Origin of the sequence: Herbaspirillum rhizosphaerae (assembly GCF_001189965.1) — a bacterium.
Classification (GTDB): Bacteria; Pseudomonadota; Gammaproteobacteria; order Burkholderiales; family Burkholderiaceae_D; genus Herbaspirillum; species Herbaspirillum rhizosphaerae.
Genome location: NZ_LFLU01000011.1, coordinates 115,344 through 171,371 on the forward strand (window position 1 = coordinate 115,344; position 56,028 = coordinate 171,371).

46 protein-coding genes (1 of these 46 cut by a window edge) are annotated in these 56,028 nt (G+C 60.6%); 38 read left to right on the forward strand and 8 right to left on the reverse strand.

Annotation, left to right across the window (positions count from 1 at the left end):
- The 4 genes from AKL25_RS15815 to AKL25_RS15830 all read left to right on the forward strand — a co-directional run.
- Positions 1-47, forward strand: partial view of an ABC transporter substrate-binding protein gene (locus tag AKL25_RS15815; protein WP_050478658.1) — the end only. It extends 1,291 nt beyond the left edge of the window; only the last 47 of its 1,338 coding nucleotides appear in the window; its start codon lies off the left edge, out of view; its stop codon occupies positions 45-47.
- A 130-nt stretch (positions 48-177) separates the two neighbouring features.
- The gene (locus AKL25_RS15820; protein WP_050478703.1) at positions 178-1,077 is read left to right on the forward strand and encodes a carbohydrate ABC transporter permease; all 900 of its coding nucleotides are present in this window, start codon (positions 178-180) and stop codon (positions 1,075-1,077) included.
- The gene (locus AKL25_RS15825) at positions 1,074-1,958 is read left to right on the forward strand and encodes a carbohydrate ABC transporter permease (RefSeq protein WP_050478659.1); all 885 of its coding nucleotides are present in this window, start codon (positions 1,074-1,076) and stop codon (positions 1,956-1,958) included. Before AKL25_RS15820 ends, AKL25_RS15825 begins: the two co-directional genes overlap by 4 nt.
- A 395-nt stretch (positions 1,959-2,353) precedes the next feature.
- A complete protein-coding gene (locus tag AKL25_RS15830) occupies positions 2,354-3,256 on the forward strand; it encodes a class I SAM-dependent methyltransferase (protein WP_050478660.1) in 903 nt (300 codons plus the stop codon).
- A gap of 216 nt (positions 3,257-3,472) precedes the next feature.
- On the opposite strand, the gene AKL25_RS15835 is transcribed toward AKL25_RS15830, so the two are convergent.
- The gene (locus tag AKL25_RS15835) at positions 3,473-4,243 is read right to left on the reverse strand and encodes a dienelactone hydrolase family protein (RefSeq protein WP_050478661.1); all 771 of its coding nucleotides are present in this window, start codon (positions 4,241-4,243) and stop codon (positions 3,473-3,475) included.
- Positions 4,244-4,467: 224 nt separating this feature from the next.
- Between AKL25_RS15835 and AKL25_RS15840 the strand changes: the two genes are divergently transcribed.
- The 3 genes from AKL25_RS15840 (at position 4,468) to AKL25_RS15850 (ending at position 7,237) form a co-directional block, all read left to right on the forward strand.
- Positions 4,468-4,971, forward strand: coding sequence for a MerR family transcriptional regulator (locus AKL25_RS15840; RefSeq protein ID WP_050478662.1), 504 nt, complete (start codon positions 4,468-4,470; stop codon positions 4,969-4,971).
- Positions 4,889-5,935, forward strand: a complete 1,047-nt coding sequence (locus AKL25_RS15845; RefSeq protein WP_157050666.1) for an aldo/keto reductase — start codon at positions 4,889-4,891, stop codon at positions 5,933-5,935. The genes AKL25_RS15840 and AKL25_RS15845 overlap by 83 nt, the downstream gene beginning before the upstream one ends.
- Before the next feature lie 186 nt (positions 5,936-6,121).
- Complete coding sequence (locus tag AKL25_RS15850; RefSeq protein ID WP_083444736.1) at positions 6,122-7,237, forward strand: LD-carboxypeptidase; 1,116 nt, start codon at positions 6,122-6,124, stop codon at positions 7,235-7,237.
- An 82-nt stretch (positions 7,238-7,319) separates the two neighbouring features.
- Here AKL25_RS15850 and lpdA read toward each other — a convergent pair whose 3' ends face one another.
- The 3 genes from lpdA to aceE all read right to left on the reverse strand — a co-directional run bounded on the left by lpdA (position 7,320) and on the right by aceE (position 13,756).
- The gene (gene lpdA, locus AKL25_RS15855; protein ID WP_050478664.1) at positions 7,320-9,101 is read right to left on the reverse strand and encodes a dihydrolipoyl dehydrogenase; all 1,782 of its coding nucleotides are present in this window, start codon (positions 9,099-9,101) and stop codon (positions 7,320-7,322) included.
- A 153-nt stretch (positions 9,102-9,254) separates the two neighbouring features.
- Complete coding sequence (gene aceF, locus AKL25_RS15860; protein ID WP_050478665.1) at positions 9,255-10,913, reverse strand: dihydrolipoyllysine-residue acetyltransferase; 1,659 nt, start codon at positions 10,911-10,913, stop codon at positions 9,255-9,257.
- Positions 10,914-11,059: 146 nt separating this feature from the next.
- Complete coding sequence (aceE, locus tag AKL25_RS15865; RefSeq protein ID WP_050478666.1) at positions 11,060-13,756, reverse strand: pyruvate dehydrogenase (acetyl-transferring), homodimeric type; 2,697 nt, start codon at positions 13,754-13,756, stop codon at positions 11,060-11,062.
- 586 nt (positions 13,757-14,342) lie between these two features.
- On the opposite strand from aceE, the gene AKL25_RS15870 reads away from it, so the two are divergent.
- From AKL25_RS15870 to AKL25_RS15925, 12 genes are all read left to right on the forward strand, one after another.
- Positions 14,343-15,413, forward strand: a complete 1,071-nt coding sequence (locus AKL25_RS15870) for a DUF1338 domain-containing protein (RefSeq protein WP_050478667.1) — start codon at positions 14,343-14,345, stop codon at positions 15,411-15,413.
- Entirely contained in the window at positions 15,403-16,809 is a 1,407-nt protein-coding gene (locus AKL25_RS15875; RefSeq protein ID WP_050478668.1) for an FAD-binding oxidoreductase, read from the forward strand. The genes AKL25_RS15870 and AKL25_RS15875 overlap by 11 nt, the downstream gene beginning before the upstream one ends.
- A gap of 187 nt (positions 16,810-16,996) precedes the next feature.
- On the forward strand, positions 16,997-17,881 hold the full coding sequence (gcvA, locus tag AKL25_RS15880) for a transcriptional regulator GcvA (protein ID WP_050478669.1): 885 nt from the start codon (positions 16,997-16,999) through the stop codon (positions 17,879-17,881).
- Between the two features lie 349 nt (positions 17,882-18,230).
- Positions 18,231-19,742, forward strand: a complete 1,512-nt coding sequence (gene amaB / locus AKL25_RS15885) for an L-piperidine-6-carboxylate dehydrogenase (protein WP_050478670.1) — start codon at positions 18,231-18,233, stop codon at positions 19,740-19,742.
- 158 nt (positions 19,743-19,900) lie between these two features.
- Positions 19,901-20,983: an ABC transporter ATP-binding protein gene (locus tag AKL25_RS15890; RefSeq protein ID WP_050478705.1), complete on the forward strand. Its 1,083-nt coding sequence runs from the start codon at positions 19,901-19,903 to the stop codon at positions 20,981-20,983.
- A complete protein-coding gene (locus AKL25_RS15895; RefSeq protein WP_050478671.1) occupies positions 20,976-21,851 on the forward strand; it encodes an ABC transporter permease in 876 nt (291 codons plus the stop codon). The genes AKL25_RS15890 and AKL25_RS15895 overlap by 8 nt, the downstream gene beginning before the upstream one ends.
- Before the next feature lie 15 nt (positions 21,852-21,866).
- Positions 21,867-22,673: an ABC transporter permease gene (locus tag AKL25_RS15900; RefSeq protein ID WP_050478672.1), complete on the forward strand. Its 807-nt coding sequence runs from the start codon at positions 21,867-21,869 to the stop codon at positions 22,671-22,673.
- Positions 22,670-22,972: a (2Fe-2S)-binding protein gene (locus AKL25_RS15905; RefSeq protein ID WP_050478673.1), complete on the forward strand. Its 303-nt coding sequence runs from the start codon at positions 22,670-22,672 to the stop codon at positions 22,970-22,972. The genes AKL25_RS15900 and AKL25_RS15905 overlap by 4 nt, the downstream gene beginning before the upstream one ends.
- Positions 22,969-24,378, forward strand: a complete 1,410-nt coding sequence (locus tag AKL25_RS15910; RefSeq protein WP_050478674.1) for an FAD/NAD(P)-dependent oxidoreductase — start codon at positions 22,969-22,971, stop codon at positions 24,376-24,378. The genes AKL25_RS15905 and AKL25_RS15910 overlap by 4 nt, the downstream gene beginning before the upstream one ends.
- A complete protein-coding gene (locus tag AKL25_RS15915) occupies positions 24,375-25,529 on the forward strand; it encodes an NAD(P)/FAD-dependent oxidoreductase (RefSeq protein ID WP_050478675.1) in 1,155 nt (384 codons plus the stop codon). Before AKL25_RS15910 ends, AKL25_RS15915 begins: the two co-directional genes overlap by 4 nt.
- 110 nt (positions 25,530-25,639) lie before the next feature.
- Positions 25,640-26,689 (forward strand): ABC transporter substrate-binding protein, encoded by a 1,050-nt coding sequence (locus tag AKL25_RS15920; RefSeq protein WP_157050667.1) that lies wholly within the window; start codon positions 25,640-25,642, stop codon positions 26,687-26,689.
- A 140-nt stretch (positions 26,690-26,829) separates the two neighbouring features.
- Positions 26,830-28,050 (forward strand): aminotransferase-like domain-containing protein, encoded by a 1,221-nt coding sequence (locus AKL25_RS15925; RefSeq protein WP_050478676.1) that lies wholly within the window; start codon positions 26,830-26,832, stop codon positions 28,048-28,050.
- A gap of 164 nt (positions 28,051-28,214) precedes the next feature.
- Here AKL25_RS15925 and gshA read toward each other — a convergent pair whose 3' ends face one another.
- Positions 28,215-29,819 (reverse strand): glutamate--cysteine ligase, encoded by a 1,605-nt coding sequence (gene gshA / locus AKL25_RS15930; protein ID WP_050478677.1) that lies wholly within the window; start codon positions 29,817-29,819, stop codon positions 28,215-28,217.
- A 185-nt stretch (positions 29,820-30,004) separates the two neighbouring features.
- On the opposite strand from gshA, the gene folD reads away from it, so the two are divergent.
- The 8 genes from folD (at position 30,005) to AKL25_RS15970 (ending at position 39,713) form a co-directional block, all read left to right on the forward strand.
- Positions 30,005-30,850, forward strand: a complete 846-nt coding sequence (folD, locus tag AKL25_RS15935) for a bifunctional methylenetetrahydrofolate dehydrogenase/methenyltetrahydrofolate cyclohydrolase FolD (protein ID WP_050478678.1) — start codon at positions 30,005-30,007, stop codon at positions 30,848-30,850.
- 6 nt (positions 30,851-30,856) lie between these two features.
- Entirely contained in the window at positions 30,857-32,947 is a 2,091-nt protein-coding gene (locus AKL25_RS15940) for a M3 family metallopeptidase (protein WP_050478679.1), read from the forward strand.
- Between the two features lie 194 nt (positions 32,948-33,141).
- A complete protein-coding gene (locus tag AKL25_RS15945) occupies positions 33,142-33,561 on the forward strand; it encodes a DNA polymerase III subunit chi (RefSeq protein WP_050478680.1) in 420 nt (139 codons plus the stop codon).
- A gap of 13 nt (positions 33,562-33,574) precedes the next feature.
- Positions 33,575-34,132, forward strand: coding sequence for a hypothetical protein (locus AKL25_RS15950; RefSeq protein WP_050478681.1), 558 nt, complete (start codon positions 33,575-33,577; stop codon positions 34,130-34,132).
- A gap of 138 nt (positions 34,133-34,270) precedes the next feature.
- Positions 34,271-35,578: a D-amino acid dehydrogenase gene (locus AKL25_RS15955; RefSeq protein ID WP_050478682.1), complete on the forward strand. Its 1,308-nt coding sequence runs from the start codon at positions 34,271-34,273 to the stop codon at positions 35,576-35,578.
- Positions 35,579-35,840: 262 nt separating this feature from the next.
- Positions 35,841-36,743, forward strand: coding sequence for a lipid A hydroxylase LpxO (gene lpxO, locus AKL25_RS15960; protein ID WP_050478683.1), 903 nt, complete (start codon positions 35,841-35,843; stop codon positions 36,741-36,743).
- A 615-nt stretch (positions 36,744-37,358) separates the two neighbouring features.
- Positions 37,359-38,399 (forward strand): GGDEF domain-containing protein, encoded by a 1,041-nt coding sequence (locus tag AKL25_RS15965; RefSeq protein ID WP_050478684.1) that lies wholly within the window; start codon positions 37,359-37,361, stop codon positions 38,397-38,399.
- 243 nt (positions 38,400-38,642) lie between these two features.
- Complete coding sequence (locus tag AKL25_RS15970; RefSeq protein WP_050478685.1) at positions 38,643-39,713, forward strand: asparaginase; 1,071 nt, start codon at positions 38,643-38,645, stop codon at positions 39,711-39,713.
- Positions 39,714-39,853: 140 nt separating this feature from the next.
- On the opposite strand, the gene AKL25_RS15975 is transcribed toward AKL25_RS15970, so the two are convergent.
- Positions 39,854-40,495, reverse strand: a complete 642-nt coding sequence (locus tag AKL25_RS15975; RefSeq protein WP_050478707.1) for a DedA family protein — start codon at positions 40,493-40,495, stop codon at positions 39,854-39,856.
- A 113-nt stretch (positions 40,496-40,608) separates the two neighbouring features.
- Entirely contained in the window at positions 40,609-41,817 is a 1,209-nt protein-coding gene (locus AKL25_RS15980; protein ID WP_050478686.1) for a serine hydrolase domain-containing protein, read from the reverse strand.
- Between the two features lie 300 nt (positions 41,818-42,117).
- On the opposite strand from AKL25_RS15980, the gene AKL25_RS15985 reads away from it, so the two are divergent.
- Positions 42,118-42,384: a hypothetical protein gene (locus AKL25_RS15985; protein ID WP_050478687.1), complete on the forward strand. Its 267-nt coding sequence runs from the start codon at positions 42,118-42,120 to the stop codon at positions 42,382-42,384.
- On the opposite strand, the gene AKL25_RS15990 is transcribed toward AKL25_RS15985, so the two are convergent.
- On the reverse strand, positions 42,335-43,042 hold the full coding sequence (locus AKL25_RS15990; RefSeq protein WP_050478688.1) for a GntR family transcriptional regulator: 708 nt from the start codon (positions 43,040-43,042) through the stop codon (positions 42,335-42,337). The genes AKL25_RS15985 and AKL25_RS15990 overlap by 50 nt on opposite strands.
- Before the next feature lie 488 nt (positions 43,043-43,530).
- On the opposite strand from AKL25_RS15990, the gene AKL25_RS15995 reads away from it, so the two are divergent.
- From AKL25_RS15995 to AKL25_RS16035, 10 genes are all read left to right on the forward strand, one after another.
- Positions 43,531-44,793 (forward strand): ABC transporter substrate-binding protein, encoded by a 1,263-nt coding sequence (locus tag AKL25_RS15995; RefSeq protein WP_050478689.1) that lies wholly within the window; start codon positions 43,531-43,533, stop codon positions 44,791-44,793.
- 161 nt (positions 44,794-44,954) lie between these two features.
- The gene (locus AKL25_RS16000) at positions 44,955-45,830 is read left to right on the forward strand and encodes a branched-chain amino acid ABC transporter permease (RefSeq protein WP_050478690.1); all 876 of its coding nucleotides are present in this window, start codon (positions 44,955-44,957) and stop codon (positions 45,828-45,830) included.
- An 8-nt stretch (positions 45,831-45,838) separates the two neighbouring features.
- Positions 45,839-48,376 (forward strand): branched-chain amino acid ABC transporter ATP-binding protein/permease, encoded by a 2,538-nt coding sequence (locus AKL25_RS16005; RefSeq protein ID WP_050478691.1) that lies wholly within the window; start codon positions 45,839-45,841, stop codon positions 48,374-48,376.
- A gap of 31 nt (positions 48,377-48,407) precedes the next feature.
- A complete protein-coding gene (locus AKL25_RS16010; RefSeq protein ID WP_050478692.1) occupies positions 48,408-49,190 on the forward strand; it encodes an SDR family oxidoreductase in 783 nt (260 codons plus the stop codon).
- Between the two features lie 21 nt (positions 49,191-49,211).
- Entirely contained in the window at positions 49,212-50,144 is a 933-nt protein-coding gene (locus tag AKL25_RS16015; RefSeq protein WP_050478693.1) for a 3-hydroxyacyl-CoA dehydrogenase, read from the forward strand.
- 72 nt (positions 50,145-50,216) lie between these two features.
- On the forward strand, positions 50,217-50,603 hold the full coding sequence (locus tag AKL25_RS24280) for a hypothetical protein (RefSeq protein ID WP_157050668.1): 387 nt from the start codon (positions 50,217-50,219) through the stop codon (positions 50,601-50,603).
- A gap of 55 nt (positions 50,604-50,658) precedes the next feature.
- Positions 50,659-51,591: a 3,5-dioxohexanoate:acetyl-CoA acetone transferase gene (kce, locus tag AKL25_RS16020; RefSeq protein WP_050478694.1), complete on the forward strand. Its 933-nt coding sequence runs from the start codon at positions 50,659-50,661 to the stop codon at positions 51,589-51,591.
- Between the two features lie 439 nt (positions 51,592-52,030).
- Complete coding sequence (locus AKL25_RS16025) at positions 52,031-52,789, forward strand: gluconate 2-dehydrogenase subunit 3 family protein (RefSeq protein WP_050478695.1); 759 nt, start codon at positions 52,031-52,033, stop codon at positions 52,787-52,789.
- Positions 52,790-52,841: 52 nt separating this feature from the next.
- Complete coding sequence (locus AKL25_RS16030; protein ID WP_050478696.1) at positions 52,842-54,620, forward strand: GMC family oxidoreductase; 1,779 nt, start codon at positions 52,842-52,844, stop codon at positions 54,618-54,620.
- A complete protein-coding gene (locus AKL25_RS16035) occupies positions 54,617-55,939 on the forward strand; it encodes a cytochrome c (RefSeq protein ID WP_083444737.1) in 1,323 nt (440 codons plus the stop codon). Before AKL25_RS16030 ends, AKL25_RS16035 begins: the two co-directional genes overlap by 4 nt.
- The last annotated feature ends 89 nt before the right edge of the window (positions 55,940-56,028 follow it).

The following is a 56,028-nucleotide window of genomic DNA, read 5'->3' on the forward strand; positions in this document are numbered from 1 at the left end:
CCATCGACCGTGCAGCAGAACGCGCCAAGCGTTTCTACAAGGCATAACAACCTGCTTTCGTTTGTATCGGCTTCTTGCAATTTCTGAAGCTGATGCAAGCGATGCATGGAGCAAAACATGCGTTCGCACCGGCTGTCGCCGTGCGAACGCAGTCATCACGCTTACCGAGGTCTGCTTATGTTATCCCGCTTGCTGAACAACCGTAATGTGCTGGGCATGCTGTTCATGGCGCCCGCCGTATTACTGCTTGTCGTGTTTCTTACCTATCCGCTCGGACTGGGAGTCTGGCTTGGCTTTACCGATACCAAGATCGGTGGCGAAGGCAGCTTCATCGGACTGGACAATTATTCCTTCCTGCTCGGCGATTCGCTGGCGCAGCTGTCGCTGTTCAACACGCTGTTCTACACCATCAGCGCCAGCATCCTGAAGTTCGTGCTCGGTCTGTGGCTGGCGATCCTGCTCAACAAGAATCTGCCGCTCAAATCCTTCTTCCGCGCCATCGTACTGCTGCCGTGGATCGTACCTACCGCCCTGTCGGCGCTGGCGTTCTGGTGGATGTACGATACGCAGTTTTCGGTGATCAGCTGGTCGCTGATGAAGATGGGCCTGATCGATCATTACATCGACTTCCTCGGCGAGCCATGGCTGGCGCGGATTTCCACCGTGGTCGCCAACGTCTGGCGCGGCATCCCCTTCGTCGCCATCTCGCTGCTGGCCGGCCTGCAAACCATCTCGCCTTCGCTGTATGAAGCGGCGGCCATCGACGGCGCCAAGCCGTGGCAGCAGTTCCGCTACGTCACGCTGCCCTTGCTGACCCCGATCATCGCGGTGGTGATGACATTTTCGGTACTGTTCACCTTCACCGACTTCCAGCTGATCTATGTGCTTACACGCGGCGGTCCGCTGAATGCCACGCACCTGATGGCAACGCTGTCGTTCCAACGCGCAATCCCAGGCGGCTCCCTCGGCGAAGGCGCAGCACTGGCAACCTACATGATTCCTTTCCTGCTCGCAGCCATCATGTTTTCGTACTTCGGCCTGCAACGTCGCGGCTGGCAACAAGGAGGTGACAAATGAGCAAGAAGTCAAAAGACCTGCAGCAGGAAACGCAAGGCATGGATTTCCTGCAATCGGTGCCGCGCCGCTGGATCACGACATATATTCCTTTGGGCATCTTCGTGTTCGTGCTGCTGTTCCCTTTCTACTGGATGGTGATCACGGCGTTCAAGCCGGACAACGAATTGCTGCGCCAGACCGGCAATCCGTTCTGGGTGGTGGCGCCGACGCTGGCCCACTTCAAGAAGCTGCTGTTTGAAACCCAGTATCCGGCGTGGCTGCTCAACACGGTGATCGTGTCGGTGGTGTCGACGTTTGCCTCGCTGGCGGCCAGCGTGTTCGCGGCTTACGCCATCGAACGCCTGCGCTTCCAGGGTTCCAAGCAAGTCGGCCTGGGCATCTTCCTGGCGTACCTGATCCCGCCGTCGATCCTGTTCATTCCGCTGGCGGCGATCGTGTTCAAGCTGGGCTTGTTCGATACGCGCTGGGCGCTGATCCTGACGTATCCGACCTTCCTGATTCCATTCTGCACCTGGCTGCTGATGGGCTACTTCCGCTCGATTCCGTATGAGCTGGAAGAATGTGCGCTGATCGACGGCGCCACACGTTGGGAAATCCTGGTCAAGATCATCCTGCCGCTGGCAGTACCTGGCCTGATTTCGGCAGGCATCTTCGCCTTCACGCTGTCGTGGAACGAGTTCATCTACGCGCTGACTTTCATCTCATCTTCGGAAGTGAAGACGGTGCCGGTGGGCATCGTCACCGAACTGGTCGACGGCGACGTCTACCACTGGGGCGCGCTGATGGCCGGCGCGCTGTTGGGCTCGCTGCCGGTGGCGGTGGTGTATTCCTTCTTCGTGGAATACTACGTGTCGGGCATGACCGGGGCGGTGAAAGAATAATCAGCAGCTCTTTGCACAAGAAACTTACCGGCGTCGAAAGGCGCCGGTTTTTTTTCGGACTCAGAAAAATCCTCGTCGCACCCCATGCACGCCAATTTTTCTCCGAACGAGATACGCTTTAGGCATGCAGAGGCTATCGAATTATTGCTATTTGACTGTATCCGCCAAGAAGATGTTATAAAATCAATAACTTAGGTGATTTTCTACGCCGCAAGAAGGATTTACGGGCGGTCGCAAAGTCTATTACATGCGACTCAATTGCGAATTGCGAAGCGAAAGTGCCAGTTCTCAATGCGAACACAGGGCTATTCCTGATAAAGTTGCGTGCAAACGAAACGCCGATGTCCGCTATCGATCCGTACATAGTAAAAAACCATAGCATCTCAGGAGCCCGCATGTTTATCAAACGTCTTTTCGAACACTTCCGCCGCCTCAATGCATTTGCAATGCCTGACGGCGGCGGGATTTCGATGCTGTTTCCGATAGGGCACTACTATTCGCCGATCGCCAACACGCCTGACATCCGGGCGCGTCAAGACAAGATTTGGGTAGAGACGGATTCGATGCTTGGCATCGATCTGCAAGTAGAAGCACAAGTTGCCCTTGCAAGAGAACTTGCTCCCTATACAACAAACATCGACTGGCCAGTAGCGCAACCAAATGACCCTGCTCGCTATTTTTACAATAACGACCAGTTTCCCTTACCAGATGCTGAGTTCTTATACGCAGCGTTGCAACACTTTCGCCCGAAAAAGCTTATCGAAGTCGGCAGCGGCTTCTCATCACTAGTTACGGCCGAGGTCAATCGCACTCATTTCAACAACGCGATTGAGTTCAGTTGCATTGAGCCGTATCCACGACAGTTTCTCATTGATGGTGTCGATGGTATCTCTCAGTTGGTGCGCCAAAGGGTCGAAGAAGTCGAGACAGGCTTTTTTGATCGTTTGGACGCAGGTGACATCCTATTCATTGATTCTTCGCATGTGTCAAAGGTCGGTAGCGACGTCAATTATCTGTTTTTTGAGATATTGCCACGACTCCGCCCAGGAGTGATTGTGCATATCCACGATATTTTTCTGCCAGATGAATATCCAAAAAACTGGATGATTGATCAAGGCCGCAATTGGAATGAACAGTACCTCGTGCGCGCTTTTCTTCAATTCAATGACCACTGGAAAGTGGTATGGTCAAGTCACTTTATGGGCACTCGCGAGCCAGCCGTCATGGCTTCGATCTTTCCCCGTATGCCGGAGCGAATCCATCATGGTAGCAGCCTTTGGTTCCGCCGCGTTAGTTGAGCACATTCGGATTTCTTGCATATCCTTTCGCCAGAAATAGTGAGCGCGAGTGAAAAACAAAATTCCTTGTTAAGGCAGTAGCTTAGCCCAGAAAAAAATCCCAACGATGGATACCGTTGGGATTTTTCTCTTACGACTCCACTATGAAACGATTAGATATAAAAAAGCTTGCCCCCGAGGCTGCAAGCTTTTTTTGCTGGGACTGAGCTACATCAATCAGGCAAGTTTTTCCGCAAAGAAATTCTTCAACGCCACTGACGCACGTTCAGCCGTTTGCTTGTGATAGAAGAAGCCGGGGTTGCTGGCGTCCGGATCGGTGAACGAGTGGCCGGCCTGGCCGTAGTTGACCAGTTGCCAGTCCAGCTTGGCGGCGCTGACTTCGTCGATGAAGGCGTTGACCATGTCGCGCGGCACCGATGGATCCTGCACGCCGTGCAACACCAGGATCGCGCCCTTGACGTTTTCCGCATCCTTGGGATTGGGCGTATCCAGTGCGCCATGCAGCGATACAAAGGCATTCACGGCGGCGCCGGAACGCGCCAGTTCCAGGGCTGCAGTACCGCCGAAGCAGAAGCCGCAAACGCCGAGCTTGCCGCTCAGCTTGACCTTGTCCTGGCCCTTGAGCGCTTCCAGCACGGCGCTCATGCGCTTGCGCAATTCGGCGCGGTCTTTCTTCAACGGGATGATGGCGGCCATGGCTTCATCGCCATTGCCCGGACGCACGGTCTTGCCGTAGACGTCGCCGACCAGAATCGCCTGGTTCAGTCCGACGGTGGTGGCGGCGACTTCCAATGCCTTCTGGCTGACGCCGAAGAAATTGGGAATCGACAGCACGCCGGCGACCGGCACCGTGCTCTTCTTGTTGAACAGCAGGACGCTTTCGTATTCGATGCCGTCCAGCGTGTGGCTGATCAGTTCGATGCCGAGGTCGGCGGCGGGAATGCCGAATTTTGCGGCGATGGGGGCGGGATCAAATTGGTGACTCATTCACTCTTCTCCTGAGCATTGCAAACTGAAAAAACCGCATGCGCGACCGGTCGGTGACCGCACGGCTGCGTAGAGGCCTTCTCGCGAAAACCGCTATCTTTGCATAGCTGCCGAAAGTTTGCTGGCGCGCTCCCGATTAGCGACCGGCATCCTGACAAGCCGTCAGAAAAAAGCGCATAATCCCCCTTGACTTAGAGCGCACTCCAACTTCTAGACTGCCCTGCATGACCACTTCCCTGACCATACAACAAGCTGCTGCAAAGACCGGATTGTCGGTGCATACCCTGCGCTACTACGAAAAGATCGGCCTGCTCGATCCCATCGCGCGCCAGGACAATACGCACCGCCTGTTCCGTGAAGAAGATCTGCTCTGGATCGGATTCTTGCTGAAGCTGCGTTCGACCGGTCTGCCGATCCGCGACATGCTGCGCTATGCAGAACTGCGCCGCGCCGGCAATACGGCGGAAAGTGTGTCTGCACGGAAGGCCTTGCTGCAACAGCATGCCCGCACCGTGGAAGAGACGATCGCCGAACTGCAAAGCAATCTTGCCGTGCTTCATATGAAAGTGAACATGTATGAAGACCTGGAAAAAGGATTGCCGGCTGTCGTCGTCACTCACCAGCAATCTATCGAGGACGCTTCCAATGACAGCAACGAACGCAACACACGCAACAAACCTGCACGCAAAACCGGCAACACAAGTCGGCACCCGCAAGCTCGGCGCTGACGGCCCGATCGTCTCGTCCATCGGCCTCGGCTGCATGGGCATGAGCGATTTCTATTCGAACCGCGACGACACCGAATCCATCGCCACCATCCATCGCGCGCTGGAACTGGGCATCTGCTTTCTCGATACGGCCGACATGTACGGTCCGCACATCAATGAAGAGCTGATCGCCAAGGCCATCAAGGGCAAGCGCGATCAGGTTTTCATCGCGACCAAGTTCGGCATCGTGCGCGATCCGGCCAATCCGGCGGCACGCGGCGTCAATGGCAAACCCGACTACATCCGCAGCTCGGTGGAAGGCAGCCTGAAACGCCTGGGCGTCGAAACCATCGATCTGTATTACCAGCATCGCATCGATCAGAGCACGCCGATTGAAGAGACCGTGGGCGCGCTGGCTGATCTGGTCAAGGCCGGCAAGATCCGTCATATCGGCCTGTCGGAAGCATCGTCGCAAACGCTGGAGCGGGCCAGCAAGATCCACAAGATCACCGCGCTGCAAAGCGAGTACTCGCTGTGGACGCGCGATCCCGAGCAGGACGTGCTGGCGACGTGCAACAAGCTGGGCATCGGTTTCGTGCCGTACAGCCCGCTGGGACGTGGCTTCCTGACCGGCGCCATTACCCGCCCGGATCAGTTCGATGCCGATGACTATCGCCGCCACAATCCACGCTTCCAGGGCGAGAACTTTGCAAAGAACTTGCTGCTGGTGGAGAAGGTGAAAGAGCTGGCCACGCGCTATGAATGCTCGCCGTCGCAACTGGCGCTGGCATGGGTGCTGGCGCAAGGCGAGCATATCGTGCCGATTCCCGGCACCAAGCGCCGCACCTATCTGGAAGAAAACAGCGGCGCGCTGGCGGTCACACTGACGGCGTCGCATCTGGATGAACTGAACCGGCTCTTCCCTGCTGATGCGGCTGCCGGCATGCGTTATACCGAAGAAGGCATGCGTATTCTGAACGGTTAAGCCTTGCGGCTTGCACCGTATTGAAAGCAGTATCGCGGCAATGAAAACGGCTGGCGTCTTGCGACGTCAGCCGTTTTTTATTGCCGCTTCGATGACATAATGCGAATTCCTCAATTATTGTCTATTCACACACTCGCCTTCGCCCCCTAACATCGTTCCGGTCAATCTATCAGCGAGGGACTGAATATGCCATCTGCTTCACCATGTTTTTCCGATCAACGCCAGGCGCTTTCTCAGCGCCGACATTTCCTGCAACGTTGCGGCGCCCTCGGTTCCGCGGCGCTGCTCGGGACGCTCACTGCCTGTGCCAGCAACGGCAACAACGCGACCGGATCTTTATCGGCCGATGCGCTCCGGCCTCTGCCTGCGTTACGGCCGGGCGACACCATTGGCGTCATCGCTCCTGCCTCGGCAGCCAATGGAAAAGCGCAAGACGTCGCTTCGTGGATCGCCTCGCGCGGCTACGTTCCGCACATTTACAGCAGCGCGTCGTCTTCCAGCGACGACTATCTGTCGAGCAGCGATAGCCAACGTTTGCACGATTTGCACGCGGCCTTTGCAAACCCGGATGTGAAAGCGATCTTTTGCCTGCGCGGCGGCGATGGCAGCGGCCGTTTGCTCGACAGCATCGACTACGATTTGCTGAAGACGAATGCCAAGATTTTCGTCGGCTATAGCGACATCACCGCGTTGCACATCGCCATCGCTCGCCGCGCCGGATTCGTCACCTTCCACGGGCCCATGCTGACCTCGGATTTCCTGAGAAATAAACAGGCCCCCACTGAGTCGTCTTTGTTCGACCTGTTGCGGGGAGACATTCCACGTTTCACCTGGCTGTCTCATCCTGACCAATTCCCATTGCAAACAATCCGCACCGGCATCGCGCAAGGCAGGCTGGCCGGCGGCAACCTCGCAATAATAGGCTCCACGCTGGGCACCCCCTACGAAATCGATTTGCACGATGCGATCTTGTTTATCGAAGACACGGGCGAACCACCCCGGAAGATTGACCGGCTTCTGACCCAACTGCGCCTCGCCGGTAAATTCACCGGCCTTCAGGGTGTACTCATCGGTGATTTTTCGGATATCAATGAGCCGGATGATATTGAAGACAAAACACTGCTCAATCGGCAACGCATCGACACGCTGTGGCGGCAAATGCTGGCGCCACTGAACGTGCCGGTGCTGGCGGGTTGGCAAAGCGGGCACAGCGATCCGAACCTGACCTTGCCCTTGGGCGCGCAAGTCACGCTGGATGCCGACAACAAACGCCTGCGCCTGGATCAACAAGTCGTATTGTGAGCGACAAAAAAAAACGGCTGGCATCTTGCGATGTCAGCCGTTTTTTCTTTTCAGCGGAATGATTCTGCGCTGATGACTTCTCTTACTTCTTGCGCATCGGCGGCAAGTCGGTGCAGACGCCCTTGTAGACTTCCGCTGCCATGCCGATCGATTCACCCAGCGTCGGGTGAGGATGGATGGTCTTGCCGATGTCGACGGCGTCCGCGCCCATTTCAATGGCCAGTGCGATTTCACCGATCATGTCGCCGGCGTGCGTGCCGACGATGCCGCCGCCGACGATGCGATGCGTCTCAGCATCGAACAGCAGCTTGGTGAACCCTTCCGAGCGGCCATTGGCGACGGCGCGGCCGGATGCGGCCCACGGGAAGTGGCCCTTCTCCAGCTTGATGCCCTTGGCCTTGGCTTCGTCTTCGGTGATGCCGACCCACGCCACTTCCGGATCGGTGTACGCCACCGAAGGAATGACGCTGGCGTCGAAGTGGCTCTTCTCGCCGGCTGCGGCTTCCGCGGCAACGTGCGCTTCGTGCACGGCCTTGTGCGCCAGCATCGGCTGGCCGACCAGATCACCGATGGCGAAGATGTGCGGCACGTTGGTGCGCATCTGGCTGTCGACCGGAATGAAGCCGCGATCGGTCACGGTCACGCCGGCCTTGTCGGCGGCGATCTTCTTGCCGTTCGGGCTGCGACCGACCGCCACCAGCACCAGATCGTAGAGTTGCGGCTCAGGCGCCTTGGCGCCGGCTTCGGCGGCTTCAAAGGTGACCTTGATGCCTTCCTTCAATGCTTCGACCGCGACCGTCTTGGTCTTCAACATGACGTTGTCGAAACGCTTTTCGTTGAACTTTTGCCAGACCTTGACCATGTCGCGATCCGCGCCTTGCATCAGGCCGTCCATCATTTCGACGACGTCGATGCGTGCGCCCAGCGTGGAGTACACCGTCGCCATTTCCAGACCGATGATACCGCCGCCGATGACCAGCATGCGCTTCGGCACCTGGCGTAGTTCCAGCGCACCGGTCGAATCGACGATGCGCGGATCTTGCGGCACGAAAGGCAGATTCACCACCGACGAACCGGCGGCGATGATGGCTTGCTTGAACTTGACGGTCTTCTTGCTGCCGTCGGCTGCGGTCACTTCGATGTGATTGGCGCCGACGAACTGGCCCACGCCCTGCACCACGTTGACCTTGCGCGCCTTGGCCATGCCGGCCAGACCACCGGTCATGGTGCCGATGACTTTTTCCTTGTAAGCGCGCAGCTTGTCGATGTCGATTTCAGGCTTGGCGAATGTCACGCCGTGCGACGCCATCGCGGCAGTTTCATCGATGACGGCGGCAACGTGCAGCAGCGCCTTCGATGGAATACAACCGACGTTCAGACAGACGCCGCCGAGGGTCGAATAACGCTCGACCAGCACGGTGTTCATGCCCAGGTCGGCGGCGCGGAACGCAGCGGAATAACCGCCGGGACCGGCGCCGAGGACCATCATGTCGCATTCGATGTCGGCCGAACCGCCGAAGCTGGCGGCGACCGGCGCCGGCGCTGCTGCAGGAGCAGCGGCCGGTGCAGGGGCTGCCGCAGCAGGTGCGGGTGCAGCAGCAGGCGCCGGCGCAGCGGCTGCGTCGCCGCTGGCTTCCACCAGCAACAGGACAGAACCTTCGGCAACCTTGTCGCCTACCTTGACTTTCAATTCTTTCACCACGCCAGCCGTGCTGGACGGGATTTCCATGCTGGCCTTGTCGGATTCGACGGTGATCAGCGATTGTTCGACCTTGATGGTGTCGCCAACCTTGACCAGCAATTCGATCACTTCCACTTCTTTGAAATCGCCGATATCGGGGACTTTGACTTCGCTCAGACTCATGTCTTTACTCCGTTATGTTCTGTTATTCGTTCAACGCCATCAGACTGTCGTCCCAGCGAACGCTGGGACCCAGTGACGTTGCGTTGTCAGGCGAGACGCACTGCCACTCGTCGCGCCGCAGGGCTCCGGCTTACGCCGGAGCGACGAAATGACTTACAACAGCGACTTGCGCAGATCGCCCAGCACTTCGGCCAGATACGCCGAGAAGCGCGCGCCCATCGCGCCGTCGACCACGCGGTGGTCGTAGGACAGCGAGGTCGGCAGCATCAGGCGCGGCACGAATTGCTTGCCGTCCCAGACCGGTTTGGTGATCGACTTGGACAAGCCCAGGATCGCCACTTCAGGTGCATTGATGATAGGCGTGAAGGCCGTGCCGCCAATGCCGCCCAGCGACGAAATGGTGAAGGTCGCGCCTTGCATGTCGGCAGGCTTGAGCTTGCCGTCGCGCGCTTGCGCCGACAGGTCGCCCATTTCGGTGGCAATCTGGCCGATGGTCTTCTGATCGGCGTTCTTGATCACAGGCACCACCAGGCCGTTCGGCGTGTCGGCTGCAAAACCGATGTTGTAGTACTGCTTCAGGATCAGGTTTTCGCCGTTGGCGTCGAGCGAAGAATTGAAGGCCGGGAATTTCTTCAGCGCCGCAACGCTGGCCTTGATCACGAACGCCAGCATGGTCAGCTTGACCGGCGACTTGGCCTTGGCGTAAGCAGCGTTGGAGCTGACGCGGAATTCTTCCAGCTCGGTGACGTCGGCTTCGTCGAATTGCGTGACGTGCGGGATCATGACCCAGTTGCGATGCAGGTTGGGGCCGCTGATCTTCTTGATGCGCGACAACGGCAGCAATTCGGTAGCACCGAACTTGCTGAAATCCAGCGACGGCCATGGCAACAGATCCAGACCTGCGCCGCTGCCGTTCTTGGTAGGTGCAGCAGCTGCCGTGCCTGCGCCGCCGGCCAGTGCCGCCTTGACGAACTTCTGGATGTCTTCTTGCAGGATGCGGTTCTTCGGGCCGGTGCCGACCACGCGGGTCAGATCGACGCCCAGTTCACGGGCAAACTTGCGCACCGATGGCGAAGCGTGGGACTTGTTCACCGAACCGGGCGTGACGGCAGCGACTGCCATTGCAGGCGCAGCGGCGGCGGCAGCAGGAGCCGGTGCAGGCGCTGCGGCAACGGTAGAAGCAGCGGCCGGAGCAGCAGCAGGTGCGGGAGCTGCACCGCCGCTGGCTTCCACCACGGCAACCAGCGAACCCTTGGCAACCTTGTCGCCGATCTTGACTTTCAGTTCCTTGATCACGCCGGCATGGCTCGACGGGATTTCCATGCTGGCCTTGTCGGATTCGACGGTCAGCAGCGATTGTTCGACCTTGACGGTGTCGCCAACCTTGACCAGCAACTCGATCACTTCGACTTCGGCGAAATCGCCGATATCGGGAACCAGGATATCTTGCAGGCCACCCGAAGCCGCAGGGGCAGCAGCAGGTGCGGCCGGCGCCGGAGCGGACGCCGTTGCGGCAGCGGGTGCAACAGCGGCAGCCGCCGGAGCTGCTGCCGGTGCAGGTGCAGCGGCGGCGCCTTCGGCATCAACGATCACGACCACGGAGCCTTCGGCAACCTTGTCGCCGAGCTTGACGCGGATCTCTTTGACCACGCCCGCGTGGCTGGAGGGGATTTCCATGCTGGCCTTGTCGGATTCGACCGTCAGCAGGGATTGTTCGACCTTGATGGTATCGCCTACCTTGACCAGGACTTCAATGACTTCGACTTCTTTGAAATCGCCAATATCCGGTACTTTTACTTCGATTTGACTCATCTCTCGTGCTCCGTTTGTTCTGGATCAGTACGCCGCATGGGGGAATATGCAGCGCCGAATGTATGTCCACTCATGTTGAAGGCGGCTTGCCGATATTACCTGACAAGCCGCCTTGCGGATGGTTTCAAGTTCGCCAAATTAGCGAATTACACCGTCACTGGATTTGGTTTTTCCGGATTGATGCCGTACTTGGCGATCGCTTCGGCAACCACGGAAGGCTTAATCTTGCCTTCATCGGCCAGCGACTTCAGCGCAGCCACGGTCACATAGTGACGGTCGACTTCGAAGAACTCGCGCAGCTTGGCGCGGGTGTCGGAACGGCCGTAACCGTCGGTACCCAGCACCTTGTAAGTACGGCCCTTCGGTACGAAGGCGCGGACTTGCTCGGCGTAGGTACGCATGTAGTCCGTCGACACCACGATCGGGCCTTCGGTGCCTTCCATCGATTGCTCGAAGTGGCTCTTCTTGGCGGCATCGGCCGGATGCAGCATGTTCCAGCGTTCAACGTCCTGGCCGTCGCGCGCCAGCAGCGTGAACGACGGTGCGGACCAGACGTCGGCATCGACCTTCCAGTCGTCGCGCAGCAGGTCGGCGGCGGCGATGACTTCGCGCAGGATGGTGCCGGAACCCAGCAGTTGCACGCGCAACTTGTTCTTCTTGCTGCTTTCGTTCAACAGGTACAGGCCCTTGATGATGCCCTCTTCCTGACCCGGCTTGATGCCTGGATGGCCGTAGTTCTCGTTCATCACAGTGATGTAGTAGAACACGTCTTCCTGGTTGCCGACCATGCGGCGCAGACCGTCATGGATGATCACGGCGACTTCGTGGGCGAAGGTCGGATCGTAAGGCACGCAGTTCGGGATTGCCGAAGCAAACACGTGGCTGTGGCCGTCTTCGTGCTGCAAACCTTCGCCGTTCAGCGTGGTGCGGCCGGCGGTGCCGCCGATCAGGAAGCCGCGGGCGCGCATGTCGCCGGCAGCCCAGGCCAGATCGCCGATACGTTGCAGACCGAACATCGAGTAATACGTATAGAACGGAATCATGATGCGGTTGTTGGTCGAATACGAGGTCGCCGCAGCGATCCACGAGCTCATGCCGCCGGCTTCATTGATGCCTTCCTGCAGAATCTGGCCGGCCTTGTCTTCGCGGTAGTACATGACCTGGTCTTTGTCGACCGGTTCGTACAACTGGCCGACCTGGCTGAAAATACCGATCTGGCGGAACAGGCCTTCCATACCGAAGGTACGCGATTCGTCGACCATGATCGGCACCACGCGCTGACCCAGGCTGCTGTCGCGCAGCAGCGCGGTCAGCACGCGCGAGTACGCTGCGGTGGTCGAGATTTCACGGCCTTCGGCAGTCGGCTCCAGCATGACCTGGAATGCCGACAATTCAGGCACGACCAGTTTTTCGTCAGCTTGCGGACGGCGTTGCGGCAGATAGCCGCCCAGCGCTTTGCGGCGCTCGTGCAGGTATTGCATTTCCGGGGTGTCGTCGGACGGCTTGAAGAACGGGATGTTCGGCAAGTCGGCGTCGGAGATCGGCAATTGGAAACGGTCGCGCATGGCCTTGATGGCTTCGTCGTCCAGTTTCTTGGTGTTGTGTGCGGTGTTGCGCGCTTCGCCGGCTTTGCCGAAGCCGTAGCCCTTGATGGACTTGGCCAGGATCACGGTCGGCTGGTCCTTGCTGTCTTGCGCAACCTTGAATGCTGCGTAGATCTTGTGCGGATCGTGGCCGCCGCGGGTCAGACGCCAGATGTCGTCGTCGGACATCTTGCTGACCATTTCCAGCAGCTTCGGATGCTTGCCGAAGAAGTGCTTGCGCACGAAGGCGCCGTCCTTGGCCTTGTAGTTCTGATATTCGCCGTCGACGGTTTCCATCATCACTTTTTGCAGGATGCCTTCCTTGTCCTTGGCCAGCAACTCGTCCCAGCCGCTGCCCCAGATGACCTTGACCACGTTCCAGCCGGCGCCGCGGAAATCGGATTCCAGCTCTTGAATGATCTTGCCGTTGCCGCGCACCGGACCGTCCAGGCGTTGCAGGTTGCAGTTGACCACGATAACCAGGTTGTTCAGCTTTTCACGGCCGGCCATACCGATGGCGCCCATCGATTCCGGTTCGTCCATTTCACCGTCGCCGCAGAAGGCCCAGACCTTGCGGTTGTCGGTTTTGGCGATGCCGCGTGCGTGCAGGTATTTCAGGAAACGCGCCTGATAAATCGCCATCAACGGGCCCAGGCCCATCGACACGGTCGGGAACTGCCAGAATTCAGGCATCAGCTTCGGATGCGGATACGACGACAGACCGTGGCCGTCGGCTTCGCGGCGGAAGTGGATCAGTTGGTCTTCGGTCAGGCGGCCTTCCAGGAACGCGCGGGCATAAATGCCTGGCGAGGAGTGGCCCTGGATATACAGCAGGTCGCCGCCGTGGTCTTCGGTCGGGGCGTGCCAGAAATGGTTGAAACCGATGCCCAGCATGTTCGCCAGCGAGGCAAACGAGGACAAGTGGCCGCCCAGGTCGCCGTCGACGCGATTGGCCTTGACCACCATCGCCATGGCGTTCCAGCGCATCCACGAGCGCAGGCGTTCTTCGATTTCCAGGTTGCCCGGGCAATGTTCGCCCTGATCGGCGGGAATGGTGTTGACGTAAGCGGTATTGCTGGAGAACGGGATGTGGGCGCCGCGGCGGCGGGCCAGATCGACCATGCGCTCCATCAGGTAATGTGCACGTTCCGGGCCTTCTGCCTCGATCACGGCTTCGAGGGCATCAAGCCACTCTTGCGTTTCAATCACGTCGGGATCGTTGGCGGCTTGCGCCAGGACTTGGTCGATTTGGGCTGACATGGTATGTCTCCTGAGTTGATGGGGACCGGCGGGAAAAGCCGGATCATTTAGCTGCGATGCGCCGTAACGCGATTCTCTTTGCCAATAATGTACGGTCTTTGCGCCGCGTGGACGAGGCATTTTAACAGGGCTTTTTGCATTTTCAAATAGCGATATTTGATTTCATATTATGGGAAATTGCTGCAAAGCGGCATAAACACTCACTCTCCTGCCAGGTGTTTTTTGACTGCCTCTCTTGAAACCTGCCTCTCCGGGGTTGGTTGCAGTGCATCGAAAACCCTCCCTCCAGACGGGGCATGACCTGGCAAGGCCACGCATCGCCCTCTTCGCTTGCAGAATACGGACGAGACCGCCCCCTTAAAAATGCGGAATGGTGAGCTTTTTTTGAAGCGTGCTTCGATGCGGCGCGACGATGGAGGTCGTACCTATATAGAGGAGCCTCCGATCATCAAACACGGCGATCGACTCCGACCTTTCGCCGTTTGCATGAGAAAAATGCATTCGAACATCAGTATTAATCGTTTTGTCAGCGGCAAAGAGCGTCTTAAGATGCCTTCATCTAATAGAAGAAGTAAGGAAGCCCAGCATGACCACCCGCGAGCTCGACAGCAATCTGCATCTTTTGTTAACGTCCACCTGCCAGGATGGCGACGCCGTCCGGCGCCTGTTCGATCTGCTGGAGGTGCCGGCCTCGACCTTGCGCCCGGCCTCGATCAGCGTCACCCGGCTTGAGCTGGCGCAGGCGCTGAACATGCTGTTGTTCGACAAACTGCTGCAAGAAGTCCCGGAAGGGCGCGCTTACGTCGCCGATGCCGCTGCCGCCGGCACCAAGATCTGCTTCGACCACGGCGCGGTGCGTACCGTGCTGCGCGGTAAAGCCGCGTCCTTCCCGGATGGCGAGGCGCTGTTCACGCGCATCTTTCTGCCGCTGGGCTATGAACTGGCGGGCCTGTATCCGCTGCCGCGCATCAACATGACCGGCCACGTCTACCGCCACATCGACGATCCGGAAAACATCGCCCAGTTCTTCGTCAGCGAACTGCATCCGGAAAAATTCTCCGCCGAATTCCAAAACATCGTCGACTCGCTGCTGGCGACCTCGCGCGATCCGCTGCCGGCCGATATGCTGGCCCTGCTCGACAAGCTGGCCGGCGACGGCACGCTGCCGATCACGTCTGCACAGCGCCTGCTGCCCGCCATGCTGAGCTGCTTTGCCCGCCACCATGACTTGCCGACCTTGCCGCAATATGAAGCCCTGCGCGCCGAATCGGCCGAGATGGCCTGGATTTCAACCGAAGGCAATGTCTTCAATCACGCCACCGACCGCGTCGCCGACGTCACCGCCACCGCCGAACACCAGCGCCAGCTGGGCCGCCCGATCAAGGACGCGGTCGAAGTCTCGCGCAACGGCCGCGTACGCCAGACCGCCTTCCGCGCGGGCAAGGTCAGCTACCAGCTCAAGGATGCCGACGGTGCCATGGTCGATGTCAGCGTGCCGGGTTCGTTTTACGAATTCATTTCGCGCGACACTTATATAGACGACGCCGGCGTCAGCAAACTCGACCTGACGTTCGACAGCGGCAATGCACAGGGCATTTTCAAGATGACGGGCGCGACAGGCAATGTTGCTGCGGGAACCGGCGACAATGCCTGCTGAGCCGGCGCTGGAAAAAATCACCGCCCTGCTGGGACCGAACGGCTGCATCACCGAACCGGCGGCGCGCGCACCCTATGAACACGGCCCGCGCTACGGCGCCGGCACCGCGCTATGCATCGCCCGCCCGGCCGACGTCGCCGAAGCCGCAGAACTGATGCGGCTGTGCGCCGCCGACAAGATCAGCATCATCCCCCAAGGCGCCAACACCGGCCTGGTCGGCGCCGCGTCGCCCGACGCCTCCGGTCGCCAGCTGGTGCTGAGCATGGAACGCATCAAAGGCGTCATCGACATCGATCCGGTGGACGGCGTGATCCAGGCCTGGGCCGGCACACGGTTGTCGGAGCTGAATCAGGCTTTGGAAGCGCACGGACTATGCTTTCCCATCGATCTCGGCGCCGATCCCTCGGTCGGCGGCATGCTGGCCGCCAATACCGGCGGTGCGCGGCTGATCCGTTACGGCGACGTGCGCCACAACACGCTGGGACTGCAAGCGCTGCTGATGCAGCCGCCCGGCGAACTGTTGGAACTCGGCAACCGCCTGCGCAAGAACAATACCGGCCCCGACTGGAAACAACTCTTCATCGGCACCGCCGGCAGCTACGGCATCGTCACGCAAGCGGTGCTGCGCGCGCATCCCTTGCCGCGCCAGCGCGCCACCGCCCTGGTGGTGCCGTCCTCGCCGGAAGCGGCCTTGCGCCTGTTGCAAGACGCCGAACGCGAATTCGCCGATTTTCTCAGCGCCTTCGAAGGTATTTCGCAAAACGCGCTGGAGTCCGTGCTGCGCCATCTGCCGCAAACTCCCGCGCCGTTCACTCCTGCCCCGCCCTATGCGCTGCTGATCGAACTGAGTTCATCCGCCGCGGCCAGCGATCATTGCAATCTGGATCGCTTGTTCATGGACTGGCTGGAGCGCCACTTCGACGACGCCATCGTCGACGCCGTGGTGGACAAACCCGACACGCTCTGGCGCCTGCGCCACGCCATCAGCGACAGCGTCAAGCAAGAAGGCAAAGTGGTGGCCTTCGACATCTCGGTTCCGCGCTCGCGCATGGCCGCCTTCCGTGAAGAAGCATTGGCGCTGATCGCACGCGACTTTACCGGCGCCGATGTCTATGACTTCGGCCACTGGGGCGACGGCGGCGTGCACTTCAACATCGCCATCGCGCCGGCGCAGCAAGAGCATTTCCCGGCGCCGCGCATCGATGCCTTGCGCACCGCCATCTACGACCTCGTGGTGCACAGTTATCGCGGCAGTTTCAGCGCCGAACATGGCATCGGACCGTTCAACCAGCATTATTACGACCGCTACCAGGGCCAGCCGCAGCAATTGCTGGCGGCGCGCGTGCAACCGGTTTTCGATCCGCATTACCTGCTCGGCAATACGCGCTTCGGTTGACCACGCCCGCTGGAAGGAACCAGATGTCCGCATTCACCCTGCCGCACCTGGCGTCGGATATGCCGTTGCGCATGGAGGCGCTGCCATGAGCATGCCTCCCGGCAATGACAACAACGGTGACAACGATGGTAACGGTGGCACTGCTTTTGCTATAGTGCGGGGTCATCCTTCCAGCGGATTCCGCTCCATGCGCCGATTCATCCCGTCCACGTCCTGCCTGATCGCCTTCGACACGTCGGCGCGCCATTTGTCGTTTACCAAGGCCGCGCACGAACTGCACATGACGCAGGGCGCGGTGAGCCGGCAGGTTGCGATCCTGGAAGACTATCTGAACGTCAAGCTGTTCGAGCGCATCAACCGCCGCCTGATCCTGACCGAGCCGGGCCGCGACTATGCGTCGCAGGTGTCGAGCATCCTCAAACAGATCGAGATGGCGACCTTCCAGGTGATGACCTACAACAGCCTCGCCAGCGTGCTCAACCTGGCCATTCTGCCGACCTTCGGCGTGAAATGGCTGATCCCGCGCCTGACCAAATTTGCCGCGGCCTACCCCGACGTGCTGCTCAATCTGAGCACGGAAGTATTGCCCTTCGATTTCAACACGCGCCAGGTCGATGCGGCGATCCACTTCGGCGAACCGGATTGGCCCGATACCGTGATGGTCCGCCTGATGGGCGAAGAGGTGGTGCCGGTCTGCAGCAAAGCCATGAACGACCGCATCACGTCGATCACCGACCTGGCCGACATCACCCTGCTGCAGCACACCACGCGGCCGCAGGCATGGCAGGACTGGTTCCGCCATGTCGGCGTGGATTGTCCCAATGCGCTTGCTGGGCCGCGCTTCGAACAGCTGGCGATGGTGATCCAGGCGGCCGTGGCCGGCATGGGCGTGGCGCTGATGCCCAAGTTCATGGTCGAAACCGAGATCAGTCTCGGGCAATTGCACGTGCCCTTCCCCTTTGCGGTGAAGAGCCCGCAGTCGTACTACCTCGCCTATCCCGAAAAGAACGCGAGCAAGCCCGCTGTAATCAAATTCCGCGACTGGATCCTGAGCGAACTGCAAGCCGGCTGATCCGCGTCGAAAATCAACCCAGACATACTAAAAGTCATGTTGATACAGCCATACATGCTATTTCCACAACGCATTAAAGTGGTGCAAAAAGGCTGATTGCGCTACGCTTCCACTTTTCAAAAACTCCTCCCAATGCCATATCGCAAGGCGCTTAGCGCAAGGTAACAATTGATGCATTGCACCATCGCGGCGCACCAACGCCAAGCCATGCAGAACATTTTCGTGCATTAGCAAATGTAATGATGTCGTGACATTTTTTGATTTTAAGAAATGTTGCGTTATTCCTTATACTCGGTCGTCGAACGCGATTGCACCGCTATTGCCCCCTACTCAGCCACAAAGGAATTTCATGCCATCCTCCCGTCTCTTCGCCACTCTGGATTTCGATCTGTCCGCCTACACCGGCAACGATCTGACAATACGTTCGCCACGCGACGGGCAACTGATCGCCACGCTCAAGGCCCACACCACGGCGCAAGCCGAGACCGCGCTGGCCGATGCCCAGGCTGCTTTCCTCGCCTGGCGCGAAGTGCCTGCGCCGGTGCGCGGCGAACTGGTGCGCCTGCTCGGCGAAGTGCTGCGCGAACACCGCCAGGCGCTCGGCGAACTGGTCACGCAGGAAGCCGGCAAGATCCTCTCCGAAGGTCTCGGCGAAGTACAGGAAATGATCGATATCTGCGACTTTGCCGTCGGCCTGTCGCGCCAGTTGCACGGCCTGACCATCGCCTCCGAACGTCCCGGCCACCGCATGATGGAAACCTGGCATCCGCTGGGCGTATGCGGCGTCATCACCGCGTTCAACTTCCCGGTCGCCGTGTGGGCGTGGAACGCCGCGCTGGCGCTGATCTGCGGCAACGCCGTCGTCTGGAAGCCGTCCGAGAAAACACCGGTCGTCGCGCTTGCCGTGCAGGCGCTGTTCGCCAAGGCGGTGGAACGTTTCTCCGCGCAACGTCCGAACGTCGTCCCGGCCAATCTGTGCCAGATCCTGATCGGCCACGCCGACATCGGCGAAGTGCTGTCGCGTTCGCCGCTGGTGCCGCTGGTGAGCGCCACCGGCAGCGTACGCATGGGCCGCAAGGTCGCCACCGTCGTCGCCGAACGCCTAGGCCGCAGCCTGCTTGAACTGGGCGGCAACAACGCCATGATCGTCGCGCCGTCGGCCGACCTGAATCTGGCGCTGCGCGCCATCACCTTCTCCGCCGTCGGCACCGCCGGCCAGCGCTGCACCAGCCTGCGCCGCCTGTTCGTCCACAGCAGCATCCACGATCAGGTGGTCGCGCAAATCAAACGCATCTATTCCAGCGTCAAGGTCGGCGATCCGATGGCTGCCGATACGCTGGTCGGCCCGCTGATCGACAAGGCGGCTTTCGACGCCATGCAAGGAGCCCTGCAACAAGCCCGCGCACAAGGCGGCGAAGTCACCGGCGGCGAACGCATCGACGTGCTCGGCGATGGCGTGTACGTGCGTCCGGCGCTGGTCTGCATGCCCGGCCAGAGCGCCATCATGCATCACGAAACCTTCGCACCGATTCTGTACGTCGTGAAGTACGACGAGCTGGCCGACGCCATCGCACTCAACAATGCCGTGCCGCAAGGCCTGTCGTCGGCGATCTTCACCAACGACATGCGCGAAGCGGAAACCTTCGTCTCTGCCGTGGGCAGCGACTGCGGCCTGGCCAACGTCAACATCGGCACCAGCGGCGCTGAAATCGGCGGCGCCTTCGGCGGCGAAAAAGAAACCGGCGGCGGCCGCGAATCCGGCTCCGATGCGTGGAAGAACTACATGCGCCGCGCCACCAACACGATCAACTACAGCAAGACCTTGCCGCTGGCGCAGGGAGTGAAGTTCGATATTGACTGAACCTCGCTTCCCCGTCACCGCGCCATAAAATAATAAACAGTTCCAAAACCTGCTTTCGATCTTCAGCGAGAGACCGCCCGCCGATGGCGGACGGTGCTCGCAGCAAAATCGAAACAGGTTCCAAGATCAGCAATACAGTAGCCACCGGAGATGCATTGATGTCGTTCCTCAAGTTGGAAAATCTGTCCAAGCGCTACGGCGATTTCACCGCCGTGGAAAACCTTGACCTGACCGTCGAAAAAGGCGAGTTCGTTTCCTTGCTGGGCCCCTCCGGCTGCGGCAAGACCACGACCTTGCAGATGATCGCCGGTTTCGTCGAAGCCAGCGCCGGACGCATCTTGCTCAACGGCCGCGACATCACCAACGAAAAGCCCAACCGGCGCGGTCTGGGCATCGTGTTCCAGAGCTATGCGCTGTTCCCGCACATGACCGTGTCCGACAACGTCAAGTTCGGCCTGGAAATGCGCAAGGTCGGCGCGGCGGAAAGCAGCGAACGTGTCAAGCAGGCGCTGGCGCTGGTGCACCTGGAAAAATTCGGCCATCGCTATCCGCGCGAACTCTCGGGCGGCCAGCGTCAGCGCGTGGCGCTGGCGCGCGCGCTGGTAATCCAACCGCCGATCCTGCTGCTGGACGAACCGATGTCCAATCTCGACGCCAAGCTGCGCGAAGAAATGCAGATCGAACTACGCGAGATCCAGCGCAAGGTCGGCACCACCACCATCATGGTCACGCACGACCAGTCCGAAGCGCTGTCCATGAGCGACCGCGTGGTGGTGATGGAAGCCGGCCATGCCGTCCAGATCGGCAAGCCGCTTGAGACTTACGAAAACCCGGTCAATGCCTTCGTCTCGCAATTTGTCGGCAAGGCCAATCTCTTGCCCGGCGCCGTCGAATGGGTCAGGGACGGCAGCGCCGGCGTGCGCGTCGGCAATCATGTGCTGGAAGTGCAAGGCACGAACCTCGCGGTCGGCGAGCAGACCACGCTGTGCATCCGTCCGGAAAAAATCGAATGCTGTACCGAAGCGGAAGAGCAACTGGGCGGCGTGGTGGCGTCGAGCTTCTTCCTCGGCAATCAATGGCTGTACCGCTTCGAAACCGATTGCGGCGACATCCTGGTGATCCTGAAGAACAACGGCCAGACTTCCTGCCAGCCGGGTCAGCGCGTGTCGCTGCGCTGGCCGACGTCCGCCATGCGCGCGGTCGGGTCGCAATCGCAATCGATGCGGAGCGCGCATGTCTGAGCAAGCCTCCTCCAGTCTCAAGCCCAAGCGCTCACTGCCTTACATTCTCTCGGCGCCGGCCACGCTGCTGTTCGTCACGATGGTGCTGGTGCCGCTGCTGCTGACCGCCCTGCTCGCCCTCAACAGCTACAGCGACAGCGTCGGCATCAAATCCACTTACGACCTGCACAATTACCTGGCGATCTTCGGCGACGACTACTACCTGCGCATTTTCTGGCGCACCTTCTGGATCGCCGGACTGACCACCCTGATCTGCATCCTGATCGGCACGCCGGAAGCCTATGTGCTCAGCCGCATGGGAGGCAGATGGCGGGCCTTTTTCCTGATCGTGATCCTGGCGCCGCTGCTGGTGTCGGTGGTGGTGCGCGCATTCGGCTGGAGCATGCTGCTCAGCGCCGACGGCCTCATCAACCATGCCTTGCAAGCCGTGGGCATCGCCCCGGTAAAAATGCTCTACACCTCCGGCGCGATCGTGGTGGCGCTGGTGCACGTGATGTTGCCGTTCATGGTGATCCCGGTGTGGACCGCGCTGCAGCGCCTGGACCCGACGGTGGAACACGCGGCCTTGTCGCTCAATGCCTCGCAGGCCACCGTGCTGCGCCGGATTCTGCTACCGCAGGTGGCGCCGGGCGTGCTCTCGGGCAGCCTGATCGTGTTCGGCCTGAGCGCCAGCGCCTTCGCGATCCCCGGCCTGCTGGGCGGACGCCGCCTGAAAATGGTCGCCACCACGGTGTACGACGAATTCCTCGGCTCGCTCAACTGGCCGCTGGGCGCATCGATCGCCATAGTGCTGCTGGTCGCCAATCTGATCATCATGATGACTTACAACCGGATCCTGGAACGCCGGTATTCCAAGACCCTGGGCTGACGGAGACACAAAAATATGCGACGCAACGGTCCGATTGCCCTGCTCTTTCACACGCTGGTCGTGATCTTCGTGCTGGCGCCCCTGGTGCTGGTATGCCTGGTCGCCTTCACGGCGCAAGACACCTTGTCCTTGCCCTTCACTGCCGGGTACGGCGCTTCGCTGCGCTGGTTCAAGGCGGTGTTCGACCATCCCGACTTTCTGCAATCCTTCTACAACAGCCTGCAACTGGCGCTGATGTCGGCCACGCTGTCGGTCTGCATCGCCTTGCCTGCCGGGCTGGCGCTGGGCCGTTATCGCTTTCGCGGACGCGATGCGCTCAACGGCCTGTTCCTGTCGCCGCTGATCATTCCTTCGCTGGTGCTGGGCGTGGCCTTCATGCGCATGTTTTCGGTGATGGACATCACCGGTTCCTTCTTCTGGCTGGTCGTCGCGCATACCGTGGTCATCACGCCTTACGTGCTGCGCATGGTGCTCTCGGCGGTGATCGGCATAGACCGCAGCAGCGAACAGGCGGCGCAGTCGCTGGGCGCCGGACCGTGGACGGTGTTTCGCCGCATCACGCTGCCGGCGATTTTGCCGGGCCTGAGCGGAGGCTGGATGCTGGCCTTCATCAACAGCTTCGACGAACTGACGATGTCGATCTTCGTCACCACCCCTGCGACGGTGACACTGCCGGTGCGCATGTATATGTACGCCACCGAATCGATCGATCCGATGATGGCCTCGGTGTCTGCCCTGATGATCCTGATCACCGGCGGCGCGATGCTGATTCTCGATCGCCTGTACGGTCTCGACAAGATCCTTATCGGAGAGCGTGTATGAGCCTGCTCAGGCGCGTGGCGGAGCAGGAGCGCAAAAGCATTGCGTTCTGGCTCGACGGCAAGGCGCTCAGCGCGCGCGCCGGCGACAGCGTGCTCACAGCAGTGCTGACGCAGGCGAATCAGCTGCGCCGCACAGAGTTCAGCGGCGCGCCGCGCGCCGGCTTTTGCCTGATCGGCTGCTGCCAGGATTGCTGGATGCGCAGCGAAGACGGCCAGCCTGTGCGCGCCTGCACCACCGAGATTGCAGAAGGCATGCGCCTGCTCAGCGGCGCCGCGCCGGCCGCAGGAGAAAGCGCGTGAGCGCGTCCTCCTCCACGCCGCAAATCGTCATCGTCGGCGCCGGACCGGCCGGTGTGCGCGCCGCGCAAACGCTGGTCGAAGCCGGCCTGAAACCGATCGTCATCGATGAAAACCGTCGCGCCGGCGGCCAGATCTATCGCCAGCCGCCGCCGGGTTTCGTGCGCTCGAAAAAAGAACTTTATGGTTTCGAAGCCGCCAAGGCGGAAGCGCTGCATAGCAGCTTCGACCAGTTGCGGGCCAACATCGACTATCGCCCCGACACGCTGGTGTGGAACTGCACGCCCGGTCAACTCGATCTATTGCATACGCAACGCCATCACGCACAGCCCTACACGCACCTGATCCTCTGCACCGGCGCGCTCGACCGCGTCATGCCCTTCCCCGGCTGGACGCTGCCCGGCGTCTACACCCTGGGCGCAGCCCAGGTCGCGCTCAAGGCGCAAGGCTGCGTACTCGACGGCCGCGTGGTCGTGGCCGGTTCCGGACCGCTGCTGTACCTGCTGGCTTATCAATACGTCAAAGCCGGCGCAAATGTCGTCGCCGTACTCGACACCGCACGCTTCGGCGGCAAACTGCGCGCCTTGCCTGCGTTGCTGCGCCAGCCGGCGACCTTCGCCAAAGGCCTCTACTTCATGGGCTGGCTGCGCGCCAAAGGCATTCCCCTCTGCGACGGCGTCGACACTATCGCCGCAGACGGCGAGCACACCATTCAAAGCCTGCGCTGGACGCGCGGCGGCAAGACGACTGCGATCGCCTGCGACGCGCTGGCAACCGGCTTCGGCCTGCGCTCGGAAACCCAGCTGGCCGAACTGGCCGGCTGCCGTCTCGTCTTCAATGAACTCAACCAGCAGTGGCTTCCGCAACGCGACGACGCCGGACGCAGCAACGTACCCGGCATCTATCTGGCCGGCGACGGCAGCGGCATCGCCGGCGCCGATGCCGCCGAACTGAGCGGACGCGCCGCTGCGCTGGCCCTGCTGCAAGACCTCGGTCTGCCCGCCAACGCCGCCGCCAAGACGGCGATGGCAAGCGAAAGCCGCCGGCTGGCGCACAGCCTGCGCAGCAACCTGCAATTCCGCCAGGGACTCGAAACCGCGTTCCCGACCGCCGTGCACTGGGCGCGCGATTGCGCCGACGATCTGGTGATCTGCCGCTGCGAAGAAATCACCGCCGGACAATTGCGCCGCGGCGTGCTGCAGGAAGGCGCAGTGGAAATCAACCGGCTCAAGGCCTTGACGCGCGTGGGCATGGGCCGCTGCCAGGGCCGGGTCTGCGGTGCCGCGGCCGTTGAAATTCTGTCCCAGGCAAGCGGCCTGAGCGTGGCCGAAACAGGCCGCCTGCGCGTGCAGGCGCCGGTCAAACCGATACCGGTCAGCGCGGCGCTGGCAGCGGAAGAGCAGGCATGAACACGTCCGCCCATCAAACCAATCACAGCCGCAACATCATCGATGCCGACGTCGCCATCATCGGCGGCGGCCTCGTGGGCACATCGGCGGCACTGGAGTTGCGTCGCCAGCAGCGCTCGGTGGTCGTGCTCGAACAAGGCTGGTGCGGCGCGCAAGCCAGCGGCGTGAACTACGGCGGCGTGCGCCGCCAGGGCCGCGCCGCCTGTCAGTTGCCGCTGTCCCAGCGCGCGCATGCGATCTGGCGCAGTCTCGAACAGACGATAGGCTGCGATGGCGAATACATCGCTTCCGGCCATCTCAAACTGGCGCGCAGCGACGCCGACATGCAAGAGCTGATCGCCTATCGCGACATGGCCGCTACACACGGGCTGGAACTCGAATTGCTGGAACCCGACGCCCTGCGCCGCCGTTATCCCTGGCTCGGCAACCAGGCTCGCGGCGCCTCGCTGTGCGCCGAAGACGGCCACGCCAACCCGCGCCTGATCGCCGCTGCGTTTGCACGCGCCGCCGAACAGGCCGGTGCGCGCTTGCTGCAACAAAGCGCGGTGCAAGACTTCCATTTCGACGGCAATTATTTCCTGCTGCAAAACAGCCGGGGCGTGCGCGTGCGCAGCCGCTTCCTGCTCAATTGCAGCGGCGCCTGGGGCAAGGACGTTGCACAACATTTCGGCGACACCGTTTCCGAGCAGGCGATCTATCCCAACATGTGCGTCACCGAGCCATTGCCGCCCTTGATGGATCTGAGCCTGGGCGTGGTCGGCGGCGCGTTTTATGCGCGCCAGGTCGAGCGCGGCAACGTCGTCCTCGGCGGCGGTCGCGGCGACGGCAATCTGGCGCTGGACGCCACACGGCCGCGCACAAGCTCAAGCCTTGCGGCATTGGCCGCGCTGACCGAGATGGTGCCGGCGCTGCGCCATGCCCTGGTGATCCGCACCTGGAGCGGGGTCGAAGGCGAGACGCCGGACAACCAGCCGGTCATCGGCCCAAGCGTCGCCACGCCCGGACTGTTGCATGCATTCGGTTTTTCAGGCGCAGGTTTTCAGCTTGCGCCGGCCGTCGGCGAAGTGCTCGCCGAACTGGTCACCAAAGGAGAAAGCAGTACCCCGATTGAGGCGTTTTCAATCGGACGCTTTGCAGTTCAGCACGTATAGAAAGAAGAATCAAAAGTTGCACCCACTGTTCAGGTTTAACAATCAAGAAGTTTGAATACCCCGTCGCCCAGTGTTGCGGGGATCGTTTTTACCGCCAAGGAGATCCAAAAATGAACATGAAATATCTGACGCTGACCTGTATGCTGACCTCCGTCCTCGGCGTGTGGTCGCCGGCACAGGCCCAGACCAAAACCCTGTACGTCGGCATGAACGGCGGCACCATGGAAAAGAATTACACCACCGGCATCTTCCCTGATTTCGAGAAAGCCAATAACGTCAAGGTCGTGGTCGTTCCCGGCACGTCGTCGGACATCATCGCCAAGATGCAGGCGCAAAAAGACAAGCCGCAGATGCACGTGGTCTTTCTCGACGACGGCGTGATGTACCGCGCGGTCAACATGAACCTGTGCGAGAAGGTCCGCGACACCCCCGTGCTGAAAGACCTCTACCCGTTTGCGCGCCTGGCCAACGACCATGCCGTGGCGGTCGACATGGGCGTGGTCGGCATCGGCTACAACAAGAAGATGTTCGCAGAAAAGAACTGGCCTGCGCCGACTTCGTGGCTGGATTTCGCCGATCCGAAGTACAAGCAGAAGGTGGTGTTCCAGTCCATCTCCAGCAGCACGTTCGGCCTGTACGGTTTCATGATGTACAACCGTCTGGTGGGCGGCACCGACAAGAACGTCGAGCCGGGCTTCAAGAAGTGGCCTACCTCGGTCGGTCCCAACGTGCTCGAATACCTGTCGAGCTCGGCCAAGATTTCGGAAATGATCCAGACCAACGAAGCCGCGATCTTCCCGCTGACCGTCACCGCCATCGCCAATCTCAAGGCCAAGGGCATTCCGGTTGAATTCGCGACGCCGAAAGAAGGCGGCGTACTGCTCATGGTCGGCGCCTGTGCGCTCAAGAACAACAGCGAGCCCGACCTGTCGCAAAAACTGATCGAGTATCTGCTGAGCGTGCCGGCGCAGACCAAAGGCATGGAGATGGCGGCATCGATTCCGGTCAATCGCAACGTCAAGCTGAGCGAGGCTGCGCAGGTCAAACTCGGCGGCAAGACCGAAGTGCTGACCAAGGGCATCAACACGGTCGACTGGGACGTTGTCAACGAAAAGCGCACCGAGTGGAATAACCGCTGGAACCGCATGGTCGAACAATAATCGCGCTGCTGCGCCGGACTACGCTCGGTCCGGCGCAGCGGATGCCATCCCGTCTTGACCAAGGCTTATTCGTATCACACAGGAAACCGCGGCACGTCCGCGGGCCTCCCCTCCAGCAATCTGCAACTCTGCATACGCCGATGAAACCAGCCTATCGTTTTAACCCCGCGTTTCAGACGCCGCAGGGTTCCCCCATTCGCGAGCTGTTCAAATACACCATGCAAGCAGGCATGATCTCTTTCGCCGGCGGCTACCCGTCTCCGGCGCTGTTCGATGCGGACGCACTGGCGCAAAGCGGCGCGGCCGTGCTGCGCGAATCGCCGACCGCTTGTCTGCAATACGGCGCAACCGAGGGCACAGCGGCGCTGACCGAGGCGCTGCGCACGCTCACGCAAGCACGCACCGGCGGCAAGGTGGCGGCAGAAAACCTGCTGGTCACGACCGGCTCGCAACAAGCCTTCGAACTGCTGCTGCGGGTGCTGGTCGGCCCCGGCGACTGTGTCGCCATCGAGCGTCCTGCCTACCCGGCGGCGATCCAGGCGCTGCGGCTGGCCAATGCCGACATGCTGGAAATTCCCAGCGACGACGACGGCATGGATACGCAAGCGCTGGAACAATTGCTGCTGGCCGGCGCACGACCCAAGTTGCTGTATGTCGTGCCGACCTTCGCCAACCCCACCGGCGCGACCTTGCCGCTGGCGCGCCGCCGCCATCTGCTGGAACTGGCGGTACGCTATCAGATGCTGGTGATTGAAGACGATCCTTACGGCGAGCTGCGCTTTGCCGGCGCGCCGCAGCCATTGCTGCTGGAAGTGGCCGCCACCGTGCCGGGCGGCGCCGACTGGCTGATCTATCTGTCGAGCCTGTCGAAAATCGTCGCCCCCGGCTTGCGCATCGGCTGGATGTGCGGCCCGGCTGAAATCCTGCGCCGCGCCGTCATCGCCAAGCAAACCGGCGACCTGTGCACCGCGCCATGGATGCAGCTTGCCGCGGCGCGTTATCTCAGCGACGGTTGTCTGGCGCGGCATCTGCCGACCATCATCGCGACGTATAAAGAACGTTGCGAGACCATGTTGCACGCGCTGCAGGCATGTTTCGGCGAAGATCTGGAAGTCACGGTGCCGCAAGGCGGCATGTTCGTCTGGGCGCGCTGGCGTGACGGCACCGAAGCCGCCGCGCTGTTGCAGCAAGCCGTACTCGAAAACGTGATGTATGTGCCGGGCGGCGCGTTCTACGCGAGTGCGGCCGATCCGGCGCGGCTGCGCCTGTCTTTCGCCACCGCGTCACCGGAAGAAATCACAACCGGGATGACGCGGCTGCAGACTGCGCATGAGAAATTGAAAAGCAAATCGCAACACTGACCAGTGCGCAATCTGTCGTCCTGACGAAAGTCAGGACCCGGCGTCGTATCCAACCGTGTTCACGACACTGGGTCCCAGCGTGCGCTGGGACGACGGCGGTTTATAAATTTTTTAACGGGAATGAGGACGCTGCAGAAGATCGACCAGGCGTGATTAAACCTGACTCACACGCTGATGTTGCCCAGCGTGCTGGCGCGATACGCCGCGACGAAGGTGTCGAAGTCGCCGATCTGCGTGCTCTCTATCGATTGCTGCTGTTCGATCGAGGTTTGGGCGGTGGCGTTGAATTCTGCAGTCAGTTCTGCGCTCAGGGGACGCGCCAGGAATTGCTCCGCCTGGCTGCGGCTCTGATTCAGCGCAAAGGCGGCAAACGAGTTGCCGACGGCGCGCACTTCTCTCAGCACGCGGGCCGATGGCGTCAGTTCAACGTCCCGCAGTTTTTCACGCTGCGCCTGCAAGGCTTGCGCATGCTGTTCGCCGCCGGCCTGGGCGTCCAGCAGCGCGGCGATAGGCTGCATGCGGTCCAGCAATTCGAATCCCCACTCCTGCAGGCCGATGGATTTGCCTTGCTGCTCCAACTGCAAGCCGGGACGGCGGCCTTCTTTGACAACTTTTGAGAAATTGCAGCGGCTTTCGGCGCCGCTCTCGTCCGAAGTCAGCGAACTCTCTTCAAACGCAATGAAATGCAGGAACACGTCGAGGAAGCGCGACGCCTGCAGGCTGACGCCCAGCGGTTCGAACGGATCGATGTCCATGCAGCGCACTTCGACGTACTGCACGCCACGCGCAGCCAGCGCCTGCACCGGACGTTCGCCGCTGTAGATCACGCGCTTGGGACGAATCGCCGAGTAGTACTCGTTTTCGATCTGCAGGATGTTGGTGTTGATCTGTATCCATTCGCCGTCGCGCTTGGTGCCGATGGCTTCGTACGCCGGATACGGCTGGCTGACGGCTTGCGACAGGCTTTTGATATAGCTGTGCAGATTATTGTAGTGCGGCGTGATGTTGGCCTGGGCGTTGCTCTGGTAGCCGAGGTCGCTCATGCGCAGGCTGGTGGCGTACGGCAAATAGAGCGTGTCGTCGCTCAGCGTTTCCAGCTTGTGCGGCCGGCCGCGCAGGAAATTGGTCGCCAGCGCCGGCGAGGCGCCGAACAAATACATCAGCAGCCAGCTGTAGCGGCGGAAGTTGCGGATCAGCGCAATGTAACTCTCGGATTGGTAATCGCGCGCCGAAAACGACGGCTCCACGCTTTGCTCGCGGTCGTCCAGCTCGCGCAGCAGCGTCCAGACTTTTTCGTTCAGCGAAAAGTTGTAATGGATGCCGGCGATGCACTGCATGGTCTTGCCGTAGCGCAAGGCCAGGCCGCGGCGATAGACGTGTTTCAGCGTGCCGATGTGCGAGGTGCCGTACCAGGCGATGGGAATCTCGTCTTCCGGCGGCAGCACGCAAGGCATGGACTCGTTCCACAGCAGTTCGCCGTCCAGATTGGCGTGCACGAAACGATGGATTTCATCGAGCCGCTTGAGGGCATCTGCGATGTCGTGTTCGGCCGGCGTGATGAATTCCAGCAGGGATTCGGAATAGTCGGTGGTGATCTGCTCATTGGTCAACGCGGAACCCAGCACGGCCGGGTGCGGCGTGGTCGCCAGCTGTCCCTGCGGGGTCACGCGCAGGGTTTCACGTTCCACGCCGCGCAAGCCTTGGCCAAGCAGCGCGCGGTTTTCCGGGCTGGCAAAAAGGGCGAGACGGCGGGTCAGCAGATCGGTCATGCAAGGTCCTCAGAGTCACTCAATTCAATTAGTTGGCGGAGCATAACCGAAAATTAAAATCTGCGTCGCCGGACCACTAAATCCGCGAACGATAGATTTTGCTCGCATTCAGGGCGTCCGACACCCTGCCCGGCGCAGCCCTTTATAATGTCGCTTTATTCTTCCACATTGAGCCCCTCCTCACCATGCCAGCACAATTAATCGACGGTAACCTGCTCTCCCAACAACTGCGCGCCGACGTCGCCAAACGCGCCGCCGCCCTCACCGCCCAGGGCAAACAGCCCGGCCTGGCCGTGATCCTGGTCGGCGACAGCCCGGCTTCCCAGGTGTATGTGCGCAACAAGGTCAAGGCTTGCGAAGACAACGGCCTGCACTCGGTGCTGGAAAAATACGACGCCGCGCTGACCGAAGCCGAGCTGCTGGCGCGCATCGACGCCCTCAACAAAGATCCCAAGATCAACGGCATCCTGGTGCAATTGCCGCTGCCGGCGCATATCGACGCCCACAAGGTGATCGAAGCGATTGCCGCCGAGAAGGACGTCGACGGTTTCCACGTCAGCAACGCCGGCCTGCTGATGACCGGCCAGCCGCTGTTCCGCCCGTGCACGCCTTACGGCGTCATGAAAATGCTGGAATCGATCGACTATCCGGTGCGCGGCGCCAACGCCGTCGTGGTGGGCGCCTCCAACATCGTCGGCAAGCCGCAAGCCATGTTGCTCTTGCAAGCCGGGGCAACCGTCACTATCTGTAATTCCAAGACCCGCGATCTGGGCCACCATACCCGCCAGGCAGATATTCTGGTGGTGGCCACCGGCAAGCGCAACATCGTCACCTCCGACATGGTCAAACCCGGCGCTGTCGTCATCGATGTCGGCATGAACCGCGACGATAACGGCAAGTTGTGCGGCGATGTGGATTTCGCCAATGCCAAGGAAGTTGCAGGTTACATCACCCCCGTGCCCGGCGGCGTGGGGCCGATGACCATCACCATGTTGCTGGTCAACACTATTGAAGCTGCTGAAAGAACCTGAGTTCCTATGACCACCAAGACAGATACCGCAATCGCTCCCGACAACAACCCGCTGCTGGACTTTTCCGGCCTGGCGCGTTTCGACGCCATCAAGCCCGAACACGTCACGCCCGCCGTCGACACCCTGCTGGCCAAGGCCAGCAAGCTGGTCACCGAGCTGGAAGCGCCGATGGACCAAGTCACCTGGGCCAATTTCGTCGAGCCGCTGGAAAACGCCACCGAGCAGCTGGGCCGCGCCTGGAGCATCGTCGGTCATCTGAATTCGGTGGTCGATACGCCGGAACTGCGCGCCACCTACAACGAAAACCAGCCTCGGCTGGTCGAGTTCTGGACCGCGCTGGGCCAGAACCTGGCGCTGTTCGAAAAGTACAAGGCCGTGCAAACCGGCCCGGAATACGCCGGCCTGTCGGGTGCGCGCAAGAAAGTCATCGACAACGCCGTGCGCGACTTCCGCCTGTCGGGCGCCGAGCTGCCTGACGACCAGAAGGAGCGTTTCGCCGAAATCCAGGAAAAATCAGCCGCGCTGACCACCCGCTTCTCGGAAAACATCCTCGACGCCACCAACGATTTCGGCCTGTTCGTCGAGAACGAATCCGAACTGGCCGGCCTGCCGGACGACGTCAAGCAAGCCGCGCGCGCCGCCGCTGAAAAAGACGGCACGCCGGGTTTCAAGTTCACCTTGCATTTCCCGTCCTACTTCCCGATCCTGCAATACGCGCACAGCCGCAGCCTGCGCGAGCAGATCTACCGCGCCAACGCCACCAAGGCGTCCGAGCTCGGCGCCAAGCCGGAATGGGACAACACCGCCAACATGCAGGAAATCCTGCAATTGCGCCATGAAGAAGCCGTGATGCTGGGCTTCAAGAATTTCGCCGAGTTGTCGCTGGTGCCGAAGATGGCGCAATCGCCGCAGGAAGTCATCGGCTTCCTCGAAGACCTGGGCCGCCGCGCACGCTCCTACGGCGAAAAGGACTGGGCCGAGCTGCGCGCCTTCGCGCACGACGAGCTGGGTATCGACACACTCGAAGCCTGGGACATGACCTATGCCGCCGAAAAGCTGCGCGAACAGCGCTACGCCTTCTCCGAGCAGGAAGTGAAGCAATACTTCCCGGAACCGAAAGTGGTCGAAGGCCTGTTCCAGGTCATCCAACGCCTGTTCAACGTCAACATCAAACCCGACAGCGCGCCGGTCTGGCATCAGGACGTCAAGTTCTTCCGCATCGAGCGCGACGGCAAGCTGATCGGCCAGTTCTACCTAGACCTGTACGCGCGCAACGGCAAGCGCGGCGGCGCCTGGATGGACGACGCGCGCTCGCGCCGCATGACCGCCAACGGCGTGCAGACGCCGATCGCTTATCTGGTCTGCAACTTCACCGAACCGATGACGGTCGACGGTGTGAAAAAAGCCGCGCTGTTCACGCATGACGAAGTCATCACCCTGTTCCACGAATCCGGCCACGGCCTGCACCACATGCTCACGCAAGTCGACGAAGTCGGCGTGTCGGGCATCTCCGGCGTGGAATGGGATGCGGTCGAACTGCCCTCGCAGTTCATGGAAAACTTCTGCTGGGAATGGGACGTGCTGCAGCACATGACCGCCCACGCCGAGACCGGTGCACCGCTGCCGCGCGCACTGTTCGACAAGATGACCGCCGCCAAGAACTTCCAGTCCGGCCTGCAGATGCTGCGCCAGGTCGAGTTCTCGCTGTTCGACATGCACATTCATTACGACTACGACGCCTCCGGCAAAGAAAGCGTGCAGTCGGTGCTGAACGCCGTGCGCGACAAGTTTGCCGTCATCCGTCCGCCGGAATTCAACCGCTTCCAGCATTCGTTCAGCCACATCTTCGCAGGCGGTTACGCGGCCGGCTATTACAGCTACAAGTGGGCCGAAGTCTTGTCCGCCGATGCCTACAGCGCGTTTGAAGAAGCGGCAGCCAAGGGCGACAACGTAGTCTCGATCGAAACCGGCCTGCGCTTCCAGAAGGAAATCCTGGCAGTCGGCGGTTCGCGTCCTGCCATCGAGTCGTTCAAGGCCTTCCGCGGGCGTGAGCCGAGCATTGACGCCTTACTGCGCCATAGCGGCATGGCTGCCTGAACCTGCTCACGATCTTACTGCGAGGCCGTGAGCAAGTTGTAGAAGAAAAAATCCGTCGTCCCAGCGCACGCTGGGACCCAGTGTCGTGACAACGGTCGGCACGACACTGGGTCCTGACTTTCGTCAGGACGACGGGTTGGTTTAATTCCTCTCTCCGGGTTTTCCTTGGTCCGCTATATGTCTATACTTCGTCCATGACCCGCATCGATTTCCACAGCAACGTCCCCAATAAACTCGCCTACGCCTGCCGCCTGGTGCGCAAGGCGCGCGCCGCGCAGTGCAAGATCGTGCTGCTCGGCAAGGATCGCAACGAACTGGCCCAGCTCGACCAGCTGCTGTGGTCCTTCTCGGAGCAGGATTTCCTGCCGCACGTGCGCGCCGGCGACCCGCTGGCGGCGCAGACGCCGGTGATCCTGACCGACAGCGAAGCCGTCGACTTGCCGCATCATCACGTGCTGATCAATTTGTCGGGCAACACGCCGGAGCACTTCGCCCGCTTCGAGCGCATGTTCGAGATCATTTCGTCCGACGAAGCCGACAAGGCCGCCGGACGCGATCGTTACCGCTTCTATAAAGAGCGCGGCTATCCTCTGAGCCATTTCGTCGCAGACTGAAGACACGACAGCCATGAGTCAATCTTCCGCCGACAACAGCATCCCGCTCCTGACCGAAGTCATCGCCACGCCTGCTGCTGCCGAACCGCAGACTCCGGCGCCCGCATCGACGCCGCCCAATGCACTGTATTGGGAAGACGCCCCGGCGCAGCCGCCGCTACAGGCGTACGACTACGGCCAGCCTCAGGTGCAGCCGGACTACCATCAGCATTACCAGCCTGAGCCGCAGCAATACCAGCCAATTCAGCAACCCATCTACCAGCCGACTTACGATGCGCCGCCGCTGCCGGTTCCGGTCAGTCCGCCGCTGCCTGCCGCCGCGCCCGTCCCGACCGCGGAACAGCTTCAGCAGCTCCGCCAGGAAATCCAGGACAACATCATGCAAAAGTTGCTGGGCCAGGTCGACAACGTGCTGCACCAGCATTTGCAGGATCACCTCGCCGTGATTCTGGACAATATGGCCGACATTCTGAAGACCCGCGTGCGCGCCAGCCTGGAGCAGGCCCTGGCGGAAAGCGTCACACAGGCGCTGGCGGAAGAAATGGCGAAGTTCGAAAATACAAAATATTAAGCTTTCTGCAAAATTATTTTCTTTTTTGAATACATAAAGCAGCTTTCTATTTAAAAATAGAAATACAGGCACGCTGATTGCTTACCTAAAAAACCGATTACTTCTTACAATTTCACCCATTGAATAGGAGAATGTGTGATGAAAGTCATCGTATTGGGAGCAGGCATCATCGGTACCGCGTCCGCGTGGTTTTTGAAGCGCGAGGGTTACGACGTGACCGTCATCGATCGCCAGCCCGGCGCCGCGCAGGAAACCAGTTTTGCCAACGGCTGCCAGATCTCCGTCTCGCACGCCGAACCATGGGCCAATCCCTCCGCTCCGCTCAAAGTCCTGAAATGGCTGGGCAAGGAAGACGCGCCGCTGCTGTATCGCTTCCGTCCTGAATGGCTGCAATGGAAATGGGCCGTCAACTTCCTGCGCGAATGCACGCCTGCGCGCACCGACGCCAACATCCGCCAGATCGTCGCGCTGTGCGAATACAGCCGCCAGACGCTGGTGGCCCTGCGCGCCGAAACCAATATCCAGTACGACCACCTGACCCGCGGCATCCTGCATTTCTACACGGATGCAAAAGAATTCGAGCTGTCGCTGCCGGCTGCCAAGCTGATGCGCGACCTCGGTTGCCAGCGCGACTCGATCAGCGCCGAAGAAGTCATCAAGATCGAACCGGCACTGGCCAGCATCCGCGACAAGATCGTCGGCGGCGACTTTACCGCCAGCGATGAATCGGGCGACGTCTACAAGCTCACCACCGGTCTGGCGCAAAAGGCGGAAGACGCCGGCGTCGACTTCCAGTTCAACACCACCATCACCCGCCTGCTGACCGAAGGCACCGGCGCCGCCGCCAGGATCACCGGCGTGGAAGTCATCGACGGCGCGGGCCGCCACAAGATCCTGCGCGCGGACAAGTTCGTCGTCGCCATGGGCAGCTTCTCCGAGCCGCTGCTGCGCCCGCTGGGCATCAACCTGCTGCTGTACCCGGGCAAGGGCTACTCGGCCACTTACAAAGTCACCAACCCGGATGCGGCGCCGACCGTGTCGCTGACCGACGACGGCTACAAGCTGGTCGTCTCGCGCCTGGGCGACCGCTTGCGCGTAGCCGGCACCTGCGAGCTGAACGGCTACACCCGCGAACTGAACAACACCCGCTGCGACGCCATCACCCGCCGTACACGCGAGCTGTTCCCCGACGGTTGCGACTATGACAATCCAGTGTACTGGACCGGCCTGCGCCCGCTGACGCCGTCCAACATCCCTTACGTCGGCAAGACCAAGTTCAGCAACCTGTTCCTCAATACCGGCCACGGCACATTGGGCTGGACCATGGGCGCAGGTTCGGGTCGCGCGATCGCCGAAATCATTGCCGGCCGTCAACCTGAAATCGACTTCGGCTTTACCGGCATGCCGCGCATCGCGCCTGGCAAGCTGGCGGCTCAACCAGCGTAAACGTTTGCCCTCCTTATAGACCGGGTTCCGCCCCTTCCCTCCCATTCGGAACTCGGTCTATATTTTTACAATTCTTCACTGATGCACCGCAAAGCTCCCCAAATCGGCTTGGTGTAGAATCAGCCCATCCTTTGCGACGGGACCGTCGCATTATTTCCAGATTAATTCGCTGCATCAGCGTTGATATCGCGTTTAACGCGCTTATCTATATACGATGGCGAACCGGTTTTACCGGTACCGCCATCATCATGAGGACATTGCAATGAAGTGGGTTGTTGTCGGTATTTATCTGTTTTCCATCTTGTTCATCCATTTCCGCGGAAAGGTGAGACTGCCGTTTTTCCGGCAGTTCTTCGACCATTCCTCGATCATGGCGCCGATCAATTTGTTCATGTACGCCTTCTCGCGCGTGCCGGCAGTGCCGTATCCCCCTGCGACCAAGGATTTCCAGAACCTGCACTTGCTGGACGACAACTGGGAAACCATCAGGGCCGAAGCCATCAACCTGCAGAACATTTCCAAGATCAAGGCGGCGGAAAAGAACGACGACGCCGGCTTCAATTCTTTCTTCAAAGCCGGCTGGAAGCGCTTCTACCTGAAGTGGTACGACGCCAGCCATCCCTCGGCCGAGCAGTTCTGCCCCAAGACCGTCGAGATCCTGCGCCGGATTCCTTGCGTCAAGGCGGCGATGTTCGCCGAGCTGGCGCCGGGCGGCACGCTTAATCCGCACCGCGATCCCTATGCCGGCTCACTGCGCTATCACCTCGGCCTGGTCACGCCCAACGACGACCGCTGCTTCATCGAAGTCGACGGACAGCGCTACAGCTGGCGCGACGGCAAGAGCGTGGTGTTCGACGAGACCTTCATCCACTGGGCGCAGAACGGCGCCGAGACCAACCGCATCATCCTGTTCTGCGACGTCGAACGCCCATTGCGTTACGGCTGGGCGCAAGCAATCAACAAGTGGCTCGGCAAGACCATGATGACCGCAGCCAGTTCGCCCAATGAAACCGGCGACCAGACCGGCCGCATCAACAAGCTGTTCCGCTTCGTATGGGTTGCCGGCCAGTATCGCCGCAAGTTCAAGAAGTGGAACCGCAACGTCTATCGCGCTACCAAGTTCGGCCTGATCATCGCCGTAGCGCTCGCCATCATTTACCTGTAATTCTCCGCCGCATCCGGCGCGCCGCAGGCATCGCGGCGCGCCATTCCTCCCGCAGCACCCTTTTCATGTTCAAAAGCGAGTCCTCACGCAATGCACACTGCACTTGCACGGCACTCCTGCATTCGTCCCTCGGAATACGATACGTTCTGTCTCTCCGTTCTAAATAATATAAATAATAAATTGCTGCACTGCTTCCAGCGCGCTGAGGCCTGCATTGCCGGATTTATTTCACCGAAGCGGCGACGCAATATTGCGCGTAAATCATTTCGCTTTTCCCGCACGGAAACATTCGATTCGCGGCGATATCTCACATCTGCGACGCATGAGGCGAGACGGTGAGTGCCAATATAGTGCGGGCAATGCGAGCCATTGCGAAGCAACATTTCCACTCGGAAATGAAAGAAAATTATTCGCTTTGATTTTGCGTTAACTCAATAGCTGTTACCTCAAGCTGCGTGTAAAATCCCGTGGTTCCCGGCTTGATTCATGGCTTGATTCTTGCGTAATGTCCTTATGCATTCTATGAATGGTAAAGCCAATGAGAACGCGTTGAACGTGTTCCAAGAGTACCCACTAGACATAGAATAATGTGCTCACGCAGGAGTCGACATCCGGATGATGAAACTGCTTCTAAAGAACCTGATAGATATCACGGCGCAACGTGAAAACACGCGCCTTGCCGGATCCGTCATCACTGCCCTGTATGAACTCACCAAAGTCCGGCAGATTCGCGTGCACGATATCTTCGCCCTGCGCGACGAGCTGTTCGTGCAGGAAAAAATGTTCCTCGACGAAGGCCGCCTGAGCACCATCGCCGAACACACCGACGACGATCCCAAGGAACCGCTGAGCAATTTCCCCGCCATTGCGGCATGCATGCGCCAGCACAAGAACGAACACTGCGAAGTCGACAGCGACGGCACGCATGTGCTCTGGCTGCCGGTATGGTTGCACGGCAAGGTCAACACCTGCATCGAGATCCGCCATCCGCATGCCTACGACGCCGCCATGCGCGAATTGATCGACGGCGTGTTCGCGATTTACTGCAACTATCAAAGTCTGCTCGACTACAGCGAGCGCGACGCCCTCACCGGTCTGTTCAACCGCAAGACTTTCGACGAACAATTCTCGCGCCACGCCTTCGCCATCGCGCCGCACGAAGCCCATTCGGTCGACAGCAACGAACGCCGCCATTCGGGCAATGCCAAATCGCACTGGCTGGCCGTGGTCGACATCGACCACTTCAAGCAGGTCAACGATCAGTACGGTCACCTCTACGGCGACGAAGTGCTGATCCTGGTCGCCAATATCCTGCGCACCTCGTTCCGCTCGCATGACCGCATCTTCCGTTTCGGCGGCGAAGAATTCGTCATCCTGCTGCGCTCGACCACGGTGGACGACGCCCGCAAGATCTTCGACCGCTTCCGCCAGCACGTGCAAGACTACGACTTCCCGCAGGTCGGCAACGTCACTGTCAGCCTCGGTTTCGTCAGCATCTCGCACGAAACGCCGGTGGTCATCCTCGGCCATGCCGATCAGGCTCTGTACCATGCCAAGGAAAACGGCCGCAACCGCATCTGCTATTACGACGAACTGGTGACCTCGGGCGTGCTCAGCCCGGAAATTTCCACCAATGACATCGTCGAATTCTTCTAAAAGCCCGGCCTCATTTTTGATTTATAAAAGACCGCCGCCAGGTCATGCATCTGCTGCATAACCTGCGCAAAACCATGCTGTAAAAGCATGGGACATCCCCTGCGCAGTTCCGTAAGATTCTTTCGTGCCATAAACACAACGCAAAACGATTGGCACGCAAGTCGCCGTCGCGCGCACTATCCAGCAGCATCCAGCGCCACGGCGGGACCATCTAATGATCTTACGATTGCTCAGGAGACCTTCATGCAACACCAGAAGCTGAAACAACTCGGTGGCGTCCTGCTACTGTCCGCCGCCATGTCGCTATCCGCACAGGCACAAGAAAAGAAAGCCAACGTCGTCGTCATCGGCACGGGCGGCACCATTGCCGGCGCCGGCGCATCGAGCGTCAATACTGCAGCCTACCAATCGGCAGTCGTACCGGTCGACAAGATCATCGCCGCCGTGCCTGAAGTGTCGAAGATCGCCAACGTGCGCGGCGAACAAATCTTCCAGATCGGCAGCGAAAGCTTCAACGACGAACGCCTGCTGAAACTGGGCAAGCGCGTCTCCGAACTGCTCAAGCAGAACGACGTCGACGGCATCGTGATTACTCACGGCACCGACACCATCGAAGAAACCGCCTACTTCCTCAACCTGACGCTGAAGAGCGACAAGCCTGTCGTGGTGGTCGGCTCCATGCGTCCGGGCACGGCGCTGGGCGCAGACGGCGCGCTGAACCTGTATGACGCGGTGCTGGTCGCCGCCAGCAAGGATGCGGCAGGCAAAGGTACGCTGGTGGTCATGAACGACGAGATCCATTCCGGCCGCGACGTCACCAAGACCAACTCGTTCAAGGTTGAAACCTTCCGCTCGCCCTACGGCCCGCTGGGTTATGTGGTCGAAGGCAAGCTGATGTTCTACCGTTTGCCGGCGCGTCCGCACACCACGCAGACCGAGTTCGACATCGACAAGATCAACAGCCTGCCGCGCGTGGACGTAGTCTACAACTACGGCAACGTCAGCCGCGCCGCGTATGACGCCTTCGTCACCGCCGGCGCCAAGGCCATCATCCATGACGGCACCGGCAACGGCAGCGTCGCCGAACAGATCGTCCCGGTCCTGCAGGAAGTGCGCAGCAAGGGCGTGCAGGTGGTCCGTGCGACCCGCACCGGCAGCGGCGTCGTGATCCGCAACGGCGAGCAGCCTGACGACAAGTTCGACTGGGTGGTCACCGACGACCAGAACGCGCAGAAGGCGCGCATCCTGACTGCGTTGGCGCTGACCAAGACCAACGACAGCAAGGAGCTGCAAAAGATCTTGTGGAAGTATTGATCGCAGGTAGTCGTAAGGAATTTACTGTGTGACCTCTGGAGCGTTTCAACAATCTCTGAAGTTCATTTCTGCAGCAGTAAATAAAAAGCCGTTCAGTGCAAACTGAACGGCTTTTTCCATGTGCGGCGGAATCGGGCTGTTTATCTGGACTTCAGGCGTTGACGCAGATAAGCGATCACGCCCGGCATGATAGACAGCACCACGATCACGAGGATCAGCAGGCTGAGGTTTTGCTTCACCACCGGCAGGTTGCCGAAGAAGTAGCCCGCATACCCAAAGCTCGCCACCCACAGGATGCCGCCGATCACGTTGTAGGCGAAGAAGCGCGGATAGGTCATCGCGCCCACGCCTGCCACGAACGGCGCAAAGGTGCGCACGATGGGCGCGAAGCGCGCGATGATCACGGTCTTGCCGCCGTGACGCTCATAAAAGGCGTGGGTCTTGTCCAGATATTCGCGCTTGAAGATGCGCGAATCGGGCCGGTCGAACAGCTTCAGGCCAACAGCCTTGCCGATCTGGTAGTTGACGGTATCGCCGAGAATCGCGGCAACGATCAGCGTCAGCACCATCAGGTGGATGTCGAAAGCGCCGGTGGCGGCAATCGCGCCGGTGACGAACAGCATCGAATCGCCCGGCAGGATAGGCGTCACCACCAGTCCGGTTTCGGCAAAGATAATCAGGAACAGAATCAGGAACAGCCACGGGCCGTAAGCAGCCGCCAGCTCGGTCAGATGGCGATCGATGTGCAGAACGAAGTCAACCAGAAACAAGAGAAAATCCATGAAGCCCGCCAGAAAGAGGTACAAGGGAAAACGCGCATTGTACCAATAGACGCTTGCCCTTCCCTTTATCCGGCAGTGAAGATGCCGCCGATGACGAATCTCTTACCGCGCCGTCACGGGGAAAACTCTTTATACAATTTCCCGGCAATATCGAACAAGGCATCGTTGGCCTTGGCGCTGGAGATGTTGGTGACGATCACCATCCCGAAATCCTTCTCCGGACTGAACCAGATATGCGCCAGGTTTTTCTGGTTGGAGCCGCCGTGGAACACCAGCGGCAGCGGCGACCAGTCCGTCGTCGCGATCACCCAGCCGAGGGCGTACTTGCCGGCCGACGGCGTTCCCGGCGCCGGATTCTTCGCCGACGGCATGTCGACCACCGGCGTGTGCAACAGTTTCAGCGTCTCCGGTTTCAGCAAGGCCGGGCCGCGCTTGCCTTCGCCGGCGTTCCAGCCGGCCCAGCGGGCAAAGTCCATGACCGACATATTCGCCATGCCGGCCGGGCCGATGATCTGCGGATTGTCGTCGCCCGGTCCGGCCATGAAGGCCTTGATCGTGCCGTCGTCGAGGATGCCGTGGCCGAGCGCGGCATCGATGCGCCCCGGGCTGGCTTGCGAACCGAGACCCGCGGTCTTCAGCTCCAGCGGATCGAAGATCCATTCGCGGATCAGTTCGTCCCAGCTCTTTTTGGCGACCCGCTCGATCATCGCGCCGGCGACCGTGTAGCCCATGTTGGAATAGGCAAAGCGCTGTCCCGGCGCTGACTGCAGCGGCTTGCTCATCCATTGCTCCAGCAGCCAGTAACGCAGGTCGTCGAGGTTGCCTTCCTCAAACGTCGACTTGGCCAGCAGTTCGATGAACTCGGCGTTGTCGGCAGGAATGCCGGAGGTATGCGCCAGCAACTGGCTGATCGTGATGCTGCGAAAACCCGCATCCATCTTCGGCGCCAGTTCGGGGAAGACGTCGCCGACGGTCGTCGTCCATTGCATCTGGCCGCGGTCGACCAGGATGCCGGCCAGCGTCGCCGTGAATGCCTTGGTGTCGGAGCCGATATGGAAACGGTCATTCACCGTCACCGCGATGCCGGAGCCGAACTTGCGCTCACCGACCGCGCCGGCGCTGACGATCTTGCCGTCCTTGACTACCGCAGTGGCCACCGCCGGCAAACGATACTGTTCCAGATACGGTTTCAGCATGTCGTCCAGCGACGTCTGGGCCTGGGACAGAGAAGGCAGCGTGACGGTAATGGCAGCAACGACGACCGGCAAAAGCGCCGCGCGACTGATGAGCTTGCGCAGCCCGCCCTTGTTGAATAAAGACATGAAGCTCCCTGAATTGTGTAGAGATATTTTTACCGAGAGGGTACACGATCCGGGCCATCGATGTCTTGCCGGAACCACGCTTACAAGCGCCTACACAAACTTACGCTTCTTTACCGGCCGTCGCCATCAACGTCCGCGACTCGCGGTCGATATAGCACTTGTCTGCACAGGGAGATGCACCATGAGCGAATTCGATCTGATCGTCTATGGCGGTTTCGGCGTCGTGAGCATTGCGCTCATGGCATTGGCGACGGCGCCTGTGGCCGTCATGTGGGGATAAGGGGAGTGAAGGAGATGAACATGCGACTCAAAATAATCGTGGGGCTGAGCGCCGCATTCTTGTTTTTGCTGATGGCGTTCGCCACGCATTACAAGATCCGTCTGGAACAACTGGAACAAAGCACCGGCGTACTGGAGCTACTGGCGGCGGGGATCCCGCTGCTGAGCCTCTTGCTGGCAAGCTGCTTTCATCGCACGCCTGCGCAGCGAGCCGGCAAACACCAGACAAGGCATCAGCTTACACATCAGGCAGGCCGTCGCCGGCAAGAATCATCTGCGCGGCGCTGAGCAGATCGCCCGACAGCCCGGCGCGCGCCTGCTCAGGCGACTTGTCCTGCAAGCCCTTGAGCAGCGCCGCGTGGTGCACCAGCGCGGGCGCTTCCGACAGGCGGCGCGAACCGGCGCGCAGGTCGAGGTTGATCACCGGCCCGACCTGCAGCCACAGGCTTTCGATCAGGCCGACCAGTGTCGCCATGCCTGATCCTTCATAGGCAGCGAAGTGCAATTGCTTGTTGAGGCGGATGATGAGGTCGACGTTCGGCTTCTTGCGATGCATCTCGACGCACAGCGTATCGTGCAAATCCGAGACCGCCTTCAGGCCGTCGGCCGAAATGTTTTGCGCCGCATGCTCGACCGCAAGGCCTTCCAGCGCCAGGCGGATTTTCAGCAGCTCGCGGAATTTGTCCTTGGTCATCAGCGGCACGCGCACGGCGCGGTTGGGCAGGATCTCCAGCGCCCCTTCCGCCGCCAGCTGGCGTATCGCTTCACGCACCGGCATCGGGCTGGTGCCCAAGGCTTCCGACAGGCTCTTCAGCGTCAGCTTTTGACCGGGGCGGACTTGCCCTGCCAGCAGCAGCTCGCGCAAATCGTCGTACACGCGCTGCGACAGCGTGGTGTGCGTGATTTTGCGTATCTGCGAAAGGTCCGCAAGTATCGTGTGTTCCATATCCCCGGCTTCTCACTTGAAACCATTTCATCCGTGCCGATGAAATGCGTATGTTGTTCAACGTTGTCCTGCAAAAGTGTCGCGGATTATAGCAGCCGCATTTCCTTACCCGATCTGCGGGATGCCGCGCCACGCTGACTTGCGCGGCGTTTTCCACGGCGAGCGATACCCTGCTTCAGCCTGCCGGCATGGCCTTGGGCAACATTTGCCATTGCTGCATCGCCGGTTGACACGCCCCAATTCTATCGAATACATTTGATCACATGTCAAATAAATGACATAAAAAAGAGGCTGTTGCAAAAAGATGAACGAGACGCACAGGACGGATTCAGCGATTTGAATCCGGCTTCGCCCCCGCTTTTTCCTCTTCTGCGCGCAAGCACTCAATAAGAAAACAAGCCGCTTCATTCGCGTCCGCCTATGCGGCAGCGTGCGGCGGCTTCCATCGAGACACCCGGCTCGCGCCGGACCATTAGGAGGTTTGCACCATGGAGCAAGACAATAGCAAGATCCTGTCGCCTGGCCGTCGCACCGTTCTGAAAGCCGGCGCCGCCGTCGCCGCCACGTCGGCGCTGGGCTTCCCCGCCATCGTCAAGGCGCAGTCGGACAAAATCATCATCGGCCACCTGACCCCGCGCACCGGCTTCCTCGGTCCGCTGGGCGAATACGCCGTCATGAGCATCAACCTGGCAGTGGAAGAACAGAACAAGGCCGGCGGCTTGCTGGGCCGCCAGCTCACGCTGATCTCGGAAGACTCGGTCAATCCGCCGACCGCCTCCTCCAAAGCGCAGCGCCTGCTGGAACGCGACGGCGCCGCGGTGCTGATCGGTGAAATCTCTTCCGCCTCGGCGCTGGGCATCGCCCAGGTCGCACAGCGCAACAAGAAGCTCTTCATGAACACCGGCTGCAACTCCGACGAGTTGCGCGGCAAGAGCTGCAACAAATTCATGTTCCACATCGAGGCTGCCAACTCGACCTACGTCAAGGCCTGCGGCCGTTCGCTGCTGCACGACAACCTGATCAAGGGCAAGAAGCTGTACGCGCTGTCCGCCGACTACGCCTTCGGCCACGACCTGCTGCGCGCCGCCAAAGCGTTCGTCTCGGCCAACGGCGGCGCGATCGCCAATGACGAGCTGGTGCCGACCGACGCCACCGACTTCAGCCCTTACCTGCTGAAGATCCGCCAGGCCAAGCCGGACCTGGTCATCTCCAACCTGGCCGGCAACCAGATCACCAACTTCATCAAGCAATACTCGGAGTTCGGCCTGCCCTTCCCGATCGCCGGTTTCGGTTTCGATACCGCCGTCGCCTGGGGCGCGGGCGCCGACAATTTTGCCGGCACCTGGCCGACCACCTGGCACCACGACGTCAATGCACCGTCGGCCAAGGCCTTCGTCGCCGCCTTCATGAAGAAGTACGGCAAGCCGCCGGAGAACCAGGCCTGGGGCGAATACGTCGCCTTCCGCTCCATCGTGCAAGCCGTTACCGAAACCAAGTCGCTCGACACCGCCAAGCTGATCGAGTACTTCGAAAAAGGCGCACCCATCGATGCCCTGAAGGCGCGCAAAGGCACCTATCGCGCGTGGGATCACCAGTTGCTGCAAGAGATGTACACGGTCACGCCCAAGCCGAAGGCGCAGATCAAGGACAAGTGGGACTTCATGCTGCTGGGCGCATCGGTGCCGGGACCGAATGAGTCGCTCGAGGTGCTGGCGCCAACGATGCAAGAAAACGCCTGCACTTATACCTGAACGCGCGCCGATAAAACCACCGTCGCTCCAGCGAACGCTGGAGCCCAGCGTCGTTTCATGCACCGTCATCGGTGTAACGACACTGGATCCCAGCGTTCGCTGGGACGACGGTGAATAGCGGAGCGTCTCCGCCTTTTCTTGTCCTCCCCTCCGGAGCAGCAATGCAAATCGTTTTCCTGTTGGAACAAATCCTCAACGGCATCCTGGTCGGCGGCTACTACCTGCTGATCGCCCTGGGGCTGTCGCTGATTTTCAGTCTCGGCGGTGTGGTCAATCTGGCGCACGGCGCCTTCTATGCCATCGGCGCGTATCTCGCGGTGGAGATCACCAAGTACCTCGGCTTTGGCGGCGCATTAATTTTGTCGCCCTTGCTGGTGGCGCTGATCGGCATCCTGTTCGAGCGCTTCCTGTTGCGCCGGTTTTATTCGGCCGATCCCATCCTCGGCCTGCTGCTGACCTTCGGCCTGGCGATGGTGGCGGAACAGGTGATCCGCATCTTCTGGGGCGCTTCGCCGCTGCCGGCCTCCATTCCGCCAGCCTTCAAGGGCCAGATCATGGTCGGCGATTTCATGTATTCCAAATACCGCCTGCTGATGCTGGCCGCCGTCATCGTCGCGCTGACGCTGATCTGGATGCTGCTCAACAAAACCGCTTTCGGCCGCGTGGTGCGCGCCGGCGTGCAGAAGCCGGACATGGTGGCGGTGCTGGGCATCAAGCTGCAGCCCTACATGACCGCCATCGTGATGCTGGGCGTCGGCCTCGCTGCGCTGGCCGGTGTGCTGTTCGCGCCGATCTCGGGCGTGCATCCGGCCATGGGGGCGGAAATCATGACTGCCGCTTTCGTGGTGGTGGTGATCGGCGGCCTCGGCAGCTTCTGGGGCGTAGTGCTGGCGGCCTTGCTGGTGGGCGTGGTGCGCGGCATCACGATCCAGTTCTATGCCCCGGCCGGCGAAGCGTCGATGTATCTGCTGATGCTGCTGGTGCTGATCTTCCGTCCGCGCGGCCTGCTAGGCGAACGCATCGAACGTTTTGAATGAGAGCGGACATGTATAACCCATACAATAAATATCAATCTTTATGGATCGGCGCGCTGGCGCTGGTCATCGTTCCCATCCTGCTGCAGCTGCTGGGCCTGACCACCAGTTCGTCTACCGACGTCGTCATCTACGCCATCGCGGCGATGGGCCTGAACCTGCTGGTCGGCTACACCGGCCTGACGTCGTTCGGCCATGGCGCGTGGTTCGGCGTCGGCGCCTATGCCGCGGCGCTGTCGCAGAAATACTGGTTCCCCGGCCAGATCGTGGCGCCGATGCTGTTCACAATCGTCTTCATTGCCACATCGGCAGCGGTCGTCGGCTTCCTGATCCTGCGCCGGCGCGGCGTGTATTTCTCGCTGCTGACGCTGGCCTTGTCGGCGCTGACGTTTGCGATTGCCTTCCGCTGGACCGATTTCACCGGCGGCGAATCGGGACTCGGCAATGTCGTGCGCCCGGTGGTGGCGGGCATCGATCTGGATCAATCGATTCCCTTCCTCGTGTTCGTCAGCGTGATTGCGCTGATCGTGCTGTTCGTCCTGCAGCGCGTGATCCGCTCGCCCTTCGGCCACACCATCGTGGCGATCCGCGAGAACGAGCAGCGCGCCCGTTTCCAGGGTTACAGCACCATCGTCTACAAGCTGATCATGTTCATCGTGTCGGCCAGCGTCACCGGTCTGGCCGGCGCGCTGCTGGCCTTCCATCATCGCTTCGCTTCGGCTGAACCAACCTCGGTGGCTTTCTCCGGCGAGCTGCTGGCAATGGTGGTGATCGGCGGCATGCGCAGCTTCCTCGGTCCGGCGCTGGGTGCGCTGTTCTATATCCTGTTCCGCGAATGCCTGTCGATCTGGACCGAGAACTGGCTCCTGTGGTTCGGCCTCGCTTTCGTCGGCTTCATCCTGTTCTCGCCGACCGGCCTGGTCGGCATCTGGCAGCAAATCAAACGCCGCCTGCGTCCACCTGCCGAAGTCGGCGCCGCGATGAGCCAGCGCCAGATCGTCGACGGCCTGCCGCTGCCGGTCTTCCTGCAACCGCCTTCGCAAGAAGGACTGGTGCTGGAAGTCAAGGATATCGACATCCGTTTCGGCGGCATCCAGGCGGTCAAGAATGCGCAGATCAATCTGCACGCCGGCCAGATCCACGCCTTGATCGGCCCCAACGGCGCCGGCAAGACCACGACCTTCAACCTGATCTCCGGCATGTTCATCCCGAACCACGGCACGGTGAAACTGAACGGCGAAGAAATCCAGGGCCTGACGCCGGGACAGATTTGCCAGCGCGGCCTGGCGCGTTCGTTCCAGATCACCAATCTGTTCAAGGGTCTGAGCATTTACGAAAACCTGCGGCTGTCTTTGCAAGCGCGCCATGCCGCGCGCTTCAACATGTGGAAAGACATCGACGACTATCCCGAGATCCACGCTGAAACCGAAGAGCTGATGCGCTTCCTCGGACTCAAAGGCATCGACGATATCGAAGGCGGTGCACTCTCCTACGGCGGCCAGCGCCTGGTCGATCTGGGCATCGCGCTCGGTTCCAAACCGCATGTGCTGCTGATGGACGAACCGCTGGCCGGCCTCGCTGCCGCCGAGCGCGAGCGCGTGTCGCGGCTGGTGAAGATCATCGCCGACAACATCCCGGTGCTGATCGTCGAACACGACATCGACCGCGTGCTCGGCTTCTCGCATCAGGTCACGGTGATGAATCAGGGCAGCGTGCTGATGTCCGGCACGCCGGATGCAGCGCGCGCCGACCAGCGCGTGCAGGAAATCTACACCGGCACCGGCACCGGCACGCCGCCCGTCACCGGCCGCGTCGCCGGCGATGCGCAGGAGCGTCCGCAACTGCTGTCCTTCGACAAGGTCAATGCGTTCTATGGCAAGAGTCACATCCTCAACGACGCCACGCTGGAAGTGCGCGAAGGCGAGATCGTCGCCCTGCTCGGCCGCAACGGCGCCGGCAAGTCGACCTTGCTGAAAGCGCTGACCGGTTTGCTGAAACCAGCTTCGGGCGCCATCCGCTACAACGGCAAGGACATCGCCGGCCTGAGCGCGCCCGACATTGCGCGCCTGGGCATCGGCTACGTGCCGCAAGGACGCGGCCTGTTTGCCGGCATGACGGTGGCGGAGAATCTCTCGCTGGGACGGCTGGCGCGCAAGACCGACAGTTCCAACGGCATCGCCTGGAGCGAAGAAAAAATCCTGCACTACTTCCCGCGCCTGAAAGAACGCCTGCACACGCCGGCCGACTTCCTCTCCGGCGGCGAGCAGCAAATGGTGGCGGTGGCGCGCGCCCTGTCGGGCAACGTCAGGCTGCTGTTGCTGGACGAACCCTTCGAAGGTCTCGCACCGGCGGTGGTGCAAGAGCTGTTCACCGTCTTCGATCAGCTGCGCAAGGAAGTCTCCATCGTCATCGTCGAGCACAACCTCGATCTGGTGCTGGCGCTGGCCGACCGTGTGTTCGCGCTGGAACGCGGCGCGGTCTTCCACACCGGACCGGCCGAACCGCTGCTGATCGACCTGAGCTACCGCAAGCAAATTCTCTGGCTGTAACTTTATTTTTCATCAAGCAACAAGGACCAACATGAACACCAGTTTGAAAGATCAACGCGTCGTCGTCACCGCAGGCGCCCAAGGCATCGGCCTGGCCATCACCGCCTCTTTCGTCGCGGCGGGCGCGCAAGTGCACGTCTGCGACGTCAGCGACGACTTCCTCAACAACGCGCGCAAACAGTTCGCCGGCGCGCCGGTCAGCTTCAGCAAGACCGACGTCGCCAGCGAAGCGCAGGTCGACGCCATGTTCGCCGAACTGACGCAACGCTGGGGCGCGCTCGACGTGCTGGTCAACAACGCCGGCATCGCCGGGCCGACCGCCAAAGTCGAAGAGACCGAACTGTCCGCCTGGGACCAGACCATCGCCGTCAACCTGACCGGTCCCTTCCTGTGCACGCGCCGCGCGGTGACGTTGCTGAAAAAAGCCGGCGGCGGCTCCATCGTCAACATCTCGTCGGCCGCCGGCCGTCTCGGCTTCCCGCTGCGTACGCCCTACTCCGCTTCCAAGTTCGGCGTCATCGGCCTGACCGAAAGCTGGGCAATGGAACTCGGCCCGTCCAACATCCGCGTCAACGCCATCCTGCCCGGCATCGTCGCCGGTGAGCGCCAGGAGCGCGTGATCGCCGCCAAGGCAGCCTCCTACGGCATCGGCCACGAAGAGATGCGCGAGCGCCTGCTGTCCAAGGTCTCGATGCGCAAGATGGTCACCGCCCAAGACATCGCCAACCAGATCATCTACATCTGCTCGCCCGCAGGATCTGCCGTCAGCGGGCAAAGTTTGTCGGTCTGCGGTAATGTCGAACATCTCGGCTAACGGACCTCATAAGGAGACACCATGAATGAAAAAATCGCCGTCATCGGCGCCGGCCTCATCGGCCGCGCCTGGGCCATCGTCTTCGCGCGCGCCGGCTGCAGCGTCGCCATCTACGACGCCTTCCCGGAAGCGCTCAACAATTGTCAGAAGCTCCTGCACGACAACATCAGCGACCTGGCCCGCCACGGCCTGATCACTGAAACACCCGACGTCGTGCTGGCCCGCATCACCCCGGTCAGCAGCCTGGCCGAAGCGCTGAAAGGCGCAGTGCTGGTGCAGGAGAACGTCAAGGAAACCGTCGAAGTCAAACGCCAGATCTTCGCCGAAATGGACAAGCTGGCTGAGCCCGACGCCATCCTGACCAGCTCGACCTCATGGATTCCGACCTCCGAGTTCTCCGAACACCTCCCCGGCCGCCACCGCATTCTGGTCGCGCACCCGGTCAACCCGCCCTACCTCGTCCCGCTGGTCGAACTCGCCCCCGCGCCGTGGACCTCGGAAGAAACAGTCAAGCGCGCCCACGACATCTACACCCGCGCCGGCCAGTCGCCGGTGCTGTTGAAGAAGGAAATCACCGGCTTCCTGCTCAACCGCATCCAGGGCGCGGTGCTCAACGAAGCGCTGAACCTGTACGAAAACGGCTACGCCTCTGCCGAGGATCTGGACAAAGTATTGAAGGACGGCCTCGGTCTGCGCTGGTCCTTCATGGGACCGTTTGAAACCATCGACCTGAATGCGCCGGAAGGCGTGATCGACTATGCAAAACGCTATGGCCACACCTACCGCGACGTCGCCAAGACGCAATTGCCGAATGAATGGAATGCAGAGACGTTGAAGGAAATTGAAGATGAACGGCGCAAGGTATTGCGCGCCGATCAGCTGGAAGAGAGATCGCGCTGGCGTGATAACCGCTTGATGGGACTGGTGGCGCATAAACGGAAGCAGCCGACGTGAGTATATGAATCCGGCGATGGTATCGCTGACGAACGCCGCTGGATCCCAGCGTTCGCTGGGACGACGGATTAAATGCTAACGACGGAAGATGAGAATCACGATGCCGAAGGCGAGTGCCCCTGGCGAGGCGAAGCGAGCCAGTCTGGCAGTTCCGCTTGGAGCCAGCCGGTGATGCGATGCGAAAAATGGATTAAGAAGGAAAAACTGTCTGAGCGAAGCGAGTTTTTTTCCTTCCCATTTTTTGCTTCGCAGCACCGGGCACCCCGAAGGGGCTGGATCCCGCGGTCGCCTTCTTTTGCTTACTTTTCTTGGCGAGACAAGAAAAGTGAGCGGCTGCCGGGCCGCCCCCGGCAAAGGTTGATCGAAGAAAGAACAACATCAATTACTTACACAGGCAAGTCGGAACAAAACAACGAACGCCGCTGGATCCTGACTTTCGTCAGGACGACAGAGAAATAAAGAATTACAGAGATAAAGAAAAGCCCCATAAACCAACAATCACCAGGAGAACCAAATGAGCAAACCCAAAAAAGTCATCATCACCTGCGCCGTCACCGGCGCCATCCACACCCCATCGATGTCCCCCTACCTGCCGGTAACGCCAGACGAAATCCGCGACGCAGCGCTGGGAGCCGCCGAAGCCGGCGCCGCCATCGTCCACCTGCACGCCCGCGACCCGCAAAACGGCAAACCGACGCAAGACCCCGACGAATTCCGCAAATTCCTCCCGCAGATCAAAGCCAAATCCAACGTCGTCATCAACCTCACCACCGGCGGCGCGCCGACCATGGGCGTGGAAGAGCGCCTGCAACCGGCACTGCAACTCAAACCTGAAGTCGCTTCGCTCAACATGGGCTCGATGAACTTCGGCCTGTACGAAATGCTGCACCGTTTCAAAGACTTCAAATACGACTGGGAAAAACCTTATCTCGCCGAATCCGACGACCGCATCTTCCGCAACACCTTCAAGGACATCGCCTACATCCTCGAATCGTGCAGCGCCAATCAGACCCGCTTCGAGATCGAGTGCTACGACATCGGCCATCTCTACACCGCCGCCCACTTCATCGACCGCGGCCTGATCAAGCCGCCGTTCCTGATCCAGTCGGTGTTCGGCCTGCGCGGCGGCATCGGCAACGATGTCGAAGACGTGATGCACATGAAGCGCACCGCCGATCGCCTGTTCGGCGACGACTACTACTGGTCCGTGCTGGGCGCCGGACGCGGACAAATCCCGATCGCCACCATGTCGGCGGCAATGGGCGGCCATACCCGCGTCGGCCTGGAAGATTCGCTGTGGGACGGTCCGGGCAAGCTGGCCGAAAGCAACGCCGCGCAGGTCAAACGCATCCGCACCGTGATCGAAGCGCTGTCGCTGGAGGTGGCGACGCCCGACGACGCGCGTGAAATGCTCAAGCTCAAGGGCGGCAACAACGTCGCGTTTTAATTGAAACCTCTCTTCCGTTTTCAACGACGATAACAATGTTTTAGACCATTTCGTCAGCAGCGTCCTACACGCCTTGTAGGAGGCATTTTCCTTTTTATCTCCGGCGGCGCTTCACGATTTTGTGAGCGCCGTTTTTTTTCATTTTCTTTCGCTGTCAGCTTTCGTTTTGATTACGAGACGATGGTTTCAGATAGCCGTCATTTCACTGCACGTTCGGCGCCTCGCCGCCTGACAAGTTGTCAGGAATGGAAAACGAGTCCGCTCCCCAGGCTCTTGCTTGCGGAACATCGTCCGCATCGTTCCTGTCGAACATCCAGTAAAAAAACATCACCTGTGTCGCCCCGATCCTGCGCCGGCAATCTCCGACAATTTCGGACAACACAGGCGGACCCCAGGCAACATGGCGCCGCGCCGTGTGCTAACCCAGCCCAGGTGAACAATGAAAAAAGAAAATCCGCCACCCAGCACGCCCGATGAAAAAGTGGCATCGCGTCGCAGCTTCCTTTTCAAGACCATTGCCATCGTACCCGCGGCCTCCGCGCTGACCACGGCAAGCTTTTCTCCGGCGGTCGGCCAGACGCCGGCAGGCGCGGCTGCCTCCGGCGGCGCCAACGCCAACTATCAGCCGCGCTTCTTCAACGCCGATGAATGGACCTTCATCAAGGCCGCCGTCGACCGGCTGATCCCCGCCGACAGCGAAGGACCAGGCGCACTTGAACTGAATGTGCCGGCCTTCATCGACGGCCAGATGGAATCGGGTTTCGGCCATGCCTCCAACTGGTACATGCAGGGACCGTTCAAGGGCGACGCCTCGCCGCTGTTCGGCTACCAGGCCAGCATGCCGCCGCGCGAGCTGTACCGCGCCGGCATTGCCGCGCTTACCGCCTACTGTCGCAAAAATTTCGGCGGCAAGACCTTCGACCAGCTCGCTGCAAACGATCAGGAGCAGCTGTTCAAGGACATGGACGGCGGCAAAGTGCAGCTCGATACGGTGTCGGCGCAATGGTTTTTCACCTTCCTGCTGCAGAACACCAAGGAAGGTTATCTGTCCGATCCGATCCATGGCGGCAACAAGGACATGGCGGCCTGGAAGATGATCGGCTTCCCCGGCGCGCGCGCCGACTTCCTCGATTTTGTCGGACCGTCGGACAAGGTGTATCCCTACGGTCCGGTCGGCATCGGCGGCAAGCCGGGCTGAAGAGTCCAACGCCGGAAGAACAAAACAATATTGCAATCCGAGGAACAAGAAAATGGCTGATATCACCAAACCGAAGGTCAACGTCGTGCTGGTCGGCATGGGCTGGACCGGCTCCATCATGGGGATGGAAATGACTGAAGCAGGGCTGACCGTGGTCGGCCTGGAACGCGGCGAGAACCGCGACACCAATCCCGATTTCGCCTATCCGAAAATCGCCGACGAGCTGACCTACGCAGTGCGCTACAAGCTCATGCAAAACCTGTCGAAGGAAACCGTCACGGTGCGCCATTCGATCAACGACGACGCGCTGCCATACCGGCAACTGGGTTCCTTCCTGCTGGGCGACGGCGTCGGCGGCGCCGGCGTGCACTGGAACGGCATGACCTGGCGCGCCTATGACGCCGAACTGCAAATCCGCACCCATTACGAACAGCGCTACGGCAAACGTTTCATCCCGGTCGACATGACGATCCAGGACTGGCCGATGACCTATGCGGAGCTGGAACCGTTTTACGATCGCTTCGAATACCTCGCCGGCGTTTCCGGCAAGGCCGGCAACCTCAACGGCCAGATCGTCGAAGGCGGCAATCCCTTCGAAGCGCCGCGCAAGCGCGACTATCCGGTGCCGGCGCTGAAGGACAACGCGCCCGCCAGCCTGTTCGCCAAGGCCGCGCGCGAAGTCGGCTATCATCCGTTTCCGATTCCGGCGGCGAACGCTTCGCAGGCTTATCAGAATCCTTACGGCATGCAGCTCGGCCCGTGCAACTTCTGCGGCTACTGCGAGCGCTTCGGCTGCTACATGTATTCCAAGGCATCGCCGCAAACCTGCATCTTGCCGGCGTTGCTGAAGAAGCCCAACTTCGAGCTGCGCGACAAATCCTACGTCACCAAAGTCAACCTCGACAGCGACGGCAAGCACGCCACCGGCGTCACCTACATGGATGGACAAGGACGCTCGGTCGAGCAACCCGCCGACATCGTCATCCTGTGCGCCTACCAGATGCACAACGTGCGCCTGCTGCTGTTGTCCGGCATCGGCAAGCCCTACGACCCCAGGACCGGCGAAGGCGTGGTCGGCAAAAACTACGCTTACCAAAAGAACAGCTCGGTATCGGTCTTCTTCGACCAGGACGTGGCGATCAATCCCTTCATCGGCGCCGGCTCCGGCGGCCAGGTGTTCGACGACTTCAACGGCGACAACTTCGACCACGGTCCGCACAATTTCGTCGGCGGCGCCTATGTCAGCGCGATGGTTACCGGCGGCCGTCCGATCGGGCAATCGATGGTGCCGGACGGCACGCCCAAGTGGGGCAGCCAGTGGAAGAAAGCGCTCAAGGACAACTACCTGCATTCCTTCAACATCGGCACCGAAGGCTCGGTCATGGCCAATCGCGAAAACTACCTCGATCTCGATCCGACCTACAAGGACGTCTACGGCGTGCCGCTGTTGCGCATGACCTACGACTGGAAAGACAACGAAGTGCGCATGTCGCAGTTCGTCACCGAAAAAGCCGCACTGGTCGCCAAAGCCATGAACCCGAAAGCCTTCACGCCGCATCCGCCGAAATTCGGCGATCACTACGACGTGCGACCGTACCAGACCACCCACACCACCGGCGGCGCCATCTGCGGCGACAAGCCGGGCAACAGCGTGCTCAACAAATACCTGCAATGCTGGGACGTGCACAACGTCTTCGTGATGGGCGCCAGCGCCTTCCCGCAGAACTGGGCCTACAACCCGACCGGCATGGTCGGCGCACTGGCCTACTGGTCGGCTGCCGCGATCCGCGAGCGCTATCTGAAAAACCCCGGCCCGCTGGTGCAAGCATGAGCGCCCGTTTCTTCGGGCAGGCGTTGCTGGCAACGCTGAGCATGGCCGGCATGGCGTCCGCACAGACAGTCAATCCCACGCCGTCGATGCCGCAAGCTGAGCAAATCCAGCGCGGCGAATACCTCGCCCGCGCCGGCGACTGCATGGCCTGCCACACGGTCAAAGGCAAGGCGCCCTTCACCGGCGGCTTGGCGATGAACACGCCGTTCGGCACCATCTACTCCACCAACATCACGCCGGACAAGCAGACCGGCATCGGCAACTACAGCTACGATGATTTTTCTTCTGCGCTGCGCAAGGGCAAGCGCAAGGACGGCAGCCGCCTGTATCCGGCGATGCCGTATACCTCGTTCGCCAAGCTCAGCGATGAAGACGTCTCCGCGCTGTACGCCTATTTCACGCAGGGCGTAAAGCCGGTGCAACAGGACAATCCGAAGACCGCGCTGCCCTTTCCCTTCAACATGCGCATCCTGATGGCGGGATGGAACATGCTGTTCTTCAGCGACAAGCCCTTCAAGGCCGACTCCACGCAAAGCGTCAACTGGAACCGCGGCGCCTATCTGGTGCAAGGCCTGGGCCACTGCGGCGCCTGCCACACGCCGCACGGCAAGCTCGGCCAGGAACAATCGCTGGACGGCGGCAGCGACAGCTTCCTCGCCGGCTATACGCTGGACAACTGGCATGCGCCCAGCCTGCGCAACGACAAGGACGGTCTCGGACGCTGGAACCAGGAACAGATCGCCACCTATCTGCGCACCGGCCGCTCGGACGACGGCGCAGCCTTCGGCGCGATGAGCCAGGTCATCAACGACAGCACGCAGTATCTGAACACTGCCGACTTGCACGCCATCGCTGAATATCTCAGCAGCTTGCCCGGCAAGAAGCCGGGCAGCAGCGCTACGGCCGGCAATACGAAAGCTGCTGCGGCATCCAATGCTGCCGCAGCGGATCAGCCGGCTACAGTGGAGCTGCGTTCAGGCAAACTGCAGACTGCGGGTGCCACGGTGTACCTCAACAATTGCAATGCCTGCCATCGCTCGGACGGCACCGGTGCGATGAAGGCCTTTCCTGCACTGGGCAAGAATGCGGTTGTCAATGTCGATGATCCGACTTCGCTGATTCACATCGTGCTGGCGGGTAGCGCGATGCCGTCTACCAAGTCGGATCCTTCTGCGATGGGGATGCCGGGATTCGGGTGGCGCTTGAGTGATCAGGAGGTGGCGGAGGTGGTTAGCTTTGTTCGGGGGAATTGGGGGAATCATGGGGGGGGTGTTACTGCTGAGCAGGTGGCGGCTGTGAGGAAGGCTGCGCAGAAGTAGGTGTTGGTTCTGCGGTTCTGCGGTTTTGTGTTTTGTTCCGACTTGCTTTTGGTCGGTAATTGATTACTTTCTCTCTTCGGACAACCGTG

Bases quoted from the DNA above. Each gene is read 5' to 3' on its own strand.
- AKL25_RS15820 (WP_050478703.1), top strand. From the start codon at position 178: ATGTTATCCCGCTTGCTGAACAACCGTAATGTGCTGGGCATGCTGTTC.
- AKL25_RS15825 (WP_050478659.1), top strand. From the start codon at position 1,074: ATGAGCAAGAAGTCAAAAGACCTGCAGCAGGAAACGCAAGGCATGGAT.
- AKL25_RS15830 (WP_050478660.1), top strand. From the start codon at position 2,354: ATGTTTATCAAACGTCTTTTCGAACACTTCCGCCGCCTCAATGCATTT.
- AKL25_RS15835 (WP_050478661.1), bottom strand. From the start codon at position 4,243: ATGAGTCACCAATTTGATCCCGCCCCCATCGCCGCAAAATTCGGCATT.
- AKL25_RS15840 (WP_050478662.1), top strand. From the start codon at position 4,468: ATGACCACTTCCCTGACCATACAACAAGCTGCTGCAAAGACCGGATTG.
- AKL25_RS15845 (WP_157050666.1), top strand. From the start codon at position 4,889: ATGACAGCAACGAACGCAACACACGCAACAAACCTGCACGCAAAACCG.
- AKL25_RS15850 (WP_083444736.1), top strand. From the start codon at position 6,122: ATGCCATCTGCTTCACCATGTTTTTCCGATCAACGCCAGGCGCTTTCT.
- lpdA (WP_050478664.1), bottom strand. From the start codon at position 9,101: ATGAGTCTGAGCGAAGTCAAAGTCCCCGATATCGGCGATTTCAAAGAA.
- aceF (WP_050478665.1), bottom strand. From the start codon at position 10,913: ATGAGTCAAATCGAAGTAAAAGTACCGGATATTGGCGATTTCAAAGAA.
- aceE (WP_050478666.1), bottom strand. From the start codon at position 13,756: ATGTCAGCCCAAATCGACCAAGTCCTGGCGCAAGCCGCCAACGATCCC.
- AKL25_RS15870 (WP_050478667.1), top strand. From the start codon at position 14,343: ATGACCACCCGCGAGCTCGACAGCAATCTGCATCTTTTGTTAACGTCC.
- AKL25_RS15875 (WP_050478668.1), top strand. From the start codon at position 15,403: ATGCCTGCTGAGCCGGCGCTGGAAAAAATCACCGCCCTGCTGGGACCG.
- gcvA (WP_050478669.1), top strand. From the start codon at position 16,997: ATGCGCCGATTCATCCCGTCCACGTCCTGCCTGATCGCCTTCGACACG.
- amaB (WP_050478670.1), top strand. From the start codon at position 18,231: ATGCCATCCTCCCGTCTCTTCGCCACTCTGGATTTCGATCTGTCCGCC.
- AKL25_RS15890 (WP_050478705.1), top strand. From the start codon at position 19,901: ATGTCGTTCCTCAAGTTGGAAAATCTGTCCAAGCGCTACGGCGATTTC.
- AKL25_RS15895 (WP_050478671.1), top strand. From the start codon at position 20,976: ATGTCTGAGCAAGCCTCCTCCAGTCTCAAGCCCAAGCGCTCACTGCCT.
- AKL25_RS15900 (WP_050478672.1), top strand. From the start codon at position 21,867: ATGCGACGCAACGGTCCGATTGCCCTGCTCTTTCACACGCTGGTCGTG.
- AKL25_RS15905 (WP_050478673.1), top strand. From the start codon at position 22,670: ATGAGCCTGCTCAGGCGCGTGGCGGAGCAGGAGCGCAAAAGCATTGCG.
- AKL25_RS15915 (WP_050478675.1), top strand. From the start codon at position 24,375: ATGAACACGTCCGCCCATCAAACCAATCACAGCCGCAACATCATCGAT.
- AKL25_RS15920 (WP_157050667.1), top strand. From the start codon at position 25,640: ATGAACATGAAATATCTGACGCTGACCTGTATGCTGACCTCCGTCCTC.
- AKL25_RS15925 (WP_050478676.1), top strand. From the start codon at position 26,830: ATGAAACCAGCCTATCGTTTTAACCCCGCGTTTCAGACGCCGCAGGGT.
- gshA (WP_050478677.1), bottom strand. From the start codon at position 29,819: ATGACCGATCTGCTGACCCGCCGTCTCGCCCTTTTTGCCAGCCCGGAA.
- folD (WP_050478678.1), top strand. From the start codon at position 30,005: ATGCCAGCACAATTAATCGACGGTAACCTGCTCTCCCAACAACTGCGC.
- AKL25_RS15940 (WP_050478679.1), top strand. From the start codon at position 30,857: ATGACCACCAAGACAGATACCGCAATCGCTCCCGACAACAACCCGCTG.
- AKL25_RS15945 (WP_050478680.1), top strand. From the start codon at position 33,142: ATGACCCGCATCGATTTCCACAGCAACGTCCCCAATAAACTCGCCTAC.
- AKL25_RS15950 (WP_050478681.1), top strand. From the start codon at position 33,575: ATGAGTCAATCTTCCGCCGACAACAGCATCCCGCTCCTGACCGAAGTC.
- AKL25_RS15955 (WP_050478682.1), top strand. From the start codon at position 34,271: ATGAAAGTCATCGTATTGGGAGCAGGCATCATCGGTACCGCGTCCGCG.
- lpxO (WP_050478683.1), top strand. From the start codon at position 35,841: ATGAAGTGGGTTGTTGTCGGTATTTATCTGTTTTCCATCTTGTTCATC.
- AKL25_RS15965 (WP_050478684.1), top strand. From the start codon at position 37,359: ATGATGAAACTGCTTCTAAAGAACCTGATAGATATCACGGCGCAACGT.
- AKL25_RS15970 (WP_050478685.1), top strand. From the start codon at position 38,643: ATGCAACACCAGAAGCTGAAACAACTCGGTGGCGTCCTGCTACTGTCC.
- AKL25_RS15975 (WP_050478707.1), bottom strand. From the start codon at position 40,495: ATGGATTTTCTCTTGTTTCTGGTTGACTTCGTTCTGCACATCGATCGC.
- AKL25_RS15980 (WP_050478686.1), bottom strand. From the start codon at position 41,817: ATGTCTTTATTCAACAAGGGCGGGCTGCGCAAGCTCATCAGTCGCGCG.
- AKL25_RS15985 (WP_050478687.1), top strand. From the start codon at position 42,118: ATGCGACTCAAAATAATCGTGGGGCTGAGCGCCGCATTCTTGTTTTTG.
- AKL25_RS15990 (WP_050478688.1), bottom strand. From the start codon at position 43,042: ATGGAACACACGATACTTGCGGACCTTTCGCAGATACGCAAAATCACG.
- AKL25_RS15995 (WP_050478689.1), top strand. From the start codon at position 43,531: ATGGAGCAAGACAATAGCAAGATCCTGTCGCCTGGCCGTCGCACCGTT.
- AKL25_RS16000 (WP_050478690.1), top strand. From the start codon at position 44,955: ATGCAAATCGTTTTCCTGTTGGAACAAATCCTCAACGGCATCCTGGTC.
- AKL25_RS16005 (WP_050478691.1), top strand. From the start codon at position 45,839: ATGTATAACCCATACAATAAATATCAATCTTTATGGATCGGCGCGCTG.
- AKL25_RS16010 (WP_050478692.1), top strand. From the start codon at position 48,408: ATGAACACCAGTTTGAAAGATCAACGCGTCGTCGTCACCGCAGGCGCC.
- AKL25_RS16015 (WP_050478693.1), top strand. From the start codon at position 49,212: ATGAATGAAAAAATCGCCGTCATCGGCGCCGGCCTCATCGGCCGCGCC.
- AKL25_RS24280 (WP_157050668.1), top strand. From the start codon at position 50,217: ATGCTAACGACGGAAGATGAGAATCACGATGCCGAAGGCGAGTGCCCC.
- kce (WP_050478694.1), top strand. From the start codon at position 50,659: ATGAGCAAACCCAAAAAAGTCATCATCACCTGCGCCGTCACCGGCGCC.
- AKL25_RS16025 (WP_050478695.1), top strand. From the start codon at position 52,031: ATGAAAAAAGAAAATCCGCCACCCAGCACGCCCGATGAAAAAGTGGCA.
- AKL25_RS16030 (WP_050478696.1), top strand. From the start codon at position 52,842: ATGGCTGATATCACCAAACCGAAGGTCAACGTCGTGCTGGTCGGCATG.
- AKL25_RS16035 (WP_083444737.1), top strand. From the start codon at position 54,617: ATGAGCGCCCGTTTCTTCGGGCAGGCGTTGCTGGCAACGCTGAGCATG.